The 57,222-nt window shown below is 73.9% G+C and carries 44 protein-coding genes and 1 tRNA gene (1 of these 45 running past the window's edge); 18 read left to right on the plus strand and 27 right to left on the minus strand.

Going from position 1 to position 57,222, the window contains the following annotated elements; translation table 11 throughout:
• The 4 genes from PLJ28_RS01390 to PLJ28_RS01405 all read left to right on the plus strand — a co-directional run.
• The coding region (locus PLJ28_RS01390; RefSeq protein ID WP_324589846.1) for a phospho-sugar mutase at positions 1 to 1,430 on the plus strand (1,430 nt) is incomplete at its 5' end.
• Positions 1,431 to 1,440: 10 nt separating this feature from the next.
• The gene (gene deoC / locus PLJ28_RS01395) at positions 1,441 to 2,091 is read left to right on the plus strand and encodes a deoxyribose-phosphate aldolase (protein WP_183523975.1); all 651 of its coding nucleotides are present in this window, start codon (positions 1,441 to 1,443) and stop codon (positions 2,089 to 2,091) included.
• A 54-nt stretch (positions 2,092 to 2,145) separates the two neighbouring features.
• Entirely contained in the window at positions 2,146 to 2,415 is a 270-nt protein-coding gene (locus tag PLJ28_RS01400) for a hypothetical protein (RefSeq protein WP_183523972.1), read from the plus strand.
• Between the two features lie 95 nt (positions 2,416 to 2,510).
• A complete protein-coding gene (locus tag PLJ28_RS01405) occupies positions 2,511 to 3,503 on the plus strand; it encodes an acyltransferase family protein (protein WP_183523969.1) in 993 nt (330 codons plus the stop codon).
• Between the two features lie 98 nt (positions 3,504 to 3,601).
• On the opposite strand, the gene mfd is transcribed toward PLJ28_RS01405, so the two are convergent.
• A complete protein-coding gene (gene mfd, locus PLJ28_RS01410; RefSeq protein ID WP_183523966.1) occupies positions 3,602 to 7,324 on the minus strand; it encodes a transcription-repair coupling factor in 3,723 nt (1,240 codons plus the stop codon).
• Positions 7,325 to 7,413: 89 nt separating this feature from the next.
• Between mfd and PLJ28_RS01415 the strand changes: the two genes are divergently transcribed.
• Positions 7,414 to 7,920 carry a DUF2505 domain-containing protein gene (locus PLJ28_RS01415; RefSeq protein ID WP_298044751.1) on the plus strand — a complete coding sequence of 169 codons (507 nt, stop codon included), beginning with the start codon at positions 7,414 to 7,416 and terminating at the stop codon, positions 7,918 to 7,920.
• A gap of 135 nt (positions 7,921 to 8,055) precedes the next feature.
• Here PLJ28_RS01415 and PLJ28_RS01420 read toward each other — a convergent pair whose 3' ends face one another.
• Both PLJ28_RS01420 and glmU read right to left on the minus strand, forming a co-directional pair.
• Positions 8,056 to 9,036, minus strand: coding sequence for a ribose-phosphate diphosphokinase (locus PLJ28_RS01420; RefSeq protein WP_183523960.1), 981 nt, complete (start codon positions 9,034 to 9,036; stop codon positions 8,056 to 8,058).
• 70 nt (positions 9,037 to 9,106) lie between these two features.
• Positions 9,107 to 10,627, minus strand: coding sequence for a bifunctional UDP-N-acetylglucosamine diphosphorylase/glucosamine-1-phosphate N-acetyltransferase GlmU (gene glmU / locus PLJ28_RS01425; RefSeq protein ID WP_183523957.1), 1,521 nt, complete (start codon positions 10,625 to 10,627; stop codon positions 9,107 to 9,109).
• A 242-nt stretch (positions 10,628 to 10,869) separates the two neighbouring features.
• Here glmU and PLJ28_RS01430 point away from each other — a divergent pair, with 242 nt between their 5' ends.
• On the plus strand, positions 10,870 to 11,403 hold the full coding sequence (locus PLJ28_RS01430; RefSeq protein ID WP_183523953.1) for a VanZ family protein: 534 nt from the start codon (positions 10,870 to 10,872) through the stop codon (positions 11,401 to 11,403).
• Positions 11,404 to 11,456: 53 nt separating this feature from the next.
• On the opposite strand, the gene PLJ28_RS01435 is transcribed toward PLJ28_RS01430, so the two are convergent.
• From PLJ28_RS01435 to PLJ28_RS01490, 12 genes are all read right to left on the minus strand, one after another.
• A complete protein-coding gene (locus PLJ28_RS01435) occupies positions 11,457 to 12,626 on the minus strand; it encodes a glycosyltransferase (RefSeq protein WP_183523951.1) in 1,170 nt (389 codons plus the stop codon).
• Positions 12,623 to 13,807: a DegT/DnrJ/EryC1/StrS family aminotransferase gene (locus tag PLJ28_RS01440; RefSeq protein WP_255459392.1), complete on the minus strand. Its 1,185-nt coding sequence runs from the start codon at positions 13,805 to 13,807 to the stop codon at positions 12,623 to 12,625. The genes PLJ28_RS01435 and PLJ28_RS01440 overlap by 4 nt, the downstream gene beginning before the upstream one ends.
• Complete coding sequence (locus PLJ28_RS01445) at positions 13,807 to 14,958, minus strand: Gfo/Idh/MocA family protein (RefSeq protein WP_183523948.1); 1,152 nt, start codon at positions 14,956 to 14,958, stop codon at positions 13,807 to 13,809. Before PLJ28_RS01445 ends, PLJ28_RS01440 begins: the two co-directional genes overlap by 1 nt.
• Entirely contained in the window at positions 14,958 to 15,458 is a 501-nt protein-coding gene (locus PLJ28_RS01450; protein WP_183523945.1) for a nucleoside-diphosphate sugar epimerase/dehydratase, read from the minus strand. Before PLJ28_RS01450 ends, PLJ28_RS01445 begins: the two co-directional genes overlap by 1 nt.
• Before the next feature lie 346 nt (positions 15,459 to 15,804).
• Positions 15,805 to 18,462 (minus strand): helix-turn-helix transcriptional regulator, encoded by a 2,658-nt coding sequence (locus tag PLJ28_RS01455; protein WP_183523942.1) that lies wholly within the window; start codon positions 18,460 to 18,462, stop codon positions 15,805 to 15,807.
• Positions 18,459 to 21,044 carry a LuxR C-terminal-related transcriptional regulator gene (locus PLJ28_RS01460; RefSeq protein WP_324589847.1) on the minus strand — a complete coding sequence of 862 codons (2,586 nt, stop codon included), beginning with the start codon at positions 21,042 to 21,044 and terminating at the stop codon, positions 18,459 to 18,461. Before PLJ28_RS01460 ends, PLJ28_RS01455 begins: the two co-directional genes overlap by 4 nt.
• A 429-nt stretch (positions 21,045 to 21,473) precedes the next feature.
• Positions 21,474 to 21,545, minus strand: a tRNA-Gln gene (locus PLJ28_RS01465).
• Between the two features lie 115 nt (positions 21,546 to 21,660).
• A complete protein-coding gene (locus PLJ28_RS01470) occupies positions 21,661 to 23,544 on the minus strand; it encodes an ABC-F family ATP-binding cassette domain-containing protein (RefSeq protein WP_183523936.1) in 1,884 nt (627 codons plus the stop codon).
• Between the two features lie 89 nt (positions 23,545 to 23,633).
• Positions 23,634 to 24,608 (minus strand): 4-(cytidine 5'-diphospho)-2-C-methyl-D-erythritol kinase, encoded by a 975-nt coding sequence (locus tag PLJ28_RS01475; RefSeq protein WP_183523933.1) that lies wholly within the window; start codon positions 24,606 to 24,608, stop codon positions 23,634 to 23,636.
• Positions 24,605 to 25,513, minus strand: a complete 909-nt coding sequence (gene rsmA / locus PLJ28_RS01480; protein WP_183523930.1) for a 16S rRNA (adenine(1518)-N(6)/adenine(1519)-N(6))-dimethyltransferase RsmA — start codon at positions 25,511 to 25,513, stop codon at positions 24,605 to 24,607. Before rsmA ends, PLJ28_RS01475 begins: the two co-directional genes overlap by 4 nt.
• 88 nt (positions 25,514 to 25,601) lie before the next feature.
• On the minus strand, positions 25,602 to 26,636 hold the full coding sequence (locus tag PLJ28_RS01485) for a resuscitation-promoting factor (RefSeq protein WP_183523927.1): 1,035 nt from the start codon (positions 26,634 to 26,636) through the stop codon (positions 25,602 to 25,604).
• A 173-nt stretch (positions 26,637 to 26,809) separates the two neighbouring features.
• Positions 26,810 to 27,829 (minus strand): TatD family hydrolase, encoded by a 1,020-nt coding sequence (locus PLJ28_RS01490; protein WP_255459391.1) that lies wholly within the window; start codon positions 27,827 to 27,829, stop codon positions 26,810 to 26,812.
• An 88-nt stretch (positions 27,830 to 27,917) separates the two neighbouring features.
• On the opposite strand from PLJ28_RS01490, the gene PLJ28_RS01495 reads away from it, so the two are divergent.
• Positions 27,918 to 28,532 carry an arsenate-mycothiol transferase ArsC gene (locus PLJ28_RS01495; RefSeq protein WP_183523924.1) on the plus strand — a complete coding sequence of 205 codons (615 nt, stop codon included), beginning with the start codon at positions 27,918 to 27,920 and terminating at the stop codon, positions 28,530 to 28,532.
• A gap of 61 nt (positions 28,533 to 28,593) precedes the next feature.
• Here the strand turns inward: PLJ28_RS01495 and pth are convergent, their stop codons facing one another.
• Positions 28,594 to 29,226 (minus strand): aminoacyl-tRNA hydrolase, encoded by a 633-nt coding sequence (gene pth, locus PLJ28_RS01500; RefSeq protein WP_183523921.1) that lies wholly within the window; start codon positions 29,224 to 29,226, stop codon positions 28,594 to 28,596.
• Between the two features lie 8 nt (positions 29,227 to 29,234).
• A complete protein-coding gene (locus PLJ28_RS01505; RefSeq protein WP_183523918.1) occupies positions 29,235 to 29,846 on the minus strand; it encodes a 50S ribosomal protein L25/general stress protein Ctc in 612 nt (203 codons plus the stop codon).
• A gap of 264 nt (positions 29,847 to 30,110) precedes the next feature.
• On the opposite strand from PLJ28_RS01505, the gene PLJ28_RS01510 reads away from it, so the two are divergent.
• From PLJ28_RS01510 to PLJ28_RS01520, 3 genes are read left to right on the plus strand one after another with little or no spacing between them, the layout of a single operon-like run.
• A complete protein-coding gene (locus PLJ28_RS01510) occupies positions 30,111 to 31,097 on the plus strand; it encodes an AAA family ATPase (protein WP_183523915.1) in 987 nt (328 codons plus the stop codon).
• A 14-nt stretch (positions 31,098 to 31,111) separates the two neighbouring features.
• A complete protein-coding gene (locus tag PLJ28_RS01515; RefSeq protein ID WP_298044763.1) occupies positions 31,112 to 32,236 on the plus strand; it encodes a DUF58 domain-containing protein in 1,125 nt (374 codons plus the stop codon).
• The gene (locus PLJ28_RS01520; protein ID WP_324589848.1) at positions 32,233 to 34,764 is read left to right on the plus strand and encodes a transglutaminase TgpA family protein; all 2,532 of its coding nucleotides are present in this window, start codon (positions 32,233 to 32,235) and stop codon (positions 34,762 to 34,764) included. Before PLJ28_RS01515 ends, PLJ28_RS01520 begins: the two co-directional genes overlap by 4 nt.
• Positions 34,765 to 34,854: 90 nt before the next feature.
• Here PLJ28_RS01520 and PLJ28_RS01525 read toward each other — a convergent pair whose 3' ends face one another.
• Positions 34,855 to 36,339 (minus strand): NAD-dependent succinate-semialdehyde dehydrogenase, encoded by a 1,485-nt coding sequence (locus PLJ28_RS01525; RefSeq protein WP_183523906.1) that lies wholly within the window; start codon positions 36,337 to 36,339, stop codon positions 34,855 to 34,857.
• A 162-nt stretch (positions 36,340 to 36,501) separates the two neighbouring features.
• Complete coding sequence (gene rsmI / locus PLJ28_RS01530; protein ID WP_183523903.1) at positions 36,502 to 37,356, minus strand: 16S rRNA (cytidine(1402)-2'-O)-methyltransferase; 855 nt, start codon at positions 37,354 to 37,356, stop codon at positions 36,502 to 36,504.
• A 54-nt stretch (positions 37,357 to 37,410) separates the two neighbouring features.
• Between rsmI and PLJ28_RS01535 the strand changes: the two genes are divergently transcribed.
• Both PLJ28_RS01535 and PLJ28_RS01540 read left to right on the plus strand, forming a co-directional pair.
• Positions 37,411 to 39,090: a dolichyl-phosphate-mannose--protein mannosyltransferase gene (locus PLJ28_RS01535; RefSeq protein WP_183523900.1), complete on the plus strand. Its 1,680-nt coding sequence runs from the start codon at positions 37,411 to 37,413 to the stop codon at positions 39,088 to 39,090.
• A gap of 17 nt (positions 39,091 to 39,107) precedes the next feature.
• Positions 39,108 to 40,925: an AMP-dependent synthetase/ligase gene (locus PLJ28_RS01540; RefSeq protein WP_183523885.1), complete on the plus strand. Its 1,818-nt coding sequence runs from the start codon at positions 39,108 to 39,110 to the stop codon at positions 40,923 to 40,925.
• Between the two features lie 79 nt (positions 40,926 to 41,004).
• On the opposite strand, the gene PLJ28_RS01545 is transcribed toward PLJ28_RS01540, so the two are convergent.
• Together PLJ28_RS01545 and PLJ28_RS01550 are read right to left on the minus strand one after the other, a co-directional pair.
• Entirely contained in the window at positions 41,005 to 42,546 is a 1,542-nt protein-coding gene (locus PLJ28_RS01545; RefSeq protein WP_324589849.1) for a TIGR01906 family membrane protein, read from the minus strand.
• A 132-nt stretch (positions 42,547 to 42,678) separates the two neighbouring features.
• Entirely contained in the window at positions 42,679 to 43,671 is a 993-nt protein-coding gene (locus PLJ28_RS01550; protein ID WP_183523882.1) for a stage II sporulation protein M, read from the minus strand.
• 68 nt (positions 43,672 to 43,739) lie between these two features.
• Between PLJ28_RS01550 and PLJ28_RS01555 the strand changes: the two genes are divergently transcribed.
• The gene (locus tag PLJ28_RS01555) at positions 43,740 to 44,543 is read left to right on the plus strand and encodes an RDD family protein (protein WP_255459387.1); all 804 of its coding nucleotides are present in this window, start codon (positions 43,740 to 43,742) and stop codon (positions 44,541 to 44,543) included.
• Between the two features lie 103 nt (positions 44,544 to 44,646).
• Here the strand turns inward: PLJ28_RS01555 and ahcY are convergent, their stop codons facing one another.
• Both ahcY and PLJ28_RS01565 read right to left on the minus strand, forming a co-directional pair.
• Entirely contained in the window at positions 44,647 to 46,200 is a 1,554-nt protein-coding gene (gene ahcY / locus PLJ28_RS01560) for an adenosylhomocysteinase (RefSeq protein ID WP_010142919.1), read from the minus strand.
• A gap of 38 nt (positions 46,201 to 46,238) precedes the next feature.
• The gene (locus PLJ28_RS01565; RefSeq protein WP_370577069.1) at positions 46,239 to 46,610 is read right to left on the minus strand and encodes a DUF3499 family protein; all 372 of its coding nucleotides are present in this window, start codon (positions 46,608 to 46,610) and stop codon (positions 46,239 to 46,241) included.
• Positions 46,611 to 46,743: 133 nt separating this feature from the next.
• Here PLJ28_RS01565 and PLJ28_RS01570 point away from each other — a divergent pair, with 133 nt between their 5' ends.
• Positions 46,744 to 47,241, plus strand: coding sequence for a metallopeptidase family protein (locus PLJ28_RS01570; RefSeq protein ID WP_141565900.1), 498 nt, complete (start codon positions 46,744 to 46,746; stop codon positions 47,239 to 47,241).
• A 22-nt stretch (positions 47,242 to 47,263) separates the two neighbouring features.
• Here the strand turns inward: PLJ28_RS01570 and PLJ28_RS01575 are convergent, their stop codons facing one another.
• The 3 genes from PLJ28_RS01575 to PLJ28_RS01585 form a co-directional block, all read right to left on the minus strand.
• Positions 47,264 to 48,997, minus strand: a complete 1,734-nt coding sequence (locus tag PLJ28_RS01575) for a DUF5719 family protein (RefSeq protein WP_324589850.1) — start codon at positions 48,995 to 48,997, stop codon at positions 47,264 to 47,266.
• Positions 48,994 to 52,401: a glycosyltransferase gene (locus PLJ28_RS01580; protein WP_298043249.1), complete on the minus strand. Its 3,408-nt coding sequence runs from the start codon at positions 52,399 to 52,401 to the stop codon at positions 48,994 to 48,996. Before PLJ28_RS01580 ends, PLJ28_RS01575 begins: the two co-directional genes overlap by 4 nt.
• 71 nt (positions 52,402 to 52,472) lie before the next feature.
• Positions 52,473 to 53,048: a WhiB family transcriptional regulator gene (locus PLJ28_RS01585; RefSeq protein ID WP_183523870.1), complete on the minus strand. Its 576-nt coding sequence runs from the start codon at positions 53,046 to 53,048 to the stop codon at positions 52,473 to 52,475.
• A 408-nt stretch (positions 53,049 to 53,456) separates the two neighbouring features.
• Here PLJ28_RS01585 and PLJ28_RS01590 point away from each other — a divergent pair, with 408 nt between their 5' ends.
• Positions 53,457 to 54,254 (plus strand): TIGR03089 family protein, encoded by a 798-nt coding sequence (locus PLJ28_RS01590; RefSeq protein WP_298043252.1) that lies wholly within the window; start codon positions 53,457 to 53,459, stop codon positions 54,252 to 54,254.
• A gap of 47 nt (positions 54,255 to 54,301) precedes the next feature.
• On the opposite strand, the gene PLJ28_RS01595 is transcribed toward PLJ28_RS01590, so the two are convergent.
• Positions 54,302 to 54,949: a GtrA family protein gene (locus tag PLJ28_RS01595; protein ID WP_298043254.1), complete on the minus strand. Its 648-nt coding sequence runs from the start codon at positions 54,947 to 54,949 to the stop codon at positions 54,302 to 54,304.
• Between the two features lie 201 nt (positions 54,950 to 55,150).
• Here PLJ28_RS01595 and PLJ28_RS01600 point away from each other — a divergent pair, with 201 nt between their 5' ends.
• The 3 genes in view from PLJ28_RS01600 to PLJ28_RS01610 are tightly spaced (at most 52 nt apart) and all read left to right on the plus strand, a layout consistent with a single transcriptional unit that may run on beyond the window.
• The gene (locus PLJ28_RS01600; protein WP_298043256.1) at positions 55,151 to 56,359 is read left to right on the plus strand and encodes a 5-(carboxyamino)imidazole ribonucleotide synthase; all 1,209 of its coding nucleotides are present in this window, start codon (positions 55,151 to 55,153) and stop codon (positions 56,357 to 56,359) included.
• Positions 56,356 to 56,931 (plus strand): 5-(carboxyamino)imidazole ribonucleotide mutase, encoded by a 576-nt coding sequence (purE, locus tag PLJ28_RS01605; RefSeq protein WP_183523858.1) that lies wholly within the window; start codon positions 56,356 to 56,358, stop codon positions 56,929 to 56,931. Before PLJ28_RS01600 ends, purE begins: the two co-directional genes overlap by 4 nt.
• 52 nt (positions 56,932 to 56,983) lie before the next feature.
• A protein-coding gene (locus PLJ28_RS01610) for an LCP family protein (protein ID WP_298043259.1) crosses the window boundary here: on the plus strand, positions 56,984 to 57,222 show its 5' portion. It continues 1,396 nt past the right edge of the window; only the first 239 of its 1,635 coding nucleotides appear in the window; the start codon lies at positions 56,984 to 56,986; its stop codon lies beyond the right edge, outside the window.

Below are 57,222 nucleotides of genomic sequence, written 5' to 3' on the forward strand. Positions count from 1 at the left end.
CCCGCCGCGGCTCGGAGCGATTCGCCCTGGACTCGGTGGCCGTCTTCGCCGCCGCCGGCCTGGAGGCGGTCCTGATGCCGCGGCCCCTGCCCACCCCGGTGCTCGCCTTCGCCGTGCGGCACCTGGACGCCGACGCCGGCGTCATGGTCACCGCCAGCCACAACCCGCCGGCCGACAACGGCTACAAGGTCTACCTCGGCGGGCGGATGACGGACGAGGCCGGGCGCGGGGCACAGATCACCACCCCGTCCGACGCGGAGATCGCCGGCCACATCGACCACGCCGCCCGCCTCGAGTCCATCCCGCTGGCCCCCGACGGCTGGACCGTGCTGGACGAGGGCATCGTGGGCGCCTACCGGCTCGCGGCCCGCGTGGTCCTGGCCACCCCGGACCACTCCGTCACCGTCCCCGCACGGCACCTGGACGTCGTGTACACCCCCCTGCACGGCGTGGGCGGGGCGGTGCTGCCCGACCTGTTCGAGGACGCCGGCTTCGCCCGGCCGTACGTGGTGCCCGAGCAGGCCGAGCCGGATCCCGCGTTCCCCACGGTCGCCTTCCCCAACCCCGAGGAACCCGGCGCCATGGACCTCGCGCTCGCCGCGGCGGCCGAACGCGGCGCCGACCTGGTGATCGCCAACGACCCCGACGCCGACCGGCTGGCCCTGGCCGTCCCGGTGCCGCAGCGCCCGGACCGGGCGGGCACGGGCGGGCCGGGCTGGCGCATGCTCACCGGTGACGAGGTGGGCGTGCTGCTCGGCCACCAGCTGATCGACCGGCTCCGTCCGACCGGGGCCGTGATGGCCAGCTCGGTGGTGTCCTCCCGGCTGCTGTCCCGGCTCGCCGCGGAGCTCGGCGTGACCCACGAGACCACGCTGACCGGGTTCAAGTGGATCGGCCGGGTCCCCGGGCTGGGCTACGGCTACGAGGAGGCCCTGGGGTACTGCGTGGCCCCGGACCTGGTGCGGGACAAGGACGGGATGACCGCGGCCCTCGTGGCCGCCGAGATGGCCGCCTCGCTCGCGGCCGAGGGCCGGACCCTGCTGGACGTCCTGGACGCGATCGCCCTGCAGTTCGGCGTGACCGTGACCGGCCAGCTCTCCCTCCGGGTGGCGGACACGGCCCTGCTGGAGGCGATGATGACCCGGTTGCGGGTCACGCCGCCGACCAGCCTCGCCGGCCATGACGTCACCGCGGCGGTGGACCTGTCCCAGGGCTACCGCGGCCTGCCGGCGACCGATGCCCTGATGTACACCACCGCGGACGACTCCCGGGTGGTCGTGCGCCCCTCCGGGACCGAGCCCAAGCTCAAGTGCTACCTCGAGGTCGTCCGCCCGGTCGACTCCGCGGCCGACCTGCCCACGGTCCGCGCCGAGGCCGGCGCCGCCCTGGAGCAGCTGGAGCGGTCCGTGGCCGAGGCCCTGGGCCAGTAGGCTGGAACCCATGGATCTCGCCCAGTACATCGACCACACCCTGCTCAAGCCCCAGGCCTCCCGCCAGGACATCCTGGACCTGTGCGCCGAGGCCGCCGCGGCGAAGGTGAAGAGCGTCTGCGTGAACCCCGTGTGGGTGTCCACGGTGCACGAGGCCCTGGCCGGCAGCGGCGTGCTCACCTGCGCCGTGGCGGGATTCCCGCTGGGCGCCACCACCACCGCCGTCAAGGTGTCCGAGGCCGCCGGTGCCGTGGCCGACGGTGCCGATGAGGTGGACATGGTCATCGACATCGCCGCCGCCCTGGCCGGGGACAACGCCGCGCTGGTGGCGGACATCGGCGCCGTGGCCGAGGCGGTGCACGCAGGCGGGGCGATCCTGAAGGTCATCATCGAGACCTGCCTGCTGGACGACGCCGCCAAGGAACTGGCCTGCCGGGCGGCCGTCGAGGCCGGTGCCGACTTCGTCAAGACCTCCACGGGCTTCTCCACCGGGGGCGCCACCGTCGAGGACGTCGCCCTGATGCGCCGCGTGGTGGGGCCCGAGGTGGGGGTCAAGGCCTCCGGCGGCGTCCGCACCCGTCAGGACGCCCTGAACATGATCGACGCCGGCGCCACGAGGATCGGCGCCAGCTCCGCCCTTGCTATCCTGAAGACGAGCTGACGCACGGGCCCATCCCGCGTCGGCAATCGCTCGCACCAGTACTGAGGAGACATCGTGATCGTCAACGGCAAGCCCAAGAGCTACTCCGGTCAGGGCAACTTCTGGGGCAACATCCTGGTGACGGCCGTCTGCTTCGTCCTGTTCGTCGGCTCCCTCTACGCCATGGGCTGGTGGGACTTCGAGAACGCCTGGATCCCCGGCATCGCCGCCCTGGTCCTGGCCACGCTCGCCTTCATCATCCCCCAGGGGGTCATCGGCCGCGGTGACACCGTGGACCACGAGGCCATCCACGCCGAGGCCACGGTCGCACGCCGCGGCCACTGAGCCCGGCGTCCCGGACACCGGGACCGGAGGGTCCTATCCCCCACCCAGACACCTCGGCCTCGCCGGCCACCAGACGTCCACGCCGGAACACCGGCGTGGACGTTCTGCGTATCGTCTCCATCGCCGCCGTCGTCCTCGGCCACGCCTACGGGCCGCGGCTGCCCGGCAGCGAGTACCTGGAGATCTGGCGGATGCCGCTGTTCTTCTTCCTGACCGGTTACTTCTGGACCCTGGGCCGGCCGTTCGCCCACGAACTGCGCGCCCGCTGGAAGACCCTGGCGATCCCCTACCTGGTCTGGGCCGTGATCATGAGCGTGCCGGCCTGGCTGTGGACCCGCGGTGCCCCGGCCGAGTTCTGGCCCCTGATGGCCACCGGCTGGTACGGGGGATCGGACCAGACCCCGCCGTGGTGGGCCTTCTGGTTCATCTCGGTGCTGTTCTTCGTGACGCTGCTGCGCCGCTGGCTCGAGTACTTCCCGCCGTGGGTGGCCTGGGCGGTCTCGGTGGGCGGCCTGCTGCTGTCCCTGATCCCGGACTCGTTCCTGGGCCGGACGCCGCTGGGGATGGGCCTGGCCCTGCCCTGCCTGTTCTTCGTCCTGGCCGGTGAGCTGTTCCGCTACCAGGTCCAGCCCCGGATCACCCGGTACCGCGCCGTGACGGGAACCTGCATCCTCCTGTTGGGCCTGCTGGCGGTGCGCCTGGGCGTGGAACCCCTGAACATCAAGTTCGCCGGGTTCGGGCAGTTCCTGCTGAGCCCCGTGGTCGGCACGGCCATGGCCGCCGGCCTGGTGCTCGTGTTCGGCACGGTGGTGGACCGGTTCGTCCGTGATGCGGCGCCGGCGGTCAACGCCCTCGTGCGCACCGGCACCGTGGTGGTGCTGTTCCACGGGTGGCTGTTGCAGACCCTCGTCGCCTCCGGCGTCCTGGACGACGCCGCCAAGTTCGTCCTGTGCCTGCTCATCAGCTGGTCCGTGGGCCTGCTGATCAACGCCACCCCGCTGTCCCCGTGGCTCTCCGGCGTCCCGGCCCCGGACTGGTGGACCCGCTGGCGGGCCCACCGCGAGTACCTGGCGGGCCGGCACCACTAGGCCGCCGACCGCACTGGGTCACCGGCGGACCCTGGTCGCCGGCAGTCCCGGGCGGCCGGCGGACCCGGGTCGCCGGCGGTCCCGGGTGACCGGCGGCCCTAGGCGGCCGGCTGGTCCGGCAGGAAGATCGCCTTGAGCACCTGGGCGGCCCAGTCCAGCAGGGGCAGGTCCACGAGGTCCTTGCCGCCCACCGGGGCGGTCCTGGGCCGCGGGATCATCACCGCGTTCAGCGCCGGCTTGACCGAGGCCCCCTTGTACATGCGCTTCAGCCGCATCTCCCGGGACTCGGGCAGGTCCGCCGGGCCGAACTTCACGTTCTGGCCCATCAGCATGACCTCGGTGACGCCGGCGGCCCGGGCGGCGTTGCGGAACCGCGCCACGGCCACCAGGTTCTGCGCGGCCCCGGGCAGCTCGCCGTAGCGGTCCTGCAGCTCCTCCACCACCGCGTCGACCGCGGCGTCGTCGTTGGCCTGGGCCAGGTTGCGGTAGGCCTCCAGCCGCAGCCGCTCCCCCGGCACGTAGTCGTGCGGCAGGTGGGCGTTGATCGGCAGCTCCACCTTGACCTCGGCGGGGGCGGTCTCCTCCCCGCCCTTGAAGTCGGCCACGGCCTCACCCACCATCCGCAGGTACAGGTCGAACCCGACCCCGGCGATGTGCCCGGACTGCTCGCCGCCGAGCAGGTTGCCGGCGCCGCGGATCTCCAGGTCCTTCATGGCCAGTTGCATGCCGGAGCCGAGCTCGTTGTGCGCGGCCACGGCCTTGAGCCGTTCCAGGGCGGTCTCCCCCAGCGGCTTCTCGGCGTCGTACAGGAAGTAGGCGTAGGCGCGGTCCCGACCACGGCCCACCCGCCCGCGCAGCTGGTGCAGCTGGGACAGGCCGTAGGCGTCGGCGCGGTCGATGATCAGCGTGTTGGCGTTGGCGATGTCCAGGCCGGTCTCGATGATCGTGGTGGAGACCAGCACGTCGAACTTCCGCTCCCAGAAGTCCACCATCACCTGCTCCAGCCGGTTCTCGCCCATCTTGCCGTGGGCCACCACCACGCGCGCCTCGGGGACCAGCTCGCGGATCCGCGCGGCCACCTTGTCGATGGACGAGACGCGGTTGTGCACCACGAACACCTGGCCCTCGCGCATCAGCTCGCGGCGGACCGCCGCGGTGACCTGCTGGTCCGTGTACGGGCCCACGTAGGTCAGCACCGGGTGCCGTTCCTCGGGGGCCGTGGCCAGGGTGGAGGTCTCCCGGATCCCCGTCAGGGACATCTCCAGGGTGCGCGGGATGGGGGTGGCGGACATGGCCAGCACGTCCACGTTGGTGCGCATCGTCTTCAGCGCCTCCTTGTGCTCCACCCCGAAGCGCTGTTCCTCGTCCACGATCACCAGTCCCAGGTCCTTGAACCGGATCTCCTTGGACAGCAGCCGGTGGGTGCCGATGACCACGTCCACCGACCCCTCGGCCATCCCGTCGAGGGTCTCCTTGGACTCCGCGGCGTTCTGGAACCGGGACAGCGCCCTGACCTTGACGGGGAAGCCGGCGAACCGTTCGGTGAAGGTCTCGTGGTGCTGGCGGGCGAGCAGCGTCGTCGGGACCAGCACCGCCACCTGCTTGCCGTCCTGGACGGCCTTGAAGGCCGCCCGGACCGCGACCTCGGTCTTGCCGAAGCCGACGTCACCGGAGATCAGCCGGTCCATGGGGACCGCGGCCTCCATGTCCTGCTTGACCTCGTTGATGGTGGTGAGCTGGTCCGGGGTCTCGATGAACGCGAAGGACTCCTCGAGCTCGCGCTGCCACGGGGTGTCCGCGGCGAAGGAGTGACCCCTCGAGGCCATCCGGGCCGAGTACAGGCGGATCAGTTCCCCGGCGATCTGCTTGGTCGCCTTCTTCGCCTTGGACTTGGTGGAGGCCCAGTCCGAACCGCCCATCTTGGACAGGCTCGGCGCCTCCCCGCCGACGTACCGGCTCACCTGGTCCAGCTGGTCCGTGGGCACGAAGAGCCGGTCCCCCGGCGCCCCGCGCTTGGACGGGGCGTACTCGAGCACGAGGTACTCGCGGTAGGACTCCCCGGTGGCCGAGCTGCCGGCGCCCCCGGCCGTCCCGGCACCGGCCACCTTGCGGCGCTGCAGTTCCACGAACCGGGCGATGCCGTGCTGGCTGTGCACCACGTAGTCGCCCTCGGTCAGGCTCAGCGGGTCCACCGCGTTGCGGCGCTTGCGGGCCAGGGTCTTGGTGGCCCCGCGCGGCCCGGAGACCCGGTTGCGCCCGAACAGGTCCTGCTCGGTCAGCAGGGCCACCTTCGCCTGCTGCATCGCGAAGCCGGAACCGGCGACGGCGGTGGTGATGGTCACCTGTCCGGGCTGCGGCTCGGCGGGCACGGTCTCCACCACGACGGCGGGCAGTCCGGACTCGCCGAGCAGCTCGGCCAGCCGCCGGGCCGGGCCGGGCCCGTCGGTGGCCACGACCGCCTGCCAGCCCTCGGCGCACCGCTGGCTGACGTGCTGGATCATGGCGTCCACGTCCCCGTGGAAGCCGCGCGGCTCGGTGAACGCGGTGCGCAACGCGGAGGCGTCGGGGAGCAGTTCGACGTCGGCCCCCAGCGCGGTGAGCTGCCACCAGCCCTGGAAGCGCCCCAGCGCGGTGGCGCGGGTCTCCGCGAGGGTGGCGAAGCCGCCCGCCCCCGCCTGGCCGGTGTCGGGACCGGATCCGGCGGCGCCGCCCAGCGCGGCGATGTCCACCGGGGCCGCACCGCCCTGGGAGGCGGAGGCCCAGGCCGCGGTGAGGAACTCCTCGTTGGTGTTGAGCAGGTCGTCGGCGCGGTGCCGGACCTTCTCCGGTTCCACCAGGACGGTCAACGAGTCCTCGGGGAGCAGCTCCAGGAACGGGACCATACCGTCCGCGAGCACCGGCGCCAGGGACTCCATGCCCTCTACCGCGATGCCCTCGGCGATCCGCTCGAGCATGTCCACGGCTCCGGGCAGGGACGGCTGGAGGTCCCGGGCACGGCGGCGGACGGAGTCGGTCAGCAACAGCTCGCGGCACGGCGGGGCGTACAGCGTGGTGGGGTGGCCGGAGCCGTCACCGGTGGCGTCCTGCAGGGAGCGCTGGTCCGCCACGGAGAAGTACCGCATCTGCTCCACGGTGTCCCCGAAGAACTCGATGCGCAGCGGGTGGGCCTCGGTGGGCGGGAAGACGTCCAGCAGCCCGCCGCGCACGGCGTACTCCCCGCGGCGCGAGACCATGTCCACCCGCGAGTAGGCGGCGTCGGCCAGGGCCTGGACCACCGCGTCGAAGTCGTGGTCCTCGCCCACGCGGATGCGCACCGGGGTCAGGTCGCCGAGCCCGGCCACGAGGGGCTGGAGCACCGAGCGGACCGGGGCGGTCACCACGACCAGGGGCGGCCGGCCGGCCTCACCGGGGTGGGTCAGGCGGCGCAGCACCGCCAGGCGGTTGCCCACGGTGTCCGAGCGCGGCGAGAGCCGTTCGTGCGGCAGGGTCTCCCAGGACGGGAAGTGGGCCACGGTCTCCGGGTCCATCCAGCCGGCCAGGTCCGCCGCGAGGTCCTCGGACTCCCGGGAGGTGGCGGTCACCAGCAGGACGACGCCGGGCCGGGCCAGGCCCCGCCCGGCGTCCTGTGGGACCCTTGACATCCCGTGGTGCGCGCCGGCGAGCATGGCCGCCAGGGGTGCCCGGGCGCCGTCGGGCAGGCTGATCTCCAGGTCCTCGGTGCGGTCGGCTCCGGTCCGGCCGGCGGAGACGACGGCGGCGGCGACGGACGGGTCCTGCAGCAGGGCGGGAAACAGCCCTGCCAGCGGGTGGGGTGTGGTCATTCATCCCAGCATAGTTGCTCCGATAGGCTCGACTCCGGCGTCCGCTGCCAGCGGAGGCCACGTAGCGTCGAACCCCCAGGAGGAGCCCCATGGCGTTCAAGGAGTCCACCACCATCGCCCACCCGCCGGCTGACGTGTTCACGGCCCTGGCCAGTGAGGAATTCAACCGCAAGGTCACCGAGGGGCTCGGTGGTCAGCTGGTCGCCTTCGAGCGCCAGGGTGAGCCGACCGGGCCGGTGTCCGTCACCATGCTCCGTTCCGTGCCCGTGCACCGGTTGCCCGAGACGGTGCAGAAGTTCGCCGGCAAGTTCCTCGGGGACAAGCTGAGCGTGGAGCAGCAGGAGAACTGGTCCGCCCCCGCGGCGGACGGCTCGCGGACCGGGCAGTTGCTGCTCAGTGTCACCGCGGTCAAGGTCACCGCGACCGCCGAGCAGCGGCTGGTGCCGAATGAGACCGGCACCGACGTGCAGGTGGACGGCTACGTGGAGTGCCGGATCCCGCTGGTCGGCGGCAAGCTGGCCGAGGCCGCCGAGCCGCGGGTCGGCAAGGTGCTGGCACGGCAGTCGCGTGAGGTCACGGACTGGCTGGACCGCTAGGCCGCGCGGATCCGCGCCGTCGTCCTGAACGAGAGGACCCGTCACCCCGGGAGACCGGGGTGACGGGTCCTCTCGTTCAGGACGGAACGCTCCGTCCGGGAGGGCCGGGCGCCACGAGGGCGAGCCCGGCCCGCGTCAGGAGACGCCGTCGAACAGGCTGGTGACCGAGCCGTCCTCGAACACCTCGCGGATGGCGCGGGCGATCAGCGGGGCGATGGACAGCACGGTCAGGGTCTCGAACCGCTTCTCCTCCGGGATCGGCAGGGTGTTCGTCACGACCACCTCGCGGGCGCCGGACTCGGCCAGTCGCTGAGCGGCCGGATCGGAGAACACGGCGTGGGTGGCGGCGATGATGACGTCCTTGGCCCCGGCGTCCTCGAGCACCCGGACGGCCCCGGCGATCGTGCCGCCGGTGTCGATCATGTCGTCGATCAGCACGCAGGTGCGGCCCTCGACCTGGCCGACGACCTGCTTGGACACGGCCTGGTTCGGCACGGTCAGGTCACGGGACTTGTGGACGAAGGCCAGCGGGGCACCGCCCAGGCGCTCGGCCCACTGCTCGGCCACGCGCACGCGACCGGTGTCCGGGGAGACCACGGTGAGCTCGTCGCCACCGGTCCGGGAACGGATGTAGTCGCTCAACAGCGGGATGGCGAACAGGTGGTCCACGGGGCCGTCGAAGAAGCCCTGGATCTGGGCGGTGTGCAGGTCCACGCTCATGATGCGGTCCGCGCCGGCGGTCCGGTACAGGTCGGCGACGAGGCGCGCGGAGATCGGCTCGCGGCCGCGGCCCTTCTTGTCCTGGCGGGCGTAGGGGTAGAACGGCGAGATGACGGTGATCCGCTTGGCCGAGGCCCGCTTGAACGAGTCCAGCATGAGCAGCTGTTCCATCAGGTGGTTGTTCAGCGGCGCCGGGTGCGACTGCATCACGAAGATGTCCTTGCCGCGCACGGACTCCGCCGAGCGGACGTAGATCTCCCCGTTGGCGAAGTCGTAGGCGCTCATCGGCAGCAGCTCGGTGCCCAGTTCCTGGGCCACCTGCTCCGCCAGCTCGGGATGGGCGCGGCCGGCGGCCAGGACCAGCTTCTTCTCGCTGTGCTGGGTGATCTCATTCATGGGGATGTACTTCCTGGTTCTTGTCGGGGGTGCCGGCCGGCGGGGAGGGGAGGGGAGTCTCGGGGCGGGCTCAGGAGCCGTCGCCGGGGGCGTCCTGCGCGGACCGGGCGCGAGCGGCGGCCTCGGCCGCGGGGGAACCGGGGCGGCGCTCCTCGGTCCAGCCCTCGGCGTTGCGCTGCGGGGCCACGGTGAGGGCCAGCGCACCGGCCGGGACGTCCTTGCGCACCACGGCGCCGGCGCCGGTGTAGGCACCGTCCCCCACGGTCACGGGGGCGATGAACACCGTGTTGGAGCTGGTGCGCACGTGGTCGCCGATCACGGTCCGGTGCTTGGCGACGCCGTCGTAGTTCGCGGTGATGTTGCCGCAGCCGATGTTCGTGTACTCGCCGATCTCGGCGTCCCCGGCGTAACCGAGGTGCGAGAGCTTGGACCCGCGGCCGATGACCGCGTTCTTCGTCTCGTAGAACGCCCCGATCTTGCCCTGCTCCCCCAGCACCGTGCCCGGCCGGATGTAGGTGAACGGCCCGACGACGGCCCCGGCGCCGATGACGGCCCCGGTCGCCTGGGTGCGGGTCACGGTCGCACCGGCGCCCACCGTGGTGTCCACCAGCGTGGTGTCCGGACCGACGACGGCGTCCTCGGCGATGTGCGTGGTGCCCTGCAGGTGGGTGTTCGGCAGGACGGTGGTGTCCGGCTCGAGGGTGACGGTGGAGTCGATCCAGGTGGTCTCGGGGTCCTGCACGGAGGTGCCCGCCCGCATGTGGGCCTCCACGGTGCGCCGGTTCATCTCCGCTCCGAGCGCGGAGAGCTGGACGCGGTCGTTCGCGCCCTCGACCTGCCACTGGTCCTCGGTGGTGACCGCGGCGACCCGGCCGCCGGCCTCGCGGGCCAGCGAGAGCACGTCCGTCAGGTACATCTCGCCCTGGGCGTTGTCCGTGGTGACCCGGGACAGGGCGTCCACCAGGAGGGCGCCGTCGAAGGCGTAGATGCCGGAGTTGACCTCGTTGACCTGCCGCTGGGTGTCGGTGGCGTCCTTGTGCTCCACGATGCCGGCCACGGAGCCGTCCGCCTCGCGGAGGATCCGGCCGTATCCGGTGGGGTCGGCGAGCAGAGCGGTCAGCACGGTCACGGCGTTGCCCTCCGACTGGTGGGCGGTGACCAGTTCGTCCAGCAGGGCGGTGGTCAGCAGCGGGACGTCCCCGTAGGTCACCACGACCGTGCCCTGGACCGGGTGCCCGGCGGCCTGGAGTGACTCCAGTCCACACTGCACGGCGCGGCCGGTGCCCGGGACCTCGTCCTGGTCGGCGATCGTGAGGGTGGCCGCCTCGAGGCCCGGGAGTTCGTCGGCGAGGGCGGTGATGTGCCCGGCCACGAGGTCGCGCTGGTGCCTGACGACGGCGACGAGCCGCTGGGGGGCCAGGCCGGCCGCGGCGGCGAGCGCGTGGCCGATCATGGAGCGGCCGCCGATGCGGTGCAGGATCTTGGGGGTCTTGGACTTCATCCGGGTACCGGCGCCTGCTGCCAGGACGATGACGGCTGACGGCGCGGCGCTGGCCACGGAGGACTCGGTCAAGGATCTACGCTCCTGCATCGATGCTTCACGGCGGGACTGCCGCAGGCCAGTCTAGACCGCCCGCTCCACGTGATCGCCACTCGGGACCACGTGGACGGCGTGACGTGTACCGGGCGGGGGTACTCGACCGCCTCGGGGTCCGGCCCGTGGGCTGCGGGTTGCCCTTGCCGACCGGGCGGGGCGTTCCTACGGTGAAGCCAGTGCGACCGTTGACCGGCAACGCGTCGCGGAGGACGCCTGGGGGGGCACAGATGCCGACGATGAACGCCGAGTCAGCACGAGTGGGTGAACCCACGGCAGCGCCCTTCGGCCGGGCACGCTGCCGGCAATGGGCCGGCTGGCTCCTGCTGGCCTACCTGCTGGGGGTGTGTGCCCTGGTGCTCTCCGTCCGCCTGACCTCCCCGGGCCTGCCAGAGTTCACCGACTCCCTCGTGGCGTGGTCCGCCGAGACGGGGATCCTGGCCGGGCTGCCCTTCGACCGGATCGGGGCCGTGGCGAACGTGGTGGTCTTCGTGCCCATCGGTTTCCTGCTGACCTGCCTGTGGGGGCGGTGCGGGAGCCGGGGCGAGGGCACCGGGACCGCGCCGCGCACCGGCGTGCCGGACTGGGGGGTCCTCCTGCTGGCCACGGCGTGGTCCGCCGGGGTCGAGCTGACCCAGTTGTACCTGCTCACCGGGACCAGCGGGACCGTGCGGGACCTGGTCTGCAACTCCGCGGGCGCCCTGGCCGGCGTGGTCCTCTACCGCGGCGTCCAGGCGGCCCGCCAGCGGGGCCGGACGGACATTCCCTCCTGAGCGGCCGCCGTCGTGTCCCCGGGCCGCGTGGCGGGGACACCGCGCCCGGCGGTTCATACCGCAGGCCGCCCTGCCAGCAGCCGGTGGGTCAGGAACGATCCCAGTTCGGCGGCCGACCGCGCCAGCGAACCGGTGCGCTCGGCGAGTCCGTGCCGACGGCCCAGCGCATTGCCGTAGATGTTCTCCAGGAGCAGGGCCGCGCGGCGGAGACTGTGGTGCTCCTCGACCACCGCGCGTGACCACTCCCCCCTGCGGCGGCGCTCGGCGGCGTCCGCGGCCAGTTCCATCAGGTGGGGCAGCAGTCCGTACTCCCCGCCGTCGCCGACGCCGTAGTAACCCTGCCAGTCGAACGACGTCATCGTCCGCCGGGTGACCGGCTCGCAGAATCCGTCCGCACCCAGCACGATCGCCGGTTTGGCGTAGGCCATGCCCCGCAGGACCGAACCGCCCATGCCCAGCACCACGTCCGCGGCCGCATAGGCCGGGGAGGGGTCCGGGAGGCTGCCCGTGACGAGCACCACGCGGCGCCCGTGGCGGGTGTTGACCCGGCGGGCGGCCGCGCGGATGCGCACGAGCTCGGGTCCACCGCCGCCGATCAGCAGGACGGCGGGCTCGCGTTCGGCCAGGCGGTCGACGTGGGCGATGGCCGCGATGACGCCCGCGGCCTGGTCGAGATCGGTGGTCATCTGTCCGACCAGGGAGATCACCAGGTCCTCCGGCGAGAGCCCCAGGGACCTGCGGGCGGGCCGGGGGTCGGTGGGCGCGCAGGCGACCGTGTCCACCGGTGGCGCCATCAGGTGCCGGCGGGTGTGGGCCCCGGTGTCCGCCCACAGCCTCCGCGAGCCCACGATCAGGTCCAGGTGCCGGGGCAGGAACCGCGGGACGTCCCCGCACGGCACCGTCATCACCTGCGGGATCCCGATGAGACCGTGGGCACCGAAGGAGACCCCGATGGAGGGACCCCACTCGTAGGTGTGCACGACGTCGGCCCGCCACGAGCGGGCCAGCCGGAGCAGGCCGGCCGCCCAGCCCACCGAGAGACGTGCCGAGGAGCCCGCCAGGGTCAGGTCCAGGCCCAGGGCGTGGACCCGGTCCATCAGCGGGCCGGGCGAGGCGTAGAGCATGACGTGATGACCGCGGTCCCGGATGGCGGCGGCCAGGTCCAGGGCGTTGAGCTGGCTGCCGCCTGCCTCCATGTCGTGCAGGCAGACGATGATCCTCATCGGGGTGGCACCCCCGGGGTCCCCTCGCCGCGGCGGTTCCGCGGCGCCTGGGAGGCGGACTGCAGGCTCGCGGTCACCCGGCGGTGTTCCTCGGCCGTCATCGTGTGGAAGACCGGCAGGACCAGGGTGTGGTCGGTCAGCCGCTCGGTCACGGGCAGCGGCCGCACCCGCCCGGAGTGTCCCGCGTACGCGTCCTGCCGGTGGACGGCCATGACGCCCCGCCGGGCCGAGATCCCGTCCGCGACCAGCCAGGCGAGCAGTTCGTCCCGGTCCAGGGGGAATCCGGGCAGGACCTCGATCCAGAACGACTGGAAGTTGCCCCGTCCGTAGTCCGGGTCCGCCGCGTACCGCACCCCGGGCACCGTGGCCAGCACGTCCTGGTACTCATGGGCCAGGGCCCTGCGGCGCCGGACCATCTCCGGCACCTTGCCCAGCTGGACCAGCCCCAGGGCGGCCTGCAGGTCCGTCATGCGGTAGTCGAAGCCGATCTCCGGGTAGTGCTCCGGCGCCGAGGGCACGGACTCATGGCGCTCGGCCGCGCTGACGTCCAGGGAGTGCTCGCGCAGCCGCCGGGCGCGGGCCGCCCACTCCGGGTTGTCCGTCGTGAGCATGCCACCCTCACCGGTGGTGAGCACCGCGTCCTGGTGGAAGGACCAGGCCGTGATGTCGGCGCCCGTCCCGACCGGACGGTCCCGGTAGGTGCAGCCGACCGCGCCGTCGGCGTCCTCGATCAGGGCCAGCGAGTGGCGGTCGCACAGGTCCCGGATGGGGTCCAGGTCCAGCGGCATCCCGCCCTGGTCGACCGCGATCACCGCCGTGGTCCGGGGCGTGATGACCGCGTCCAGCGTCTCCGCCGTGGCGATGCCGGTGATCAGGTCCACGTCCGCGAACACCGGCCTCGCTCCCGCATAGGTCACCGCGTTGGCGACGGCCAGGAAGGACAGGGACGGGACGATGACGTCATCACCGGGCTGGATCCCGGCCACGACGAGCGCCAGGTGCAGGGCCGAGGTGCCCGAGGAGGTCGCGACGGCGTGGGAGACGCCCTGGGCCTGGGCGAAGGCGCGTTCGAACTCGGCGGTGCGTGGACCCTGGGCGACCCAGCCCGACTCGATGACCTGGCGGACCGCCTCCGCCTCCTCCGGCCCGAGCCAGGGACGCATCAGGCTGATCCTGCTCATCAGGTCCCACCCCGTCCGGTCCGCTCGCCCGCGTCCGGTGCCGTCCCGCCGGCGCCGGACGCCCCGTGGGCCGGTGCCCACGGATCGGGGATCGCGGTCGTGGCCCCACCCCGCGCGAGGCTGGTCGAGGTCGACTCCAGCACGGACAGCACGCGCAGGGCCGACCGGCCGTCGGTCAGGGCCGGCCGGTGACCACGGATCGCGTCCGCGAAGTTCGAGACCATCAGGGCGAGCGGCGTGGACTCGCTCAGGGGAGGCGACCAGGGGTCCTGCAGCCGGGACGGGATCGCCGCGCCCGGGCCGGTCCCGGCATCGGCCAGGCCCATGTGCCGGCGGTCCGGGACGGCATCCCGGTCGTAGATGCTCAGCCGCTGCTGGGGGTTCAGGTCGTCCCAGATCAGTGTCTTCCGGCTGCCCCCGATCACCATCTGCTGGACCTTCGTCGGGGACAGCCAGTTGACGTGGACGTGGGCCAGGGCACCATTGGACAACGGCAGGTTCAGGTACCCCACGCAGGCCTTGCCCGAGCGCAACGGGTCCGCGCCCTGGGCCGAGACGACCTGCGGTTCCAGGCCTCCGGGGAGGACGAAGTCCAGGACGGACAGGTCGTGCGCCGCCTGGTCCCAGAACACGTCCGCGTCCGACCGGACGAAGTCGTGGTTGATCCTGACGGAGTCCACGTAGCGGATCTCCCCCAGCTCACCGCCGGCGATGAGCTCACGGATCTTGAGCACGGCCGGGGTGTAGCAGTACGCGTGGTTCACCATCAGCACGCTGCCGCGGGACTCGGCGGCGGCCACCATCTCGACGGCGGCCCCGGTCGTGTCCGCCAGGGGTTTCTCCAGCAGCACGTGCTTGCCGGCGGCGAGCGCCTGCAGGGTGATCCCGTGGTGTGTCTGGGCCGGTGTCGCGATCACGACCGCGTCGACGTCGTGTCCGGCGAGCAGTTCGGTCACGGAGCTGGTCACGGCAGGGTTCCCGGCCTCCCGGGCCAGGCCTTCGGCCCGGGACCGGTCCTCGTCACAGACGGCGACGACCTCCCAGTCCGTGCTCTGGGCGAAGCCCCGGGCCAGGCCCGGGGTGCCGCTGTCGGCACCGATCACGGCCACGCGCAGCGTGGGACGGAGGGTGTTCTCGGAGGGGAGGCCCATCAGTACACCCCCGGCCCGGGTCCGTGGAGGCCCTGATCGTCCCCCGTCAACGGCCCGGCCACGACGACGGCGTCGGCGCCGAGGTCCTTGACGGCGGTATCGACCTCGTCGATCCCCACGTAGCACAGGGCGCGGTGGGCCTCACCCCAGTCCTGGGTGGCGTCCCCCGAGGCGACCTCGCCGTCCAGCACCACGCCCACGATCGTGTAGGCGGCGGGCCGCCGCCCGGCCCGGTGCAGGACCTGGCGCACGTCGGCCGGGGCGCCGACGACCACGACGGAGAGGGCACGGCCCTCCAGCCGGCTCCGGCGCACCACGGCCCGCCAGGGCCGCCGGGCAGGCAGCCACCGGGCCGGCCCGCCGGGGGCGGTGATCCGCAGGAGCGTCGTCAGGACCGTCACGAGAGCGCGGTCCAGGAGGCCACCCCGGCACGGGGTGACCGGGACGGCGTGCTGCGTGCGCTGACCGCTCGACAGGGCGGTGCCGGATGTCTGCACCATGGTCACGACTCATCCCGGGGCCCGCGCGGGGCATCGGCTGGAAAAGGCATTTGGACTCCCACAGGGGTGAGGGGCCGGCCTGCCCATGAGCGTGAAGCACGACCGGCCCGGGGAGGCCGCCGGGGGTGACGGCCTCTCGCTTCCCCTCGAGCCTAGGATCGGCCCCCGCCCGCCACATCCGTGGGCCCGTACTCTAAATCGCCCCGCGGAGCACGTGCTCGGATCCCGGGCTCTCGCTACGGTCACTCGCCGGGACGGGTGAGCCGCCCGCGGGTGCATGGGCGTGGCCCGATGTCACCCGCGGGCGGCTGGCCCGGGGAGGCGTGGTGGTGCGCCGGCGCAGGAATCAGACCGGCAGGTCGCGCAGCTCGGAGCGCTCCGTGATACCGAGCTTGGTGAACACCCGGTAGAGGTGGCCCTCGACGGTCCGCTGGGAGACGAAGAGCTTCTCGGCCACCTCGGCATTGCTCATCCCGGCGGCCGCCAGGTCCACGATCTCCTGCTCCCGTGCGGTCAGCTCCCCGAGGGCCAGGGCGCCGGTCACGAAGGGCGGGAACTGCAGGCCCGTGGACACCTGGAGCCTCTTCAGCCTCCGCAGGGCCTCACCGCGCCGTCGCAGGTCCCCGGCCCCGTGATGCAGCAGGACCAGCCGGGACCAGGCGATCGCTGCCGGGAGGATCTCCCCGGACGACGCCGTGTGCTCGGCCACCGTGGCCAGTCCGCGTGGGTCGTGGCCCAGGGCCGGGTCGAGGACCCGTGTGAGCGCCCGGGACCGACGCCCGTCCAGGCCGGAGCAGATACCGTGCAGCCGTGACATCACGCCGTCGTCCTCGGCCTGCGGGGGACGCAGGACCAACAGGGTGAACAGGATCTCGCGACGCACCACGGGGTCGGCGTCGAGCCGGGGATCCTCGAGGATCTGACGCCACAGGGGCCGGTGGTCGTCCGTCATGGCCTTCACGCGGTCCTCGGCGATGCTGAACAGGGCCAGGGCCAGCAGCCAACGGCCCCGGGAACCGCGCTGTGGCCGGCGCGCCCGCACGTCGGCACCGATGTCGACCGGGGTCGGGGACAGCGCCACCCGGTGGGGGGTGAGCGTGGCCTCGGCCCACGGCAGCAGCTGCGCCGGGTCGTAGTGACGCAGGTCCACCACGGCGTCGTGCAGCGTGGAGACCGACCCCGCGGTGCCGCCGTGGACCAGGTCCACCATCGCCCGCAGCGCGAGCACGGTGCCGGCCCGCTGGTGCCATTGACGGGGACCCAGCCGGTCCTGGGTGTCCAGGACCCTCCGGGCCTCGTCGAGCTCGCCGGCGGTCGTCAGGTTCAGGACCAGGTTGACCAGTGCGTAGACGCCGAACCTGGCCGAGAACTGCGGCGTGCTGACGGCCAGCTCATGGGCCGCGCGGGCCACCTCGATGGCCTCCGCGGCCTGCCCGGCCAGGCCCAGCAGGTCCGACTGCAGCAGGAGCAGGATGGCCCGGGTGCCGGGGTCGGTGCCGGGGTCCTCGATCAGCTGGCGGGACTGCGCCAGCAGTTCGTCGCGCCGGTCGTCCATGCCCGGGTCCAGCAGCAGGTTGATCATGGTCCGCAGGGACTCGGGAAGCGCGGGCTCGGTGGTCATGCGCGCCCGCACCCCGGCCAGCGCCTGCGGCAGGGCCGCCCAGCCGTGGGGCGCCTGGCCGTTGCGGACGAGGTCGAGGGCCAGCAGCCCGTAGACCTCGATCCGGTAGTCCGGGTCATCGGACCGGGCCGCCAGCTCCTCCAGTTCGGCCCGGGCCGTGCCCGTCCGGCCGCCCACGAGCATGAGTTCGGCCACCAGCAGGTCCGCACGCGGGTCCTCTCGCCCGGCCAGGAACGGGGCCAGGGCGCGCGCGGTCGGCCAGTCCTTGGTCCCCAGCGCCCGGTAGCCGGCGGCGATGATGTCCCCCAGGTCCACGGGATGCCCGCACTCCAGGGCCCACAGCACGGTGCGCGCGGTGGGCCGGTCGTGGATGGACCCGCCCACGGCCTGCCAGCGGGCGAACAGGTCCACGCTGCGCCCCGGAGGGATGCACGAGCGCAGGACCTCGGCGTGCAGGACCGCGGACAGGGTCACGGCATCGGCACCGGCCTCCCGGAGGAAACCGTTCTCGAGCAGGTCCTGGACGTGGTCGCCGCTCACCGCACGCAGGTGGGCCCGGGAGGCCACCCCGGCCAGGGCGAGCAGGTCCAGGCACTCCCGCTCTCCGGGCAGGAGCGAGGCCTGCATGGATTCCACCGTGTCCACGAGCCAGGCATCCGGGTCCGGGGCCGGACGGAGCAGGACCCAGGGGACGGCACGGCCCGGCAGGACCGAACCGCCCTTGGCCTGGACCAGCACCCCCTGGTGCAGGGCCGATTCCAGGAAGGCCTGGACCAGCCGGGGGTTGCCCCCGGTCATCCCGTGGATGGTGCGCGCCGCCCCCTGGGTCAGGGAGCCGCCGAGCGTCCGCTCGCACTGGCGCCGCACCTGGTCCGGGTCACCCGGTCCCAGGTGGACGGTGCGGAGCATGCCGGTGTCGGACAGCGCCGCGATCCCGGATTCCCGGCCGAGCAGACCGGTCCCGCTGGCCAGCAGGGTGGCTGCCCGGTTCTGGACCAGCTGGGCCAGGACGAAGGCGCTGGCGGCGTCCAGGTACTGGACGTCCACCACCACGATCACCGGGGTGGTGCCCAGCTGCTGGAGCGCCCGCAGCACCCCGACGGGCGTGTTGAGCTCGTCCAGTGCGGTCAGCAGGGGGACGAGGGCCCCGTACGGTATCTCGCGCAGCGACGGTGTGCACTGGACGGTGTGCACGTTGTCCGCCAGGCCGGCGATCTCCAGGGCGGCCTGGACGAGCGAGGACTTCCCCGTGCCGGGGCCGCCCAGGATCACCGCGCCGGCCCGGTCGGCTCCGAGCAGGTCCTCGACGAGCGTCGTGAGGTGAGGGGAATCGGTGGGGATCCCCGCGTGCTGGGGCCGCAGCCCCGTGGTCTGCTCGCTCATCGGCCCACCTGCAGCTGGGCCTGGGCGGCGGCGAGCCGGGTCAGGTCCGCCCGGCCCCGGACCTGCAGCTTGGCGTAGATCTGGTAGAGGTGTCCCTCGACGGTGCGGATGGAGATCCCCGTGATGCGGGCGATCACCGCGTTCGTCTTGCCGTCGACCACGAGCCGGGCGATCTCCCGTTCGCGGCGGGTCAGCTGGCCCATCCACTCGGGGTCGGTGCCGGCGTCGTCGGCCGGCCCGTTCTTCGCCCGCCGTGACGGGGCGGCGTCGGCGATCCGGCGCAGCACCTGGGGCGAGAGCCCCTTCAGCAGCGGCGAGTCCGCCTGTTCGACGTATGAGGCGCACCCGGCCTCCGCGAGGGCCTCGAGGGCCCGCACCAGCAGGTTCTCGTCGTCTTCCAGGACGGCCCGGGCCAGGAGCTGGTTGGGGGCCGAGGCCGCGGTCTGGGTGCGTGCGGCGGCCTGGGCCAGCCGCGGGGCGAGCCGGAGGTCCCCGGACTGGAAGGCGATCGCCAGGGCCGAGAACTCGACGGCGTACAGGCCGGCCTCGGCAGCCCGCTCGGCCAGGGCGGAGATACGGGCGAGGCTCGCCTCGGGTGAGTGGATCCGCGCGGTGGCCTGGGCCAGGAACAGCTCGGTCACCCAGCCGAGCCGGCCGAGGGGCTGACCCGCCAGCTGCCCGGCCTGGCTGTCCACCAGCGCCTGGAAGACCTCCGAGGCCCGGGTGTCCGCGCCGCCGTCGCCACCGTCACTGCAGAAGACCAGCAGGGCCCGGGCCGCCTGGAGCTCGTGCGGATTGCCCGTGGCCTCCAGCTGGGCCATCAGGCCCGCGGCCCGGCGGTACGCCGGCTCACGGTCTCCGGTCATGGCATCGACCGTGGTCAGGACCAGTTCCGCGTACTGCGCTGACTGCGGGTTCCCGTGATGGCCGTCGATGACCGTCTCGGCGAGGTCCCGGCACCGGTCCAGCTGCCCGCAGGCGAGCAGGACGTTCAGCATCGACTGCGCCAGGACGGAGCGGTCCGCGGGACTCAGCACGTCGTCGATGATCCCGGCGGAGTGGAAGCGGGTGAGCTCTGCGTCGAGCCGGTCCAGCAGGCGCAGTGCCCCGTCCTGGTCATCGCCCAGGGCCAGGGCCTCGGCCCGCAGGGCCTGGGCGCGGCAGCGCACGGACTCCCCGGTGACGTCCGAACCGCGCGGAGCCAGCAGCTCGGGCAGGTGCTCGGCAGGGATCTGGTCCAACCGGGCGTGTGCCTCGCGGAGGTCACCGCGCGCCACGGCCACGCTGGCCGCCAGCACGCTCAGGGACGCGGAATCCGCGACCGGCGCCCGCGTCAGCACGGCCTCGGCCCCGTCCAGGTCCCCCATGGCGATCCGGGCACAGCACTCGGCCCAGGCCAGGTGTGTCCAGGCGGACTCCCCTGCCGGACCGGGGTTCGACGCCGCGTGCCACCCGGATTCCACGAACAGGGACACCGCGCCCTGGACGTCACCGAGCATGATCAGTTCGTCGGCGGCCCGCAGCACGCTGTGGTACCCGGGATCCAGGGTCTGCAGCATGCCGGCCAGTTCGCGGCGGCGGTCCGGCTCGATCGCCGCCAGGGTCTCCGCCGACTGCACGGAGTCCAGCCGGGCGATCCGGCCGGACTGGTCACTGCGGATCTCCAGCGCGCCCCCGTCCTGCAAGGTGTCCAGCTCGTGCGCGAAGCCGATGTGGATGAGGTCGCTGACGGGCATGGGCCCGCAGACGGCCAGCATCTCGAGCAGGGAGCGCTGGCGGACGGGCAGGTGCCGCAGCGAGGTGGCCAGCAGACCGGTGGGGTCCATCCTCGGCAGGGCCCCGGGCACCATGATCCAGCCCTCCTCGGCACGCTGCAGCTTGCCGCTGGCCACGCAGTCACGCGCGAGCTGACGCAGGCGGCTGACCGAACCGCCGCTGTGGCGCCACAGCACGGTCGCCGCGAACCGGGACACCGGACCGTCGAGCACGTCCTCGATCAGCCTCTCACCGGCCGTGGGCGTCAACGGCCGCACCGTGATCCCGGCCACGAGGCCCGCGCGCAGCAGCGACACCAGGTCCACGGGGACGTCGGTCAGCCGCTCGCAGTGGACCACCAGGCAGATGCTGTCGACCTGGGCCAGCTGGGACAGCACCGTGATGGTGCCGGCATCGATCTGGTCCGGCTGGGAGACGATGACGACGGCCGGGGCGGCCCCGTCCGGGCGCAGGAAGCCCGACAGGGTGCGCAGCATGCCGTGCAGCGACGAGGGCGGCGTGCGGTCCAGTCCGGAGAGGAGGATGGCCAGGGCCCCGTACGGGGTGGCGGCCGCGAAGGCGCTGCCGTGCAGGCGGTAGACGGACCGCTCGGGCGGGAGGGCGGCGAGGGCGGCGAGGGCCGTCTCGATGGTCTCGCGCCGGTCACCGGCCTCACCGATCAGGACGGCACCGCGCAGGGCGTCGCCGGCGAGGATCCGGCCCAGCGCCGTGCTGGCCTCCTGGGGAGACTCCATCCACCGGCCGTCGGTGCCGGAGCCCAGCCAGGCGACCCCGGGCTGCTGCGCCAGGCGCGACCGCTGGGACACCGGTGGCTGGACCGGCGGTGACGCGTTGAGGGAGGGGGCCGGCGGTGCTGCCGGCGGGGCCGGTGCGACGGCACGCGGCAACGGGGGGACGGGCTCGACGGACAGGGTCCGGCCGGTCATGGGGAGACGGGGCCGGGGGGTCTGGAGCGAGCGTTGGGGTGAATGGGACCGATGAGACGTGTACATACTGGAGCGCCCTCTGTTCTGAACTGCCTCCGGAAGGGGGATTCCGGACATGATCGCGGGGATGCGTCACGACCTTGACAGGTGGCTTTCGTCACAGATCCTAGGGAGCAGTTCGGGGCGGGGGGAAGCCCTGACGACATGGGCGGACGCTTAGGAGGCGAAATCAACCCCCAAAATTAACCCTTGACGAAATGACCATCATGTGCCTATCGCCCTGACTGGGCGACACGGCATCGATCACGGTTCCGCCCATAGGATTCGAACCTATACTGCACGGCTCCAAAGGCCGGCGTGCTGCCGTTACACCAGGGCGGATCGGCCAGCGGGGCCGGCAGTCCATTCTGCCACAGTCACCTCGCGGGGCAAGGAGGGGATGCAGCGGCCGGGCCGGTCACCGCAGGCCAGGGCCGGGTCCTCGCCTACCCCTCGCCTACCCCTCGGCGACCTCGCCGGCCTCGAGCCAGGCCAGCTCGGCCTGTTCCTTGCGCTCGGCCAGCTCCTGCAGGTCGGCGTTGGCCCCGGCGAGCGCCTCGAAGTCCCCGGACTCGGACAACCGCGCCATCCGGGCGTGCAGTTCGGACTCCTCCTCGGCCAGTCGCGCCAGCTGTCGCTCCAGCCGGCCGGCCTCCTTGCGGGCCGCCCGCTTCTCGGCCTCGCTCGGACCGGACGGCACGGCCGCCGTCCCGGGTCCGGCGGGGGCACTCGAGCCCGTCCCACCGCCGGCAGGCGGGGCCCCGGCACCACCGCCGGCGCCCGTGAGCCCCCCGACCCGCCCCGTACCCGGGGACTCCTGCTCCCGGCGCAGGGCCAGGTACTGGTCCACTCCCCCGGGCAGGTCGCGCACCCTGCCGTCCCCGAGCAGGGCGAGCTGGTGGTCGGTGACGCGTTCGAGCAGGTACCGGTCGTGACTGACCACCACGAGGGTGCCCGGCCAGCCGTCGAGCATGTCCTCCACCGCCGCCAGGGTGTCCGTGTCGAGGTCGTTGGTCGGCTCGTCCAGCATCAGCACGTTCGGCTCCCCCACCATGAGGCGCAACAGCTGCAGACGGCGCCGCTCGCCACCGGAGAGCTCGGCCACGGGCGTCCACTGCCGCGACGTGCCGAAGCCCAGTTGCTCCAGCAGCTGCCCGGTGGACAGGTCCCTGCCGCCGACCTGGAACGAGTTGCCCTCCCGGGCCATGACCTCGGCCACCCGGAGGTGGGAGACCTCGTCGAGCTCCCGGACGTCCTGGGTGAGGATGGCGGTCTGCACGGTCTTGCCGCGCCTGACCCGCCCGGAGTCCGGCTGCACCTGCCCGTCGAGAAGGCGCATCAGGGTCGACTTGCCGGCACCGTTGACGCCCACGATCCCCACCCGCTCACCGGGGGCCAGCCGCAGCGTGACGTCGTCGAACAGGGTGACGGGCGCGCCGCCGTCGGGGCCGGGGATCGTGTAGGTGACCGACTCCAGGTCCAGGACGTCCTTGCCCAGCCGGGCGGTGGCCATCTTGGCCAGCGAGACGGAGTCCCGCGGTTCCGGCACGTCGGCGATCACCGCGTTCGCCGCCTCGATGCGGAACTTGGGCTTGGAGGTGCGGGCCGGGGCGCCGCGGCGCAGCCAGGCCAGTTCCTTCTTCACCAGCTGCTGCCGCTTGGACTCCATCACGGCCGCGGCGCGGTCCCGTTCGGCCCGGGCCAGCATCCAGGCCGCGTACCCGCCGTCGAAGGGCTCCACCGTGGCGTCGTGCACCTCCCACGTGCGGGTGCAGACCTCGTCGAGGAACCAGCGGTCGTGCGTGACCACGAGCAGACCGCCGTCGGTGGCCCGCCAACGGGTCTTGAGGTGCCCGGCGAGCCAGGCGACGCCCTCGACGTCGAGGTGGTTCGTGGGCTCGTCGAGGAAGATCAGGTCGTCGTCGCCGGCCAGCAACCGTGCCAGGGCGGTGCGGCGTCGCTGTCCGCCGGACAGGGTCCCAACGGTGCGCTCCCAGTCCAGGCCGCCGAGCAGGCCTTGCATGACGTCGCGGATCTTCGGGTCCGAGGCCCACACGTGGTCCGGGACGTCCCCGACGACGGCGTGCTTGACCGTGTCGGCATCGTCGAGGTCGTCCCGCTGGTCCAGCACGCCCAGGGTGACGCCGCCCCGGCGGGTGACCCGGCCGGCGTCGGGTTCCTGCTGGCCGGCCAGGATGCGCATCAGCGTGGACTTGCCGTCGCCGTTGCGGCCGACGAGGCCGATGCGGTCGCCCTCGTCCACGCCCAGGGAGACGGCGTCCAGGACGGTGCGGGTGCCGAAGGAGATGCCGATGTTCTCGGCGCCGAGCAGGTGTGCCATGAAGCGGTGTGGTCCTTGGGTTCGGGGGTGTGGGTGGGGCCGGGGTGTGGGTGGGGCCGGGGCGGAGGTCCCGCGGTGGGTGCCGGGCGCTAGAGCACTCGGGCTCCGTGCACCGGGCCGTGCACGGCGATCGCCGCCACGCCGGTGCGGTCCTCCAGGCGCGCGGCCAGCTGGAAGGACTCCTCCGCGCTGCGCGTCAGGAACATCACGGTGGGGCCGGAACCGGAGACCTGACCGGACAGCGCGCCCTCCTCTAGGCCGACGTCCAGCATCTCGGACAGCTCCGGCACCATGGTGGCCGCCGGGACCTGCAGGTCGTTGCGCAGCAGCAGGGCCAGTTCCTCGGCGTTGCCCGCGGTGAGGGCCTGGACGAGGTCCCGGTCCACCTCCGGGTCGGTGTCCGGGGTGGGCAGGGTGCCCTCCGCGCGCAGCCGGTCCAGCAGGGCGTAGACCTGCGGGGTGGACAGGCCGGTGGCAGCGGGCACCAGCACGAGGTGGACGGGGTGCCGGGCCAGCAGCGGGGTGAGCTCGTCACCGACGCCGAGCCCGACGGCGGCCCCGCCCATCACCGCGAACGGCACGTCCGCGCCCAGCGACGCGCCGATCGAGGCCAGGTCCTGCCGGGACAGTCCCGCGTCCCACAGCGCGGCACAGGCCATCAACGCCGCCGCCGCGTCCGCCGAGCCACCACCCATGCCACCGGCCACGGGCACCTGCTTGGTGATCTCCAGGTGCACTCCGTGGGTGGCCGGGTCCAGTCCGAGGTGCTCGCGCAGCAGCAGGGCGGCCCGGGCGGCCAGGTTGGAGGAGTCCTGCGGGATGAGGTCCGGGTCCACGAAGACGCTGGAGTTGTCGGCGAGCGAGACGGTGACGTCCCCGTCCGCGCGGGGCGTGGCCGTGACCTCCTCGGCCATGGACACGGCCAGGTAGACGCTGGCGACGGGGTGGTAGCCGTCCGGCCGCGGGCCGCCGACGGCCAGGGACAGGTTCACCTTGCCGGGCGCCTGCGCGGTCACGTGGCTGAACAGCCGGCCGGACTCGGGGTGGGAGGCCGTCGGGCTCATGCGCCGGTACCCCGTTCCGGCCGGGCGGCGGCGATCCGGGCGAAGGCCTCGATGCCCAGCACCTCGCCGCGGGCCCGGGGGTCCACTCCGGCGGCGCGCAGGGCGGTCTCGGCGGCGACGGGCGAACCCGCCCAGCCGGCCAGCGCGGCGCGCAGCGTCTTGCGGCGCTGGGCGAAGGCGGCGTCCACGACGGCGAAGACCTGCTTCCGCGTGGCCGTGGTCTCCGGCGGGTTGCGCCGGGTGAAGGCCACGAGCCCGGACTGGATCTTGGGCGCGGGCCAGAAGACGTTCTTGCCGATGGTCCCGGCCTTGCGTACCTCGGCGTACCAGGCCGCCTTGGCCGAGGGCACCCCGTAGACCTTGGAACCGGGGTCCGCGGCGAGGCGGTCGGCCACCTCCTCCTGGACCATGACCAGTCCGTGCCGCAGCGAGGGGACCTCCGCCAGGAGGTGCAGCAGCACCGGGACGGCCACGTTGTAGGGCAGGTTGGCCACGAGCGCGGTGGGGGGACCGGGCGCCCGGGCGGGGCGCACGGAGTCGATGGCGGCGGCGGAGACGTGCATCGCGTCGGCGAGCAACACCCCCAAGCGGTCACCGGCTCCTGGCCGGAATTCGGACGCGGTCTGGGCCAGGCGCCCGGCCGGGACCGGGTCGATCTCCACGGCGGTGACCGCGGCGGCGGCGTCCAGCAGGCCCAGCGTGAGGGAGCCCAGGCCGGGGCCGACCTCCAGGACGTGTTCCTCGGCCGTGGTCCCGGAGGCGGCCGTGATCCGCCGGATGGTGTTCGGGTCGATGACGAAGTTCTGCCCGAGCGTCTTCGTGGGACGCAGGTCCAGCTCCGTGGCCAGCCGGCGGATGTCGGTGGCGGAGAGCAGGGGGGCGTCAGGGGCGGTCACGCGTTCCATCCTACGGGGGCGGCAATGCCCAAGGGCCCGCCGGAGCGGGCCCTTGGGGACAACGGGTGTTCGGTGGCTCGCGCCGGGGAGCCGTGGATCAGCGCAGGCCGAGCTTGGAGGAGCAGGCGGGCCAGTGTCCCCAGCCGCCGTTGGCGCGCAGCACCTCGGCGGTGGCGATCTGCTCGGCGGGCGTGGCCTGGTGCGGCAGCGGTGCGTAGCGGGTGCCGCCGGCCCCGGCCCAGGAGGAGGCCGAGAACTGCAGGCCGCCGTAGTAACCGTTGCCGGTGTTGATGGACCAGTTGCCGCCGGACTCGCACTCGGCCAGGGCCTGCCAGGCACCCGAGGCGGGGGCGGAGGCCTGCTCGGGCCGGGGGGCGGGGGTGGTCTCGCGCGGAGCGGACGGGCGGGCGGCGGAGGAGCTGGACGGGGCGGATGCGGCCGCCTCGGTGCGGGTCGGCTGCGCGGCCTGCCGCGGGGCGGGCTTCGGGGCCGGGGCCTTGGTGCCGACGGCGATGCGACGGTCCACCGGCTCGCGCACGGTCTCGGTCGCGGTGGCCTTGCGGCCGGTGACCTTGCCGTCCACGGTGGTGACGGTCCACGTGGTGACCTGCTTGCCGGCCCGGCCCTCGGCGACGACCTCGGTCCTGCCGCGGGCCAGGTCCTCGTCCTGGACCTTGACGGTCTCGAACGGAACGGCCTTCGCGGTGGTCGTCGTGGCGGTGTCCACGCGCTGCACGGTGACGGTCATGCCGGAGGTGACGGGGGTGTCCCCGGCGGGAGAGAGGCGGTCATTGCCGTCGAAGTCGACCTTGCCCTGGCGCAGGGCCTGCTCGACGGTCGCGGCGCCGGTGGCGAAGGCCCGCTCGAACGTGCCGGACTTCACGGTGACGGCCTTGGGCAGGACCACGTCGACCTGCGAGGCCCGCTCCAGGTTCAGGACGGTGGAGCCCAGGGACCCGGCATCGGCGTCGTCGGCACCGGTGGCGGAGGCCGGGGCCGCGTCGTCGGCGGAGGCGGTGGCCTCGGCGCCGCGCTGGGTGGACACGAGGGCCACCAGTCCCACGATCACCAGGGCGAGGGTTGCCACCTGGGCGATCAGCTTGGCCAGACGGCCCTTCATCACTCGTGCCATGGATATCCAGTCGTCGTCGCATCCGGGCACGGGTTCAGGTCGGGCCCATGGCAGGCGTCCGACGGCCCGATCCGGCCAATTGGTGATCTACGATAACGGCTGGATAACAAAGATATCAAATTGGTCACGAACCGGCGTGGTCAGCGCGCCTTTCCCGCCTGCCGGTGCAGCCCTCAGAACTCGCCGTAGACCCTCCGGGTGTTCGCCGCGATCGCCGCGCTGAGGGCGTCGACCTCCATGCCCCGGACCTCGGCCATCCGCCGGACCGTCAGGGGCACCAGATAGGGCGCGTTCGGCCGGCCGCGATGAGGGTGCGGGGTCAGGAAGGGCGCGTCCGTCTCCACCAGGACCAGGTCCTTCCGGGCCTCGGCCAGGGCGGCCCGGAGGTCGTCGTTCGCGGCGAAGGTCACCGGGCCGGCGAAGGACATGTACCAGCCGTGCTCGTTGCAGGTCCGGGCCAGGGCCGCGTCGCCGGAGAAGCAGTGGAACACCACCTTCTCCGGCAGGTCCGGGGTGTCCAGCAGGATCCGCACCACGTCCTCGTGAGCGTCGCGGTCGTGGATCTGGACGGCCTTGCCGAGGCGGTGGGCCAGGTCAAGGTGCCACCGGAACGCCTCCTGCTGGGAGCCGACCCCCTCGGGCCCGGTGCGGTAGTAGTCCAGCCCGGTCTCCCCCACCGCCCGCACCCGCGGGTGGGCGGCCATCTGCTCGATCTGCTCCAGGGCGGCCTCGAGGTGTCCGCGCTCGGCCAGCCGGGCGGCGTCGTTGGGGTGGATCGCCACGGCCCCGAGCAGTCGGGGCTCCGCCTCGATGGCCGCCAGGGTGAACCGGGCCGACTCCACGTCGCAGCCGACCTGGACGGCACCGGACACCCCGGCGGCCGCGGCCGCGTCCATGGCCTGGTGCACGTCCACGGTCACGAGACCGTCACGGAAGTCCAGGTGGGTGTGGTTGTCCACCACGGGCACCGTGAGCGGTTCGGGGGCGGGCGGGTACTCCAGGCGCCGCTTGCGCCGCGACTTCTCCTCGGTGGGCTGGCGCCGGCGTTCCCCGGGAACGGCGGGCGCCCCGGGCTCCTCGTCCGGGGCCGGACGGTAGGCCGCCGGGACCGCTGCGTCCGGGCGGCCGACGCGATCACCGCTGCCGGCGGGATCGGTGGACGGGGCGGTGCGGACGTCGTCAGGAGTGGACATGCCTTCATGCTAGGGCGCGGGCCGGGCCGCATGACCGCGGGAGTCGGCACCGACGGACGGGCGCGGCCGCCCTCGATACGATGGCCGGATGACTGAACCGCAGGCCACCGTCCTGTTCGTGTGCACGGGCAACATCTGCCGTTCCGCCTACGGCCACCACCTGCTGGCCCGTCGGCTGGAGCATGACGCCCCGGGCCGGTACCGGGTCGTCTCGGCGGGCACCCAGGTCAACCCGCGGCTCACGGTGCCGCCACAGGTCCACGCCCTGCCGCGGGCCGGCTCGCTGCAGACCCTCACCGACCATGCCCCCATGCAACTGACCGGGCGGGCCGTGGGCGGGGCCGACCTGCTCCTGGCCGCCACCTCCGACCACTCGGCCGTCATCCTGCGGGAGACGCCGGCGGCGCTGAACCGGTCCTTCACCATGCTCGAGTTCGGGGCAGCGGCCCGGGCGATGGCCACGGGGGAGATCCCGGCATGGCCCGCCCCGGCGGCGGGATCGACCACCCTGGCCGAGGACGTCCGCTCGCTGGCCCGGCACGTCTCGCGTCATCGCCCCAGGGTCCGCGGATCCCTGGCGACGATCGACCTGCCCGACCCGTACGGCCAGGCGGACACCGCCTACACGGAGATGGCGTCCGCACTGGAACCGGCCGTCGAGCACATCGCCGACCTGCTGGTCGGCCTGGCCCGCCGCGACTGAGGGACCGGGCGGTACGGCGGGACTGAGGGTCGGGCGGCGGGGCGGACCGGCGTCGGCCGGCTCAGCGCCCGGGCGCGGGGTGGAACCGCTGCTGGGCCTTCTCCAGGCCCGACTCCACCAGTTCCACCACGGCGTCGGCCGCCCGGTCCACGTGCAGCGGCAGCAGCTCGCGCTCGGCCGCGGTGAACGGACGCAGCACGTAGTCCGCGGCCGGCTGGCGCCCGGGAGGCCGGCCGATCCCGACCCTCACCCGGGGGTAGTCCCGGGTGCCGAGCACCTGGGAGATGGACTTCAGGCCGTTGTGCCCGCCCTCGCCTCCACCGGTCTTCAGGCGCAGGGTGTCGAAGGGGATGTCCAGCTCGTCGTGCACCACGATCAGGTGCTCGGGCCGGATCGAGTAGAACCGCGCCAGGGCGCCCACCGGGCGCCCTGACACGTTCATGTAGCTGGCCGGCTTGGCCAGGATCAGCTTGGGTCCGCCCGGACGCACGTGCGCGGTCCCGACGGCGGCGCCGGCCTTGTGCGCGGTCAGTCCGGTGCCGAAGCGCCCGGCCAGCTCGTCCACGACCATCTGGCCGACGTTGTGCCGGGTGCGGGCGTAGTCGGGCCCGGGGTTGCCGAGCCCGACCACGAGCCACGTCGCCGACGCACCGCCGGAACCGGCCGCCGACGACGAGGTACCCTGCACGGTCATCGGGTCGATCAGCCCTCGGCCGGGGCCTCGGAGGCGCCCTCGGCCGCCGCCTCGCCCTCACCGGTCTCGCCCAGGTCCTGGACGGTGGGCTCGGAGATGGTGGCGATGACGTAGTCGTCCTCGAGCTCCAGGGTGGTGCCGGCCGGCAGCTGGATGTCGCGGCCGTAGACGTGCTCGCCCGCGGCGCGGCCCTCGATGACGATGGTGACGTTGTCCGGCAGGTGGGTGGCCTCGGCCAGCACCGGCACGGTGGCCTCCTCGAGGTTGAACACGGTGTTCGGGGCGGCCTCGCCCTCGACGTGCACGGGCACGTCCACGACGACCTTCTCGCCCTTGCGCACCACGAGCAGGTCGAGGTGGTCGACGGTCTGCTTGATGAAGTTGCGCTGGATGTCCTTCGGCAGCACGAGGTGCTCCTCGCCGTCGTGCACCAGCGTCAGCAGGGCGTTCGGGTTGCGGACGGCCAGCGTGGTCTGCTGGGCCGGCATCAGGATGTGGACCGGGTCGGTGCCGTGGCCGTAGACGACGGCCGGGATCTGGCCGGCGCGGCGGGCCTGGCGCGCGGCACCCTTGCCGAAGTCGTCACGCAGGGTGACCTGGATCTTGATCATGTCGCTCATGGTTCTCCTCCTGTACTCGCTCTCCACTCCACCGTCGGTGGAACGGGCCTTCCAGGCAGGACTTCGCCGCATCCCCTCGCGCGGACCGGCCGGGAGTCTGGACTGGACCCACCGGGACGACGGTCCAGGAGGTGCGGCGGCCTCGTCGATCACGGAGCGGGACGCTCCCTCGCCTGGGCAACGCCGACCATCCTACCAGTGGTGCCAGTAGGCTGGCGGAACGACCCGGCCGTGGTGTCCGCACCCCTATCCCCAGGAGGACCCGTGGAGAACCCGCAGCAGGACTGGGAGGCCGGTGGTGAGCGGCTGACGGCCACCACCGCCGCCATGCTCTCGGCCATGGACTCCGTGGTGGACGGCAAGCACCGGGCGGTCCGCACGGCCGTCCTGGTCCTGCTGGCCGGCGGCCACCTGCTGGTGGAGGACGTCCCCGGCGTGGGCAAGACCCTGCTGGCCAAGGCCCTGGCGCGGACCGTGGGCGGCACCGTCAACCGCATCCAGTTCACCCCGGACCTGCTGCCCTCGGACGTCACGGGGGTCTCCGTGTTCAACCAGGACCGGCACACCTTCGAGTTCCGGGCCGGGGCGGTGTTCGCCAACGTCGTGATCGGCGACGAGATCAACCGGGCCTCCGCCAAGACCCAGTCCGCCCTGCTGGAGTGCATGGAGGAACACCAGGTCACCGTGGACGGCACCACCCACCGGCTGGACGAGCCGTTCATGGTGGTGGCGACCCAGAACCCGGTCGAGTCCGAGGGCACCTACCCCCTGCCGGAGGCACAGCGGGACCGGTTCATGGCCCGGATCACCATGGGCTATCCGGACGAGGACGCCGAACTGCAGATGCTGCGCACCCACCACGGTCCGCTGCCCTCGGCCGCTCCCGTCAACCGGCTCGCCCCGGTCACGTCCACCGACGACGTGTTGCAGATGATCGAGGCCGTCTCCCGGGTGCACGTCTCCGAGCCCGTGGCCCGGTACGTGGTGGCCCTGGGCCGGGCCAGCCGGCAGCACGCGGACGTGCTGGTGGGAGCCAGCCCCCGGTCCCTGCTGCAGCTCACCCGGGCGGCCAAGGCCGAGGCCGCGCTGAACGGCCGGTCCTACGTGACGCCGCAGGACGTGACCGACGTCGTGGGGGTGGTGTTCCCGCACCGGTTGATGCTGCGGCGCCGGTCCGCGCACGACGCCGCGGAGGCCGAGGCGGTCACCGACCGCATCCTGCACTCCGTGGCCGTCCCGGCCGGCGTCTGAGACCGGGTGGGACGATGGGCACCGGTCCGCTGAAGCCGACGACGCGGGGGCTGGCCATCGGGGTGGCCGCCGCGGTGCTGGTGCTCGGCGGGCTGGTCCTGGGACGGCGGGAGGCCATCGCGATCGGGCTGTTCCTGGCCGCGCTCCTCGCCGCCTCCCTGGCCGCGCTGGCCGTGCACGCGCACCTGGCCCGCCGGACCCGGTTGGTGCGCACGGTGTCCCCCCGGGTCCTCGTGGCCGGGGGCGACGTGCGGGTGACGTTCTCGGGCGTGGTGCCCGGCCTCAGGGACGCGCTGCCCGGCCGCGCCCCGGTCCCGGTGCCGTCCGGTGGTTACCGGTGGCCGGCACCCCGGCGGGGGGTGTACGACGTCGGCCCGGCCCTGACGCACCTGCGCGGCCCGTTCGGCCTGTGGACCGGGAGCGCACCGGTGGCGGCCACGAGCCGGGTGCGGGTGCTGCCCCAGCCGCTGGACGACGAGGCACTGGACGGGGTCCTGCGGGCCGGGACCGGGGAGCACGACGCGGCGGACCTGCTCGGCAGCGAGGCGGCCCCGGATGACCTGCTCGTGCGGGACCACCGGGACGGGGACGCCCTGACGCGGGTGCACTGGGGTGCCACCGCCCGCACCGGACGGCTCATGGTGCGCCAGGAGGAGTGGGCGCACGACCCCTGGACCGTGGTGGTCCTGGACTGCCGGGCAGTCTCCTTCGCCACCGGCCGGCACCAGGTGGACGGCGGGGCGGGCCGGGGCTGGACGACGTCCGCGGCGTTCGAACGGGCGGTCAGCGTGGCCGCGGCGGTCATCGACCGGTTGCACTCCTCCGGCCACCACGTGCTGCTGATGGACCAGGACGGCAACCGGCTGGAGCCCGAGCTGGCCGCCGCCGTGCTCGAACCGGCGCTCCGGGAGGCGGCCTGGACCGCCGCCCTGCCCTCCCAGGTCACCACCGTCATCGCCCTGCTGGGCACCGCGGTCGGGCAGGACGTGCCGGTCATGGTCACCCTGCCCCGCACCCTGCACCGCGTGGCCCTGCTGTTCGGGGCCGGTGAGGCCGTGCCGGTCGGGCCCGCCGGACCGGTAGGGCCCGCCGCCGCGCTCGAGCAGGACGGCTGGCTGGTGGCGGGGGTCCGGACATGACCGGCGTGCTGTCCCGGGCCGGGGCCGCCTGGCTGCTGGCCGCCCTCACCGGTGCCCTGGTGGTCGCCGCCGCGCTGTCCCTGGGCGCCGTGTTCGATGCCCCGCCCGCGGCCTGGTTGCCGCCCTCGTCCGTGCCGGCCGTCCTGGGACTGGCCGGGGCCGCCACCGTCCGCTCCCTCGGAGGCCGGGTGCTCCGCCCCCTGCTGGTGGGGCTCGCGGTCGCCGCCGGGGCCTGGTGCCTGCAGTGGTGGCCCGAGACGCTCCTGGCGGGACTGCTGCCCCAGCAGGAGACGGCGGGGGCGATCGCCGCCTCGGCCGCGGAGCTGCGCGAGACCATCTGGACGGACACCGTCCCGGTGACGCCCACGGATCCGGCGCTGGCCGCCGTCGGGGCGGTCCTGGCACTGACCGCCCTGGTGACCGACGCGATCGCCGTCGGGTTGCGCTCCCCCGCGATCGCCGGGATCCCGCCGCTGGCCCTGATCGGGGGTGCGGCCGTGATCACGGCGGGGGTGACCCCGTGGCCGGCCCTGGCCATCGCCGCCGGGGCCTGGCTGGCCCTGCTGGCGGTGGGCAGCGACTCCCTGCTGTCCCTGATCCACGAGGCGCCCGCCCCCGGGGCCCGCCCGGAGTCCGACCGGCCGGCCGGTGGCGCCTCCTGGCCGGCCGGCACGGTGGCGACCGGCGCGGCGGCCGTGGCCGCCCTGGTGGCCGGAGCCACCCAGGTGCCGTTCCTGGCCACCGGGCTGGCCCCCGAGGGGCAGCGCTTCGTGCTCGGCCAGGGTGCGGGCCCGGTGAACCCGGCCGCCGATCTCGGCCGCGAGCTGCGCAGCTCCACCGGGTACGCCGGGATCCGCTACGAGACCGAGGACGGCCGGGGCGTCTACCTGCGCACCGCGGTGGTGGAAGATGTCCAGGACTCACCCTGGGAGGCCGTGCCGCCCCAGTACTCGGGGCCGCCCACGATCACGGGCTTCGACCCCGCCGGTGCGCGGCTGGCCGGCGGTTCGGACCGGCTCCTGGCGCAGGCCGCCGCCGGTGGGGACGGTCCGTGGTCGGTGGTGAGCCTGTCCCTGGACGACTGGTCCGGGAACTGGGCCCCGCTGCCGGACCAGGTCTGGCGCGTGGACCGGGTCGTGGGCGACTGGGGCTGGCAGGTGGAACCGTCCACCTCCGTCGCCTACCGCCGGGAGTCGACTCCGGTGGAGCTCGACTACCGGGCCGCCGTCGTCCCCGTGCGGATGGGCCTGGAGGAGCTGGCCTCGCTGACCCGCCCGGGCGCCCCGCAGGGCATCTACAACCGCTGGGGCTCCGGACCGGAGCTGGAGGGCTCCCGGGTCGAGGCCCTGGCCCAGGAGGTCACCGCCGGGATGACCAACCCCGTGGAGCAGGCCGCCGCCATCCAGGCGCACCTGACCTCCGGGCGCTTCACCTACTCCGAGACCGCCCCCGTGGAGCGGGGCTACGACGGCTCGGGACTCCGGATGACGGAGCAATTCCTCGAGGCCGGGGCCGGATACTGCATCCACTACGCCTCCGCGATGACCATGATGGCCCAGTCCGTGGGCATCCCCGCCCGGGTGGTGGTGGGCTACGCACCCGTCGCCGCGACCCCGGGCACCGGGACGCAGCACCGGGTGACCTCGGACCGGGCGCACTCCTGGCCGGAGCTGTACCTGAACGGCGTCGGGTGGGTCCCCTTCGAGCCCACCCCGGGGGTGGGACGGACCCCCAGCTACACGCAGGCCCAGGGGTCCGGTGACCCGACGCCCGAGGCCGACCCCAGGCTGCCCGGAACGGCCGCGTCGCCGAACGCGCCCCTCCCCGCGTCCGGATCCGGCGGGGAGGGAGCGGGCTCTGCGGGGCGGGACGGCGCGGCCCGCGTCGACCGGACGGTCGGCTCGATGGTGCTCGGCCTGACGCTGGCGGCGGCCCTGGCCGGACTGGCCGTGCTGCCCCGCTGGCTCCGTGCCCGACGGCGGCGTCGGCGGCTCGGCGCCCGCACCGGGCAGGTGCAGGGCCCGGCACCGGGGGCGATCGACGGACCGGACCCCGCGGCCGATGCGCGGCGGATGCGCCGGCGGGTCCGGGACGCGTGGCAGGAACTGGAGGACACCGCGACGGACCTGGGCCTGGGGCGCCGGGCGTACGAGCCCGAACCGGCGTTCGCGCACCGGCTGGCGGGCCGGAGCACCCGGGACGGGGCCCGGCCGGACGGCAGGAGTGGGGCCGCCGCCACCGCCACCGTGGCGGCCGTGGACAAGGAGGTCGAGGCGATCGTCGACGCCATCTCATGGGCCCGCTACGCCCCGGACGCCTCGCCCGCCCCCACGACGGTGCCCGGGACGGTGGGGCGGGTCCGGGCGCTCGTCACCGCCCTGGAGCAGGCCGCGGACCCGGCCATCCGGCGCCGGGCCCGGTGGCTGCCGGCGTCGCTGCTGCCCGCCCCGGGCCGGCCCGGATCACCCGCCCGGCCCGATTGGCCGGGCTGGCTCGACTGGACCAGGGAGCGCAACGGGCGCGGGTGACCGGGTGCACCCCAGCGTCGGTGCCCGCACACGGCACGGGCCCGGCCGAAGCCGGGCCCGTGCCGTGTGCGGGACTGTGGAGGGGCCGGACTACTTCTTCGCGGCGTAGGGGTCGGCGATGCCGATGTACTGCACCGTGGTGTACTCCTCGATGCCCTCGGCGCCGCCCTCGCGCCCCAGGCCCGACTGCTTCACGCCGCCGAACGGGGCGGAGGCGTTGGAGATGACGCCCGCGTTGAAGCCGACCAGGCCGAACTCGATCTGCTCGGAGACCCGGAACATCGTGTTGACGTCCTTGGTGTAGATGTAGGACGCCAGGCCGTACTGGGAGGCGTTGGCCAGCTCGATGGCCTCCTGCTCGGTGGCGAAGGTCGTCACGGGGGCCACCGGGCCGAAGATCTCCTGGGACAGGATTGGGTTGTCCTTGCCCACGGACAGCAGGGTCGGGATGTAGAAGAAGCCCTCGCCCTCCTTGGGGGTGCCACCGGTGACGACCTCGCCGCCGGCCGCGACGGACTCCTGGACCAGGGCGTGGATGTCGTCCCGCGCGCCGCCGTCGATGATCGGGCCCACGGTGGAGTCCGGCTCGGTGCCGCGGGCCGGGTTCAATGCGGCCAGTGCGGCGGCGAACTTGGCCGTGAACTCCTCGGCCACGTCCTCGTGCACGATGAAGCGGTTCGCGGCGGTGCAGGCCTCGCCCATGTTGCGCATCTTGGCGGCCATGGCCCCCTCGACGGCGGCGTCCAGGTCGGCGTCCTCGAAGACCAGGAACGGGGCGTTGCCGCCGAGCTCCATCGAGGTGCGCAGCACGTTCTGGGCGGCATCCTGCATCAGGCGCACGCCGACCGGGGTGGATCCGGTGAAGGACACCTTGCGCAGCCGGGAGTCCTTCATCAGCGGCCCGGAGATCGCGGAGGCCGAGGACCCGGCGACGACGTTGAGCACGCCGGCCGGCAGGCCCGCCTCCTGCATGACCTGGGCGAAGAGCATGGAGGTCAGCGGGGTGAGCTTGGCGGGCTTGAGCACCATGGTGCAGCCGGCGGCCACCGCCGGGGCGACCTTGCGGGTGGCCATGGCCAGCGGGAAGTTCCACGGGGTGATCAGCAGCGACGGGCCCACGGGCTTGTGCGTCACGATCATCTTGTTCTTGCCCTCGGGCGAGGTGAAGTAGCGGCCGTAGTGGCGCACCGTCTCCTCGGAGAACCAGCGCAGGAACTCGGCGCCGTAGGCGACCTCACCGCGGGCCTCGGCCAGCGGCTTGCCCATCTCCAGGGTCATCAGCAGGGCGAAGTCCTCGGCGCGGGCGGTGACCAGGTCGAAGGCGCGGCGCAGGATCTCGGCGCGTTCGCGCGGGGCGGTCAGCGCCCACTCGGCCTGCACGGCGGCGGCGGCGTCCAGGGCGGCCAGGGCATCGTCCGAGTTGCCGTCCTGGATGGAGAGCAGGACCTTGCCGGTGGCCGGGTCGTGCACGTCCAGGGTCTTGCCGGAGCTGGCGTCCCGCCACTCTCCGTTGATCAGCAGGCCGGTGGGGACGGACTGCAGCAGTTCCTGCTCGCGTTCGGCGGTGACAGTCATGGGGAACCTCATTTCCGGTCGGTCGGCTCGGTCGGCCGGCGGCGGGTGTCGCCGTCGTCGGGGACCGTTCACCTCAGACTACTGCCGCCCGTGGGGCCATCCTGCACAGGTCACAATGCGACACCGGTGCACTGTGCGGGCCCGTCGGGGCGTTGTTCGGCCCTACTGCCGGGAGGCCAGGACCGCCTCGTACAGCTCCCGCTTGGGCACCCCGCGGGCTGCGGCCACGGTGGCCACGGCCTCCTTGAGCCGGGTGCCGGAGGCCACGAGGACCTCCACGTCGGCCACCTGGCCGGCCGTGTCCGTGTCCGGCTCACTGGTGGCCCCGGCGGTGACGATGACGATCTCGCCCCTGATGTCCTTCGAGCCCGCCCACTCGAGCAGGCCCTCGAGGCTGTCCCGGACCACCTCCTCGTGGAGCTTGGTCAGTTCCCGGGCCACGCAGGCGGGGCGGTCGGCCCCGAAGGCCTCCCGCAGGGAGGACAGGGTCGCGGCCAGGCGGTGCGGTGACTCGAAGAAGACCAGGGTCCGGGCGTCCCGGGACAGCTCGGTGAGCAGTCGCGAGCGCTCCCCCTCCTTGCGCGGCAGGAACCCCTCGAAGGCGAAGCGGTCGGTGGGCAGTCCGGACAGCGCCAGCGCGGTGGTCACCGCGCTCGGGCCGGGCGCGCAGGTCACCGGCACGTCTTCCCGGGCCGCGGTCGAGACCAGCCGGTAGCCGGGGTCGGAGACCAGCGGCATGCCGGCGTCGGTGACGACCGCCACCACGGCGCCGTCCCGGGCGGCGTCCAACAGCTCCCGCGTGGACTCGCGTTCGTTGTGCTCGTGGTGGCTGACGACCTTCCCGGTGATCCTGACGCCCAGGCCCTGGGCCAGGTGGTGGGCGCGGCGGGTGTCCTCGGCGGCCACCACGTCCGCGGTGGCCAGCAGGTGCCTGAGGTGCTCGGAGGCGTCCGAGAGGTTGCCGATGGGCGTAGCCGCCAGCACGATCCGTCCACCGGGGTTCTCTGCATCAGCCATGCCCTCATCGTAGGCGCCCGCGATCCCCCACCGACCTGCACGTACCATGGCAGGGTGTTCCCGCCCCCGCACTCCGCCCCGTCGGCCGCGCCCGACGCCGCGGCGTCGTCCCGGCCGGAGGGCCGGGAACCGGCCCCCGTGCGTGACCGCTGGCTGGAGACCCCCCTCGAGGCGTACACCGAGTCCGCCCTGCGGCTGCGGCTGCTCGGGGAGCGCTTCCACCCCGGCCACTGGGGCTGGATCGTCCCACTGGCCGTGACACTGGTGGCCGCTGTGCTGCGCCTGGCCCGGCTGGACCACCCCGACCAGTTGGTCTTCGACGAGACCTACTACGTCAAGGACGCCTTCACCCTGCTGCAGGCCGGTTACGAGCTGAACTGGCCGGAGGAGCACAACGAGCAGTTCGCCGCCGGGAATCCCCGGCCCGAGGACTCTCCCGAGTACGTGGTGCACCCGCCGCTGGGCAAGTGGCTGATCGCCCTGGGCATGCTGTGGTTCGGCACGGACCACGGTGTCGGCTGGCGGTTCTCGGCGGCGGCCGCCGGGACGCTGTCCGTGCTGCTGACCGCCCTGATCGCCCAGCGGCTCTTCCGCTCGGTGTTCCTGGGCGGAGTGGCCGGGCTGCTGCTGGCCGTCGAGGGCCACCACCTGGTGCTCTCCCGCACCGGCCTGCTGGACATCTTCCTGTCCTTCTTCGTGCTGGCCGCCTTCGGCGCGCTGCTGCTGGACCGGGCGCACGGCCGGGCCCTGCTCGCCCGCCGGCTGGCCGGCGTCGCCGACCGCCACGGCGGGGTGCCGCCGCCATGGGCGGGGCGCCACGGACCCTGGCTGGGCTGGCGCCCGTGGCGGCTGGTGGCCGGCGTGCTGCTCGGCGCCGCCTGCGGGGTGAAGCTCTCCGGGCTGGCCTTCGTGGCGGTGTTCGGGCTGATGAGCGTGCTGTGGGACGCCAACGCCCGCCGGGTGGCCGGGATCCGGCACTGGCTGCGCGCCGGGATCGTCCGGGACGGCCTGTACGCCTTCGTCGCCGTGGTCGGCGTCGGCGCGCTCACCTACCTGGCCACCTGGACCGGGTGGCTCGTCACGGCCGGCGGGTACAACCGGCAGTGGCACCTGAGCCATCCGCCGGTGGCGTGGTGGGAGCACCTGGTCCCCGGGGCGCTGCGCTCACTGGCCGACTACCACCGGCAGTCCACCCAGTTCCACGGCGGCCTGGAGTCCGGCCACGACTACGCCTCGAGCCCGTGGACCTGGCCGTTCATGGGCCGGCCCACCTCCTTCTACTATCAGGGGTACGACGACGGTGCGGCCGGCTGCCCGGTCGAGACCTGTTCCGCGGCGATCACCGACCTGGCGAACCCGGTGATCTGGTGGGCCGGCCTGCTGGCCGTCCTGGCCCTGGTGCTCATCTGGCTGGGCCGCCGTGACTGGCGGGCCGGGGCGATCCTGGGCGCCTACGCCGCAGGCCAGCTGGTCTGGTTCCTCTGGCCGGACCGCACCATGTTCTTCTTCTACACGGTGGCCTACGCCCCCTTCCTCGTGCTGGCCGTCACCCTGTGCCTGGGGGCGCTGCTGCGCCTGGGCGGGCCGGTGAACCGCCGCCGGAACACCGTCCTGGTGCTGTCGTTCGTCCTGGTGGCCGTGCTGACCAGCGCGTTCTTCATGCCCGTCTGGACCGGGGAGATGATCCCCTATGAGCAGTGGCGGGCACGCATGTGGATGAGCAGCTGGATCTGAGCCGATAGCATCGGGGCATGCTAGAAGCCAGCACGGACCGGGTCGCCGACCTCCCGGCCGAGACCAATGCCACCGACCATGTCCTGGCCGTGGCGGCCGCCCGCCCCCACTCCCCCGCGTACGCGGTGCGCAACGGTGCCGGCGGCTGGGTGGACGTGTCCTACGCGGCCTTCCTGGAGCAGGTGCGCGCGGTGGCGAAGGGGCTGATCGCCCGGGGCGTGGAGCCGGGGTCCATGGTGGGGATCATGGCCCCCACGAGCTACGAGTGGGCCGTGATCGACCAGGCCATCTGGTTCGCCGGGGCCGCCTCCGTGCCGGTGTACGAGACGTCCTCCCCGCACCAGGTCCAGCACATCCTGACGGACTCGGGCACCCGGCTGGTGTTCACGGCGGCCGACCGCCAGGCCGACGCCGTGCGGCGGGCGGCCGCACTGGCCGGCGTCGAGGTGGGCATCGAGTTCCTGGACGCCGCCGGGCTCGCCGCACTGGCCGAGGCCGGGCGGGGCGTGACGGACGCGGCGCTGGAGGCCGCGCGCTCGAGCGCCACGCTGGCCGACCTCGCCTCGCTCGTGTACACCTCCGGGACCACCGGGCGGCCGAAGGGCACCCGGATCACGCACGGCAACTTCGCCGTGGGCGCGGTGAACCTGCTGCCCTTCGCAGAGCAGATCGTGGGCGGGGGTGAGCAGCGCACCCTGATGTTCCTGCCGCTGGCCCACGTGCTCGCCCACGCCGTGCAGTACGTCTGCCTCGTCGGCGGCATCCAGATCGCCCACGCCTCGGACCTGAAGACGCTCACCGCCGACCTGGCCTCCTTCCACCCCACCTGGCTGCTGGCCGTGCCGCGGGTGTTCGAGAAGCTCGACGCCGGCGCCGCCGCCAAGGCCCGCGAGGGTGGCACCGAGAAGGTCTTCGCGGCCGCCCGGCGCACGGCGGTCGAGTACTCCGAGGCGCTGGACTCCCAGGCCCGCGGCGAGGGCAACGGCCCGGGCGCGCTGCTGAGGGCCCGGCACGCCCTGTTCGACCGGCTCGTGTACCCCAGGATCCGGGCCATCCTGGGCGGGGCGGCGAAGTACACCGTCTCCGGGGCGAGCGCGCTGAACCCCGAGCTCGCCCACTTCTTCCGCGGCGCGGGACTGGGCATGCAGGAGGGCTACGGCCTGACCGAGACCACGGCCCCGGCCACCCTCAACATCCCCGGCCACACGCGGGTGGGCTCGGTGGGGCTGCCGGTGCCCGGCACCACCATCCGGATCGCCGACGACCGGGAGATCCTCATCAAGGGCCCCATCGTGTTCGACGGATACCACCGGCTGCCGGAGGAGACCGCCGCCGCCTTCGACGCCGACGGGTTCTTCCGGTCCGGGGACATCGGGCGGCTGGACGAGGACGGCTTCCTCTACGTCACCGGGCGGAAGAAGGAGATCATCGTCACCGCCGGCGGCAAGAACGTCTACCCCACCCCGCTGGAGGAGGCCATCCGGTCCTCCGGGGTGGTCTCCCAGGTGGTCGTGGTCGGCGACGGGCGGCCGTACGTGGGCGCGCTGGTCACCCTGGATCCCGACGGGCTGTCCCAGTGGGCGACCGCCCAGGGCCTGCCGGCGCCGACCCTGCAGGAGGCCTGCACGGACCCGCGGGTACGGGACGAGGTGCAGAAGGTGGTGGACGCGGCCAACGAACAGGTCTCCCGCGCCGAGTCCGTGCGCCGGTTCCTCATCCTCGACACCGAGCTCACCGAGGAGTCCGGCCACCTGACCCCCTCCCTGAAGCTGCAGCGCAAGGTCGTCATGGACGACTACGCCGCCGCCATCGAGGACCTCTACCGGGCGGACTGATCCCCCGGGCCCGGCCTGTCCGTGGAACGCGACGGCGGCCGGGAGCACCGTGCTCCCGGCCGCCGTCGCGGACGCGTGGTCAGGCCGCGTCCGCCCAGTCGTTCCGGCGCCGGATCAAGTCCTCCTGGGCCAGCCGCGAGTCGTACCGGCGCCGCCGGGTGGGCCAGGTGAACACCAGCGTGAGGACCAGGGTCAGCAGGACGAGCACGCCCACGGCCAGCCCGGCATCGATCCAGAACTGGTTCGGGTAGAGCCGGATCAGCGCGTCGCTGGCCAGGAACGTCCACGTGCCCTCGGCGAAGAACAGGCCGTGGAACGCGGCGAAGAACTGCTGCCAGCCCAGCACCGCCAGCACGCCGAGCGCGATCAGCACCACCAGCATCCACAGGGACCCGGCGAACAGGGCACGGCGGATCCCGCCCTTGGCGGCGCGGGACAGCGCCACCATGAACAGCAGGCACAGCAGGCCCAGCAGCAGGCCCACGCCCATCGTGATGAGCATGACGAGCTTGACGTCCGTCATGTGGGAGACCTCGGTGCCCGTGAACAGCGCCGACCCGTCGTGCTGGAGGTCCCCGAGGTAGCGCTCCGGCGCGGCGTTGAACAGGTAGTCCATGCCCGCGGACCCGTAGGTGAGCCGGTCGTCGGTGGTGAAGCCGTACGGGTCGTCCGGGAAGCCCGGGCGGTGGTACTCGATCCACAGGAACACCGGCGAGGCGACGAGCCTCACGGCGGCGATGAGCACCACCACCGGGAAGAAGACCGCCAGCAGCACCTGCATCACCCGCGGTCCCGTCGGGGACCCCTTCAGCGCCTCGTCGCGGGCGGCGGCGCGGGCCTCCGCGTCGCGCAGCTCACGGCGGTTCTCCTCTGGATCCCGCGTGGCCGGCCCGGCGGCAGGGCCGCGGGGGTGCCCCGCCACCGGTGCCGGCAGGCCACCCGGGCCACCGGACCAGGCACTCGCGGGCTGGGGTTCCGGCTCCGGCCGGGCGGTGGCGGTCACCACGTCGGCCTCCGCGCCCCGGGCACGGGCACCCGGCAGGTCCCGGTCCGTGTCCCGTGCCGCGCCTGCCGCTCCTACCGCTCCTACCGCTCCTGCCGCGCCGATCCCGGCACCGTCGCCGGCGGCCAGGCGCTCCAGTTCACTGCGGTCGATCGACTGGGTGGGCTGGGTGCCAGCCTCGGCCTGGGCGGTCGCGCGCCGGTCGAGACCGGACAGGACCTCGGTGTCGGAGCCCCGGTCGGCGCTCCACCCGGCATCCCGCCCGGCATCCCCCCGGGCATCCCGGGCGGCGGACGCCGGGATCTCGTCCGTGGAGTGCTCGGCCTCGCGGGGACGCACCCCGTCCGGGCCCGCGACGGTGCTGCCGACGGCCCCGGCGCCGGGCGTGGCCTGAGCGGCTCCGTCCGCGGTCCCGGACGCGGCCTCGCCGCTCCCGCCGCTCCCGCCGCTCCCTTCGGTCCCTTCGGTCCCGTCGGCGGCATCGTCCTCGACGTACGCTGCGTAGTCCAGGCCGCTCTCGAACTGCGGCGCCTCCAGGTCCTCCCCGCGGGTGCCACCCCAGTCGTCGACGGTGTCCCGGTCCTCCCGGCTGTCCCCGCCCGGACTCGTGCGTGCCATGGTGTTGCCTCCCGCTCGTTGCGCTGTCGCCTGACCTCGGCACCGAGCCTAGTGTCGTCCGGACCCCAGCCGTCGGGGGCGCACCGCGACCGGGCACGATCCCCTCTCCTCCCGGCGTCGGCGGGGCCGCACTCAGGCGGTGAGCCGGCGGGCGCCGGCGTCGTGGGCCTCGAGGTCCCCGGTGGCCCCGGCACGCACCGCGCGGCGGCCAAGCACGAGCGTGTAGGTCCAGTACGCGGCGAGCACCGCGGCCCCCAGCCCCAGGCGCAGCCAGTGGGGCAGCGCCGAGGGCGTCACGAATCCCTCGACCACCCCGGAGACGGCCAGCACGAGCACCAGGCCGACGGCCACGGTCATCAGGGACCGGCCCTCCGCGGCCAGGGAGTCCAGCCTGGTCCGCTGGCCCGGGGCGACCCAGGCCCAGAAGATCCGCAGGCCTGCCGCCCCGGCGATGAAGATGGCCGTCAGCTCCATGAACCCGTGCGGAAGGATGTACAGGAAGAAGGTGTCCAGTTCGCCGTGGGCGGCCATCACCCCACCGGAGATCCCCACGCCCTGGGCGTTGAGGAACAGGACGTAGGGCACGAAGTAGCCGGTGATGCCGAAGGCCACCTCCTGGGCGGCGATCCAGGCGTTGTTCGTCCAGACCTGGCCGGCGAAGGACGCGGCCGGGTTCTCGGAGTAGTACCCGGTGAACCGCTCCTCGGCGTACTCGCGCACCTGGTCCTCGCTGCCCAGCGCGGCCAGCACCTGCGGCTCCTGCGCCACCCAGAGGCCGAACCAGGCCGCCACCAGGCAGAACAGGGCCCCGAGGACCACGGTCAGCCAGCGGATCCGGTAGAACGCCGCGGGCAACTGCTCCACGAAGAAGCGGGAGAGCCCGGCCGCCGCGTTGGACGGGGCACCCGTGATGCGGTTGCGGGCCCGGGACAGGACCATGGACAGCCCGACCGCCTGGGGGCCGTCCGGGTCGTGGGCCTGCACCACGGCCAGGTGGGCCGAGGCCCGGCCGTAGAGCTCGAGCAGCTCGTCGGCCTGCCCGGCGTCGAGCCGGCGGGTCCTGGCCAACGCGTCGAGACGCTCCCACAGGGAGCGGTGCACGGCGGTGTAGGCGTCCAGGTCCACGGTCCTCAGGGTACCGGCGGCTACGCTGGCCCGAGGCCCGCTCCGCAGGGCCCGACGAGGGAGGACGCATGATGACCACGGTGGTGACCGGTGAGGCCGTGGTCCTGCAGGTGCGGCCGGCCTCGTTCGTGGTGCGCGCCGGCGGCGCACTGCTGGACGGCCTGGTGATCGCCGGGGCCTTCGCGCTGTCCGCATGGGCCCTGGCGGCCACCGTCGGCGAGGGGCTCGACCCCGCGGCCGCCCAGGCCACGGTCCTCACCCTGGTGGTGGCCTGCCTGGTCGGCCTGCCCCTGGCGTGGGAGACCGTCAGCCGGGGCCGCTCCCCCGGCAAGCTCGCCTTCGGCCTGCGGGTGGTCCGGGACGACGGCGGCGCGGTCCGGTTGCGGCACGTCCTGGTCCGCGTCCTGCTGGGCGTGTTCGAACTGTGGATGACCTTCGGTTCGGTGGCGGTGCTGGCCTCGCTGTTCAACGAGCGGGGCAAGCGGCTGGCGGACATGGTGGCCGGTACCCGGGTGGTCACCGAGCGACGGCCACGCGTGCCGGCACCCCTGCCCGGGGTGCCCGGGACGATGACGGGCTGGGCGGCCGTGGCCGACGTCGGGCGCATCCCGGATGCCCTGGCCGCCTCCGTGGCCCAGTTCCTGCGCGCCGCGGACCGGGTCCCCCCGATCACCCGGAACGCCACGGCCGTCCGGCTGGCGGCCCGGGTGGCGCCCTTCGTGGCCCCGGGACCGCCCGCCGGCGCCACCATGGAGGAGTTCCTGCTGGCCGTGATGGCCGAGCGGCGCAACCGGGACTACGCCCGGCTCACCCGGCAACAGCGGGCCACCGAGGCAGCCGCCGGGCGCATGCGCTCGCTGCCCTACGCCTGACCGCCGACCATATCCTGGAAAAACCCGTCAGGATGGACACATCCCCCGGTCATACCGGGGGGATTTGTCCATCCTGTGATGGGTCAGAACGAGAGGACAGAACTCAGTAGCGGTAGTGGTCCGGCTTGTAGGGGCCGGCCACGTCCACGCCCAGGTACTCGGCCTGGTCCTTGCTCAGCTCCGTCAGGTGCGCGCCGAGGGCCTCCAGGTGCAGGCGGGCGACCTTCTCGTCCAGGACCTTGGGCAGGACGTAGACCTGCTTGCCGTACTCCTCGCCGGTGATCGAGCCGTGGCGGGCGAAGAGCTCCATCTGGGCCATCACCTGGTTGGTGAAGGAGGCGCTCATGACGAAGGACGGGTGCCCGGTCGCGTTGCCCAGGTTCAGCAGCCGGCCCTCGGAGAGCACGATGATCGAGCGCTCGGTGTCCGTGCCGGTGTCGAAGGTCCACTCGTGGACCTGCGGCTTGATCTCGGTCTTGACCACGCCGTCCACCCGGGACAGTCCGGCCATGTCCAGTTCGTTGTCGAAGTGGCCGACGTTGCCGACGATCGCCTTGTCCTTCATCTGCAGCATGTCCTGGGCCATGATGATGTCCTTGCCACCGGTGGTGGTGATGAAGATGTCACCGGAGGCCAGGACCTCGTCCAGGCGGACCACCTGGTACCCGTCCATCGCGGCCTGCAGGGCGTTGATCGGGTCCACCTCGGTGACGACCACGCGCGCGCCCTGGCCGCGGAAGGCCTCGGCGGCCCCCTTGCCGACGTCCCCGTAGCCGCAGACCACGGCGGTCTTGCCGCCGATCAGCACGTCCGTGCCCCGCATGATGCCGTCCGGCAGCGAGTGACGGATGCCGTACTTGTTGTCGAACTTGGACTTGGTCACGGCGTCGTTGACGTTGATGGCCGGGAACAGCAACTGGCCGGCCTCGGCCAGCTGGTAGAGCCGGTGCACGCCCGTGGTGGTCTCCTCGGTGACGCCGCGGATGCCCGCTGCGATCCTGGTGAAGCGCTGCGGGTCCTCGTGGATGGAGGCGCGCAGGGTCTCCAGGATGATCTGGTACTCCTCGGCGTCGTCCGTGGTGGGGCTCGGCACGGCGCCGGCGGCCTCGAACTCCACGCCCTTGTGCACCAGCAGGGTGGCGTCGCCGCCGTCGTCCAGGATCATGTTGGGGCCCAGCTCCGGGTCCTGGTCCGCGCCGGGCCAGACGAGGATCTGGGAGGCGGTCCACCAGTAGTCGGACAGGGTCTCGTTCTTCCAGGCGAAGACGGGCACCCCGGCCGGGGCCTCGGGGGTGCCGTTGCCGACGACGACCGCTGCGGCCGCCTCGTCCTGGGTGGAGAAGATGTTGCAGGACGCCCAGCGGACCTCGGCGCCGAGGGCGGTGAGGGTCTCGATCAGCACGGCGGTCTGCACGGTCATGTGCAGCGACCCGGCGATGCGGGCCCCCTTGAGGGGCTGGGCCTCGCCGAACTCCTCGCGCAGGGCCATCAGTCCGGGCATCTCGTGCTCGGCCAGGCGGATCTGGTGCCGGCCGGCCTCGGCCAGGGACAGGTCGCGGACGGCGAAGTCGAAGGTGGCCCCGGGCACGGTGACGCGGTTGGCGTAGCCCGGATCGGTCGCGGGGCTCGGGGCGCTGTCGGCAGGGATCTCAGTCATGCTCCCCAGCCTAGAACAGTCAGCGGGCCCGCCCGGGCCTAGCGTTCGCCGGAGTCACGCAGCAGGCGCAGCACGGGCCGTCCCGGCCGGGCCGGGGCCTCGCCGTTGAGCGGTTCCGGCCGGGGGCCGGCGTCGGGACCGGTTCCGCGGCGCACCGTGGGCCGCGGGGGGTCCTCCCGGGGCGCGGGCTCTCGCACGGCGTGCGCGAGGGCCAGCAGGTCGTCGGGTTCGGGCGGCGGGTGCGGGACGGAGCCCTCCGGCGCCTCGATGCGCAGCAGTTCCCAGCCCTTGGGCGCGGTCATCGTCCGCGCGTGACGCTCGCACAGGTCGTAGGTGTGCGGCTCGGCCAGCCGGGACATCGGCCCCAGGACGACCGTGGAGTCGGCGTAGTTGTACGTCAGGGTCGCCACGGCCGCCGTCCGGCAGCTGGTCTTGGAGCACTGGCGTATCGATCCCACGGCAGACCACCCTACCGCCCCGGCGGGCTCTCGTGGGGAGGCGTGCCCGGTACACACCGGGGCGGTGCGGGACTAGCATCGAGTCATGATGTCCTTCGAACCGATTGCGGTCACTGGGGGCGCTGGAACCGGGGTCCCCGGTGTTCCGCCCGCGCGCCACGCCCGGCGGGACCGCCGGGGCCGGGGACTGCGCGGCCCGTTGCTGCCGGGAGTGCTGCCCGGGTCCCGCACGCGCAATGAGAGGTTCGACGACCACCTGGCCGCGGCCGTCGAACGGCTGGCGGAACTGTGCGGACCGGCCGTGGAGCAGGCGCGCTTCCGCGCCACCATGGTGCCCGAGGGCCTCGAGGAGCGCCTGGAACTCGTCCGGGTCTGGGGTGCGGAGCTGGTCGAGGACCCCACCGGTACCACCCGGCGGGACCCTGACGGCACCGTGGTGATCACCATCCACCGGCGGCCGATCGAGGCCCGGTGCCCGGCCCCGTCGTTGCTGGCCGACCTCGTCTACGGGGCGGTCGTGGAGCAGTGGGCGGCACTGACCGGCGTGGCCCCGGAGTCCGTGGACCCCGACTTCCACTGGTAGGCCGTGCCGGCCCGGCCGGGGGTCAGTACCCGACCCGCACCGGCAGCCCGCCGGACCGCTCGACGCGCGGCGTCACCGGATAGGCCGAGATCCCCTGGGCGGTCCGGACCGAGACCCCGGCGTGGACCTCGCCCTGCACCGTGGCCAGCAGGACACCGGACACGGTGTCGCCCGTGTCCGCCAGTCCCGCGGCCGACACGGTCCGCGTGGTCGCCGGACCGATCCGCCGCACGGTCGGCTCACCGAGACTCCCGTCGGCGAGCACGGGCGTCAGTTCCACCGCACCGCCCTGCTCCGCGTAGAGCGCCAGGGTCGAGGTGGCGGAGGACGGCAGCGCGACGACCCGTTCCACCCCCAGGGGACGGACGGCGGGCACGGAGGACACGTCGATCGGCCCCCCGGCCGTGCCGCTCTGCCCCTGGGCGCTGGCCGTCACGGGCGCGTCCGCACTGACCGCCACGGTGTACGTGCCCGCGTCCAGGCCGGTCAGCGGCACCCGCACCGTGGACCCGGCCCCGACCCGCACCACCCCGCCGCCGGGCAGCTCCGCCGGCCCGTCGGGACCGCTCACGGACACCTCCGCGGTCGCCGCGAGGCTGGGGGCGGCGATCGTCACGGCGGGCCCCACGCCCTCGTAACCGTCCTGGCCGGCGATCCCGCGTACCGTCCGGGGACCCGGCACCGCGACACCGGGCACGACTGTCCGGGGCGCGGGCGCCGCCGTCGGCTGGATCACGTCCACCCCGCCCGGGACGAGGCCGAACAAGCGGTTCTGCTGGATGAAGGCGCCCACGGCCCCGCCCTGGGCACTGACCCGCACGGCTAGGTGCTGCTCGCCGGGGGCCAGGCCGCCCAGCACCAGGGAACGGGTCTGCCCCGGGGCCAGGACGATGCCCGCCGTGCCGGCCGCCTCCACGGGCCCCTCGGCGCCGTACAGGCTCAGGTCGACCGTGCTGGCGCTCGCGGAGGGGTTGGACAGGACGAGGACGGCGGTGGTCCCCACCGTCGTCGCCGCCCCCGTCAGCCAGTGCTCGTGGGCCGGGGGGATGCAGGAGGTGGCGTCCGTGCCGGCCAGGTCCCCGTCCGCGGCGGAGTACGCCGAGACGGTGTCCGCCCCGGCGGGCTGCCCGCCCAGCGGTTCGACCGCGACGGCGGCCGCCTCGCCGTCTGCTCCCCCGAGCGCCTCGACGCTGGCCTCGCGGACCGGGACGCCGTCCGGCCCGGCCGTGGCCGGCTCACCCTGCTGGACCCGCTCGGGCTGGCGCGGGGTGAGCCGCCGGGTCTCCTGGCCGTCCCCGGCACTCGCACCCGGCACCAGGGGACGCAGGGTGCTGCCCGGGAACCGGCCGGCCAGGTTGGACAGCAGGACGGAGGTCAGGCTCGAGTCGGCCGTGGTGGAGACGGGACTGAACTGGGTGTCCGTCCCGTCCCCGGCGCCCCGGGCCAGTCGCGGAGGCGGCGGGCACACGCCCTGCGCGGGGGCCGCGGAGAGCCGGGCGGGCGCTGCCGTCCCGTCGACCGCGGGCGCAACCGGGGCCGCCAGGCTGCCCAGCGCCACCGCGCCGGCCACCAGGAGCACGACGCCCGCCCCGGCCACCCCGGCGGACACCCGCCCCCGCCGGCCCAGTCCGCGTTCGTGCGCGTGCAGGGCGGCCTGGCGCCGCTGGTCTCGCGCGGCGGCGGCCTGCTGTGTCTTGCGCTGTCCCCTGCTCACCGGCTCGTCGTCCGGCCGGTGCAGGTGCTGGAAGGCGTTCATCGCCGGACCGTCCCCTCGCGTGGCCCGCGGTGTCCCCCGCCGGGCCGTTCGCGCGTCCCGGCGTGGGCATCGGCGCGGGCGTCGGTGCGGCGCACCGGGGACGGGATGGCGAGCAGGACGGCGAGCACGAGCAGTGCACCGCCGATCCACCAGGTCCAGCTCCCGCCGGACGGCTCGTGCCACACCTGGAGCCGTCCGCCGCCGGCGGGCAGCTCGAAGGCCTGGGCCCAGTCGCCACCGGTCACGGCCACCGGTTCCAGGGGTGCCCCGTCGAGGGTCGCCCGCCAGCCAGGGTCGGCCCGCTCGGCCAGCACGAGGCGCCGGCCGCCCTCGGCCTCCTCGCCCTCGCGCGCGGCGGTCGCCGTGGCGATCCGGGTGTCCACCCGGTCCCCGTCGCGGGCCACCAGGTGGGTGGTGTTCCCCGCGGCGTCCTCCAGTCGGACGCGCGCCGTGGTGAACCCCATCCGGTCCTGCAGTCCGTGGTCACCGGCCACCGGGATGCCGCCGTCCCGGGACGGGATCACCCGCCACAGCCAGCCGGAGTCGGTCAGGCCCACCGGGGCCAGGCCGGGGACCGCGTCGATGGAGGCCGCGGTGCCGAGCTCCCCGCCGTCCGTGTCCCTCAGCACGACGAAGGCCGCGCCGAAGGACTCCAGCACCGGGCGCGGGTCCGCCGTCGTGCCGGAGACCAGACCGGCCGCCAGGCTGCGCAGGGCCTCGTCCGCGGCGTCCGGCGTCGCGGCCCGGGGGTCCGGGAGCGGGCCGGACAGCGACCGGGCCGCCCACCCGGCGCTGAGCCGGTCCAGGGTGGGCCCGGTGCCCCCGGCGAGGCGGACCTGCAGTTCCTCCGCGCGGCGTTCCAGCACCACGGTGCGGGTGGCCAGCGCACTGGTCCCCTGGTCCGCGGCGGTCGCCGGGACCAGCCGGACGGGACTGGCCACCACGGCGGACCCGGTCCCCAGGGTGGACAGCTCCGGATCCGGCTCGCCGTCGCCCGAGCGCAGCTCCAGTGACTCGGTGCCGGCCGCCTGGAGGGCCTCGGCCGGGACGGCGCGCGGGATGACCCAGAGCCCGGCCGTGAGCAGGACGGAACCGGCCGCGGCGGTGGCGAGCACGGCGGCGCAGGTGCGGCGGGCCGCGCCCGGGGCCCCGAGGACGGTGGAGCCCGCGACCGCCGCGAGCAAGACCCCGAGCACGGCGGTCGAGGTGAAGGGGCCGGTGAACACGGTGACCAGCCGGCCGTCGGTTCCCAGGGAGACGGCGACCAGGGGGGCCACCGAACCGGCCACGACGGCGAGCACGGTGAGGAGCGCCGCGGCGCGGGCGACCTGTCCGGCCCGGCCGCGACGGGCTGCGCCGACCACGGCCAGCACGAGCACCGGGAGGCCGATCACGAGTGCGGCGGTCAGCGCCCAGGGGAAGCCGGGGATCCAGGCGTCGAGCCAGGGCAGGGCCCGCAGCCCGGAGTCCGGGGCGAAGGCCTCCGGGAAACCGAGGAGCTGCTGCCAGGCCGGGGCCGGGTCTGACGCCTGGGGGACGCCGGGATCACCCAGGACGGCCCGTAGGTCCGTCCAGTGGGTCACCAGGGCGGGCAGGAACAGGGCCAGCGCCGGAGCCGGGGTCCACCACAGCGTCCGGCCAGGCCGGCGCAGCACGGCGGCCAGCGCCAGTACGGCCCCGGAGAGGACCGGCAGCAGCGCGGGGGACGCCGCACCGATGACGGCCAGCAGCAGCGCGGTCCAGCCGGAGGCGGTCCAGGAGACCACGCCGCGGTGTCCCGGCCGGATCAGGACGTCGGCCGGGACACCGTCCGTGTCCGGACGGTGGGTGGCGGCGGAGCCGGTGGCCCGGAGCACGGCCAGGGCCAGCCACGGCAGCGCCAGGTGCACCAGCAGGGCCCCCGGCCTGCCCTGGCCCGAGGCCGTCAGCAGTGCCGGTGAGAGTCCCCACAGCAGGGCGGCCAGCAGGCGGGCGGCCCGGCCACGGTCCACGGCGCCGGCCGCTGCCCAGGCACCGAGGGCCGCCAGCGGCATGGCCAGGATCGTCAGCCAGACCAGGACCGCCGAACCGTGACCGGTCGCCCCGAGCACGGCCAGGACCAGGCCGAAGGGGCCGGGCTGCACGGAGGCCCCGGCCCCGGCAGCGGACCAGTCGGCGGTGGCGTGGTGCCACACGTCGGCCGGCGCCCCGGACAGGGGCAGCAGGGAGCCCCCGGACAGGGCCTCGGCACCCAGGAGGTGGCGCAGGCCGAAGAGGCTCAGTCCCCCGAGCAGCAACAGGGCGAACACCAGGCCCGTTCCCACCCAGGCACGTTCGGGGGTCGCCAGGGCGGTGAAGTCGTCGTGGTCGCCGGTCGCCTCGGTCCCGGTGCCGGTGGACCCGGTGCCGTCCCCGATGACCTCGTCGGGCGCCTCGAGGTCGACGAGGCTGCGCCGGTAGGAGCGGACCTCGTGTCGGTCGGCCCGCAACGGGTCGACGACGGACCGCGGCGCCCGCCGGGTACGCCGGGCCTGTCGCCTGGACCGGGCCAGCGAGCCCGGGCGGACGAGGGTGCGCACGGTCCCGTTCAGGTGGGCGGCACCCCGGCCGGGCTCCTTGGCGAGCAGGGCGGCGAGGAATCCGCCGAGTCCGGCGAGCAGTCCCCCCACCCAGAGGAACGGCAGGGCCAGCGGCCGGGCGTGCTTGAGGCGCAGCCAGAGCGAGGACTCCCGCACGGCGGCCGTGCCGGCGGACAGGCCCTCTCCCGCGCCGTCGTGGCCGACCACGGCCTCGGGAACGACCACGACCCGGTGCCCGGCGAGACGGGCGCGCCAGCAGAGGTCGACGGCGGCCGCGGGGGCCGGCCCCTCGGGGTCCAGCCCGCCCAGTGCGGTCCACACGTCCGCGCGGACCAGCAGTCCCGGGGCGGAGACCGCGAAGACGTCGGTGCGCCCGTCGTACTGGCCCTGGTCCAGCTCGCCGGGCTCGATCAGGCTGACCGGCTCGCCGGCGCCGGTGACCGCCAGGCCGACGTCGAGCAGGTGGCGGGGCCGGCCCGGCTCGACCTGCTTGCACCCGGCGATCGCCACGGAGGGGGAGGTCTCCACGGCCGTCAGCAGCCGGCGCAGGGCGTCGGGGGCGGCCCGGGCGTCGTCGTGCAGCCACCACAGCCAGTGCTCGGCGCCGCCGGGCCCGGCGTCCCCCGGGGAGCCGGGGAGCGCGAGCCGGTCGGCGAGCCGGGTGACGGGTGACTGGATGAACCGGACGGCCCGGCCGGCGTCGTCGGCCATGCGGGAGAGCGCCTCCCTCAGGTCGTCGTCCGCCTCGCGCGCGAGGACGACGACGATGCCGTCCGGGGCGCGGTCCTGGTCCAGCAGGGAGCGGACGGCGTCCGCGGCCAGGTCCGGCCGGCGGTCGACGACCACCGCGGCGGTGACGTACGGGTCGGTGCGCTCACCCCCGGCGACGTGGGCCGGGAGGGTGGCAGGAGAGGGGATCAGACCGACCGCTTCCGCAGGCGTCGCCTCTCCCGCTCCGAGAGTCCGCCCCAGATGCCGAAGCGCTCGTCGTTGCCCAGGGCGTACTCCAGGCACTCGCTGCGCACGGTGCAGGCGCTGCAGACCTTCTTGGCGTCCCGCGTGGAGCCGCCCTTCTCGGGGAAGAAGGCCTCGGGGTCGGTCTGCGCGCACAGGGCGTCCACCTGCCAGGCCAGCTCGCCGTCGACGTCCCGGGGGTCGGCGAAGCCGGGCAGGCCCAGCCAGGCCACCGGACGGTCCGCCCCCGCGCTGCCCGGGGTCCGGTCGGCGCGCTCCGGCGCCGGGCCTCCGGGATGCAGGGCCGTGACGGTGGCGTGCCCCTGCCCGGCGTCCGGGTCCTCGGTCCCGTCGTGCTCGGCCAGGAAGGCCGTGGCCTGGTCCTCGAGGGACTGATCCTCCTGCAGCCGGCGTGCGGCGTCCGGGTCCGCCGGGTCCAGGAACCAGTCGGCGGGGACTGCCCGTCCGGGGTGCGTGCCCTCCAGTGCCCTGACACTGCCGTTCTGCTGGATCCTCTGGACCTGCTGGGCATTCTCCATGCGATTCCTCCCCGTTCTCACGCTGCTGGCCTCCGAACCGGGATCTCCGGCGCTGGTGGCGTGGGCACGGGCTCGGGGCGCGCCAACCGACCACCTCCTCCGCGGGAACCGGGGCACACGCCCGACCCATCCCACGCGGGATGTGGCCCGAACACAACGGAGGTCAGTGGTGAGCGGTGGGAAGCGCCGGGGTCACCGTGACCGTTCTGCAGTGAATTACATCCGTGTAACTCGCCGTTCGTCAAACCGGGACGAGACAATGTCAGAGAGCGGACGGCGCAGGCTGTACCGACACGCCGCCGCTGCCACCGGCCCGACCGGCGTGTCGTCTCGAGCCGTCCGGACCACTCTAGGGTGGGCGGGGCGGGAACGCGCAGACGGGCCCCTGACGTGAGAGGACATCGCACCATGGTCAACCTGGGAACACCTGACCGCACCGGCCGCGGACCGGCCGACTGGTTCGAGGCGGTGGCCGCCTCGCCCCGGCCCGCCGTGGTGGACTACGCCGCGGGTGAGGACCGGGTGGAGCTGTCCGGGCGGGTGCTGGCGAACTGGGCGGCCAAGACCGCGAACCTGCTCGACGCCGAGGGGCTGGGGACCGGGTCGACGGTCGCCGTGGACCTGCCGGTCGGCTGGCAGCCGCTGGCCCTGCTGCTGGGTACGGCGCGGGCCGGCGTGGACGTGGTGTTCACCGCCGGCGACTCCGCGACGGACGCCGACCTGGTGGTCACCGACGCCCCCTCGGCCTGGGCCGGCTCCCCGGCCGAGCTCTGGGCGGTGGCCCCGGGGGACGACGGGTTGCCGGACCACGCGCTGGACTTCACCGCCGAGGTGCGCGTGCAGGGCGATCGCTGCCCCCTGCCGGTGCCGTCCGGCGACCTGGCCGCACAGGCCCGGGACTGGGCCGACGCCCCTGGCCTCACGGGAACGGACGAGACGGACGGCACCGGCCGGCCGGCCCGGGACGCGGACCCCTCCGTGCGCTGGCTCCGGCGGGACCGGGGGCTCGTGGTGGCGGCGAGTGGCCGACGCCTGCACCGTGGCCTGGCGGGCGCCGTCCTGCAGGCCTGGGCCGCGGGCCTGCCGGTGGTGCTGGTGCCCACCGGTCACGCCGGCGACGACGCCTCGGCCGGCATCATCGCGGCCGAGCGGCTGGGCGACGTGGTGGACGTGGTGGAGGGGCCGGAGGGGCAGGCACCGGGCTGAGGCCGGAGCGGGCCCCGTGGGCCCGGCCCGCGCGCACGGCGGGGCGGTCAGTCGACCGCGTCGGTGCGTCCGGGAGCCGCGGTCCCGGTGGCCGGGGGGCCGGCCTCGGCGGGGGTGCGTGCCGAGGCCGGCGGCGCGGCGTCCTCGGAGTCCCGCCCGGTGCGGTGCCTGGCCGGGGTGTCCTGGGTGTGGATGACGGGCACCTGCCCCGTGAGCCGCTCGCGGTCGTGGGCGAACTGCGGGTCCGCGTCCAGCTCCTCGGTGAAGACCCAGAACCGGTAGGCGAAGAACCGGAAGATGGTCCCGAGGATCAGGCCGACCACGCTGCCGGCGATGAAGATCCCGGTGGTGGAGGTGACGCCCAGCCAGTACTGCGCCACGAAGACGCAGGCGGCGGCGATCCCCATGCCGATCACGTTCATGATGGCGAACAGCACGAACTCGCGCATCACGTTGCTCTGCCGGCGGTGCCGGAAGGTCCAGAAGCGGTTCGCCGCGTAGGAGAAGACCGTGGCCACCACGCTGGCCACGACCTTGGACTTGACGTTGCTGCCCTCCATCGGGCCGGCCATCAGCCAGAGGAAGACCACGGAGTCCACCACGAAGGCAGCGGCTCCGACGGCCCCGAACTTGGCGACCTCCCGCCACAGCATGGCGACCAGGGCCACGAGACGTTGCCACAGGTTGCTGAACATGGGCGTGGGCAGACTCCTTCGGTGGGTGAGGCCGGACGGGTCCTGGGCAGGACGGTCGCGGCTCCGCCGGACGGGGCAGGACGCGGCCCGCCGGAAATGTACCTGCCGAGTGTAGAACGCTTTCCTGCCGGTTTCCTGACAAGTCCGGCAACCGGACGGTTCCGTCGACGAGGCCCGGGCCGCGGTGGGTACCCTTGGTCCGTGAGTTTTCCTGTGATCGGTGTTGTGGGCGGCGGACAGCTGGCCCGGATGATGGCTCCTGCCGCCACGGCCCTGGGCGTTCGCCTGAGGGTCCTGGCCGAGGGGGGCGACGTCTCGGCCACGACCGCCGCGGAGTGCGTCGTGGGCGACTACCGCGACCTGGAGACGTTGCGTGACTTCGCCGCCTCCGTGGACGTGGTGACGTTCGACCACGAGCACGTGCCGGCCGAGCACCTCAGGGCGCTGGAGGCCGCCGGGGTGAACCTGCAACCGGGTCCGGACGCCCTGCAGCACGCCCAGGACAAGCTGCTGATGCGGCAGGCCTGCGACCGGCTCGGGCTGCCCAACCCGGCCTGGGCAGCGGTGACCACCGTCGACGAGCTCATCGGGTTCGCGCGCCGTGTCGAGTTCCCGGTGGTGCTCAAGACCCCGCGGGGCGGGTACGACGGCAAGGGCGTGCGCGTCGTGGCCTCCGTCGAGGACGCCGAGGACTGCCGTGACTGGTTCGGGCTCGGCTTCGAGGCCCTGCTCGTCGAGGACCTGGTGGAGTTCTCCCGGGAGCTCTCGGCACAGGTCGCCCGCACGCCCTCGGGGACCACGGCGTCCTATCCCGTCGTGGAGTCCATCCAGACCGACGGGATCTGCGACGTCGTCACCGCACCGGCACCGGGGATCGACCCCCGCACCGCCCAGGCCGCCGAGGAGGCCGCAGTCACCCTGGCCGAGGGGCTCGGCGTGACCGGCATGCTGGCGGTCGAGCTGTTCGAGACCCCGGGGATCGGTCCGGGATTCATGGTCAACGAGCTGGCGATGCGCCCGCACAACTCCGGCCACTGGACCATGGACGGCGCCGTCACCGGCCAGTTCGAACAGCACGTCCGGGCGGTGCTGGACCTGCCCCTGGGCGCCACGGACACCCTCGGGGCCTACACCGTGATGAAGAACTACCTCGGCGGCGCCAACGAGGACCTGTACTCGGCCTTCCCCGCCGCCATGGCCGCCCACCCGGAGGCGAAGATCCATGCCTACGGCAAGTCCGTCCGCCCGGGCCGCAAGATCGGGCACGTGAACGTCGTCGCCCCCCTGGCGGAGGACCTCGCTGCGGCCCGAGAGGCCGCGGAGAGCGCCGCCGCGATCATCCGCGACGGCCACCGCGCCCAGAACGAGCCGCGCACCGCGGCCGCCGACGACCTCCAGGAGCAGTCATGACCGGCACCCCGCACACCCCGTCCCCGGCCCGGGTGGCCGTGGTCATGGGATCGGACTCGGACTGGCCGGTCATGCAGGCCGCCGCCGAGGCCCTGGAGGAATTCGGCATCCCCTACGAGGCCGACGTCGTCTCCGCCCACCGCATGCCGCACGAGATGGTGGCCTTCGGGACCGCGGCCCACGAGCGCGGGATCCGGGTGGTCATCGCCGGCGCGGGCGGCGCCGCCCACCTTCCCGGGATGATCGCCTCCACCACGCCGCTGCCGGTCATCGGCGTCCCGGTGCCGCTGAAGACGCTGGACGGGATGGACTCGCTGCTGTCCATCGTGCAGATGCCCGCCGGGGTCCCGGTGGCCACCGTGTCCATCGGCGGTGCCCGGAACGCCGGGCTGCTGGCCGCCCGCATCCTCGCCGCCGGCACGGACGAGGAGGCGGTCCGGCTGCGCGGGCAGTTGATCCGTTTCGCGGACGAGCTCAGGGAGACCGCCACCGCCAAGGGTGGCCGGCTCCGTGAGTCGCTGGCCGGCCGGCCGGGTTACCACCAGCCCGCCTCGCCCGCCGACCGCTCATGACCCGGCCGGCAGGCACGGGACACCCGGACCGGGCAGTGAAGGTCACCGGGCCATGACCTCCCACACGCAGCCCCAGGGCACCACCCGCGCGGCGGCCGGCGGTGGGGATCCCGTCCGCGCCCCGGAGACCGGCACGGTCCCGCAGCGCACCAAGCGGGCCTGGATCCTGCTGGCCCTGACGCTGTTCGTGCCCGGCGGCGCCCAGGTGGTGGCCGGCGACCGGCGTCTCGGCCGGGCCGCGCTGCGGGTGACCCTGACGGTGTGGGCGCTGGCCGTCGTCGCGCTGGTGCT

The sequence above is a fragment of the Citricoccus sp. genome (assembly GCF_035445025.1).
Taxonomy (GTDB): domain Bacteria; phylum Actinomycetota; class Actinomycetes; order Actinomycetales; family Micrococcaceae; genus Citricoccus.

What these genes read in the sequence shown, in the direction of transcription:
- PLJ28_RS01440 (WP_255459392.1), bottom strand. Translation starts at nt 13,807, where the DNA reads ATGAGCAGGATCAGCCTGATGCGTCCCTGGCTCGGGCCGGAGGAGGCG.
- pth (WP_183523921.1), bottom strand. Translation starts at nt 29,226, where the DNA reads ATGACCGTGCAGGGTACCTCGTCGTCGGCGGCCGGTTCCGGCGGTGCG.
- PLJ28_RS01430 (WP_183523953.1), top strand. Translation starts at nt 10,870, where the DNA reads ATGAACGCCGAGTCAGCACGAGTGGGTGAACCCACGGCAGCGCCCTTC.
- PLJ28_RS01435 (WP_183523951.1), bottom strand. Translation starts at nt 12,626, where the DNA reads ATGAGGATCATCGTCTGCCTGCACGACATGGAGGCAGGCGGCAGCCAG.
- PLJ28_RS01525 (WP_183523906.1), bottom strand. Translation starts at nt 36,339, where the DNA reads ATGACTGTCACCGCCGAACGCGAGCAGGAACTGCTGCAGTCCGTCCCC.
- PLJ28_RS01450 (WP_183523945.1), bottom strand. Translation starts at nt 15,458, where the DNA reads ATGGTGCAGACATCCGGCACCGCCCTGTCGAGCGGTCAGCGCACGCAG.
- PLJ28_RS01455 (WP_183523942.1), bottom strand. Translation starts at nt 18,462, where the DNA reads ATGAGCGAGCAGACCACGGGGCTGCGGCCCCAGCACGCGGGGATCCCC.
- PLJ28_RS01570 (WP_141565900.1), top strand. Translation starts at nt 46,744, where the DNA reads ATGATGTCCTTCGAACCGATTGCGGTCACTGGGGGCGCTGGAACCGGG.
- PLJ28_RS01585 (WP_183523870.1), bottom strand. Translation starts at nt 53,048, where the DNA reads ATGGAGAATGCCCAGCAGGTCCAGAGGATCCAGCAGAACGGCAGTGTC.
- PLJ28_RS01545 (WP_324589849.1), bottom strand. Translation starts at nt 42,546, where the DNA reads ATGGCACGCACGAGTCCGGGCGGGGACAGCCGGGAGGACCGGGACACC.
- deoC (WP_183523975.1), top strand. Translation starts at nt 1,441, where the DNA reads ATGGATCTCGCCCAGTACATCGACCACACCCTGCTCAAGCCCCAGGCC.
- rsmI (WP_183523903.1), bottom strand. Translation starts at nt 37,356, where the DNA reads ATGGCTGATGCAGAGAACCCCGGTGGACGGATCGTGCTGGCGGCTACG.
- PLJ28_RS01590 (WP_298043252.1), top strand. Translation starts at nt 53,457, where the DNA reads ATGGTCAACCTGGGAACACCTGACCGCACCGGCCGCGGACCGGCCGAC.
- PLJ28_RS01540 (WP_183523885.1), top strand. Translation starts at nt 39,108, where the DNA reads ATGCTAGAAGCCAGCACGGACCGGGTCGCCGACCTCCCGGCCGAGACC.
- PLJ28_RS01575 (WP_324589850.1), bottom strand. Translation starts at nt 48,997, where the DNA reads ATGAACGCCTTCCAGCACCTGCACCGGCCGGACGACGAGCCGGTGAGC.
- PLJ28_RS01555 (WP_255459387.1), top strand. Translation starts at nt 43,740, where the DNA reads ATGATGACCACGGTGGTGACCGGTGAGGCCGTGGTCCTGCAGGTGCGG.
- PLJ28_RS01595 (WP_298043254.1), bottom strand. Translation starts at nt 54,949, where the DNA reads ATGTTCAGCAACCTGTGGCAACGTCTCGTGGCCCTGGTCGCCATGCTG.
- PLJ28_RS01445 (WP_183523948.1), bottom strand. Translation starts at nt 14,958, where the DNA reads ATGGGCCTCCCCTCCGAGAACACCCTCCGTCCCACGCTGCGCGTGGCC.
- rsmA (WP_183523930.1), bottom strand. Translation starts at nt 25,513, where the DNA reads ATGGAACGCGTGACCGCCCCTGACGCCCCCCTGCTCTCCGCCACCGAC.
- ahcY (WP_010142919.1), bottom strand. Translation starts at nt 46,200, where the DNA reads ATGACTGAGATCCCTGCCGACAGCGCCCCGAGCCCCGCGACCGATCCG.
- PLJ28_RS01505 (WP_183523918.1), bottom strand. Translation starts at nt 29,846, where the DNA reads ATGAGCGACATGATCAAGATCCAGGTCACCCTGCGTGACGACTTCGGC.
- mfd (WP_183523966.1), bottom strand. Translation starts at nt 7,324, where the DNA reads ATGACCACACCCCACCCGCTGGCAGGGCTGTTTCCCGCCCTGCTGCAG.
- PLJ28_RS01475 (WP_183523933.1), bottom strand. Translation starts at nt 24,608, where the DNA reads ATGAGCCCGACGGCCTCCCACCCCGAGTCCGGCCGGCTGTTCAGCCAC.
- PLJ28_RS01495 (WP_183523924.1), top strand. Translation starts at nt 27,918, where the DNA reads ATGACTGAACCGCAGGCCACCGTCCTGTTCGTGTGCACGGGCAACATC.
- purE (WP_183523858.1), top strand. Translation starts at nt 56,356, where the DNA reads ATGACCGGCACCCCGCACACCCCGTCCCCGGCCCGGGTGGCCGTGGTC.
- PLJ28_RS01490 (WP_255459391.1), bottom strand. Translation starts at nt 27,829, where the DNA reads ATGTCCACTCCTGACGACGTCCGCACCGCCCCGTCCACCGATCCCGCC.
- PLJ28_RS01515 (WP_298044763.1), top strand. Translation starts at nt 31,112, where the DNA reads ATGGGCACCGGTCCGCTGAAGCCGACGACGCGGGGGCTGGCCATCGGG.
- PLJ28_RS01485 (WP_183523927.1), bottom strand. Translation starts at nt 26,636, where the DNA reads ATGGCACGAGTGATGAAGGGCCGTCTGGCCAAGCTGATCGCCCAGGTG.
- PLJ28_RS01420 (WP_183523960.1), bottom strand. Translation starts at nt 9,036, where the DNA reads ATGAATGAGATCACCCAGCACAGCGAGAAGAAGCTGGTCCTGGCCGCC.
- PLJ28_RS01470 (WP_183523936.1), bottom strand. Translation starts at nt 23,544, where the DNA reads ATGGCACACCTGCTCGGCGCCGAGAACATCGGCATCTCCTTCGGCACC.
- PLJ28_RS01520 (WP_324589848.1), top strand. Translation starts at nt 32,233, where the DNA reads ATGACCGGCGTGCTGTCCCGGGCCGGGGCCGCCTGGCTGCTGGCCGCC.
- PLJ28_RS01415 (WP_298044751.1), top strand. Translation starts at nt 7,414, where the DNA reads ATGGCGTTCAAGGAGTCCACCACCATCGCCCACCCGCCGGCTGACGTG.
- glmU (WP_183523957.1), bottom strand. Translation starts at nt 10,627, where the DNA reads ATGCAGGAGCGTAGATCCTTGACCGAGTCCTCCGTGGCCAGCGCCGCG.